The organism is Micromonospora sp. NPDC018662, from assembly GCF_044391475.1.
Classification (GTDB): domain Bacteria; phylum Actinomycetota; class Actinomycetes; order Mycobacteriales; family Micromonosporaceae; genus Micromonospora.
The window spans coordinates 112519-170189 of sequence record NZ_JBISAC010000001.1; the positions used below are offsets into that span (position 1 = coordinate 112519).

A 57671-nucleotide genomic window follows, 5' to 3' on the forward strand; every position below is an offset into this window, starting at 1 on the left:
CCGCGTCGCCGGGCGGGCCGGACTCGGCGAGCACCACCAGCCCGTTGCCCCCGGCCAGCAGCAGCACCCCGACCAGCGCGGCCGCGCCGAGGCGACGCGGTGGCACGCGGAGCGCACCGGGCCCACGGCGGAGCCGCAGCACCAGCGCGAGCACCACGGCCGCGGCGGCGAACCGCATCGCGGCGGAGGTGAGCGGCGGCAACGACTCGACGGCGACCCGGATGCCCAGGTAGGTCGAGCCCCACAGCAGGTAGACCAGTGCCAGCGCGGTCCAGACCAGCGCGGCACGGACCGGCGGCGCCGGCGAGCCGGCGGCGTCGGTCGCACTCGTGGGGCGTGAGCTCATCGGTGGACCACGCTACGGTGACCACGGCGTCGGCGTCCCGTGTTGGTGGCCGGCCTCTCAGCACTGGCTACGCAGGAGGCGTTCATGTCGAACTTCGGACCACCGGGCGGCGGCGCACCCGAGCCGTGGGGGGGACGACGTCCCGACGACGGTTACGCCCCCGATCCGCACCACCACCCGACGCCCGGCGGGCCGCAGTACGGGCCACCCCAGCAGTACGGGCCGCCCCACGAGCAGTACGGCCCGCCCACCGAGCAGTACGGCCCGCCACCGCAGTACGGGCCGCCCGAGCAGCGCTACGAGCCGGCCCCGGAGTGGCCCGACGGTCCGGGTGCCGCACCCCGGCAGGGCTATCCGGCCGGCCCCGGCTACCCCGGCCAGGTGCCCTACCCGGGCGGGCAACAGCCCTACGCCGGCGGACCGTCGCCGTACGCCGCGCAGCAGCAGCCCTACGCCGGCGGGCAACCGCCGTACGGCGCCGGCCCGTCGCCCTACGACGAGCCGACGCCGCCCAAGCGGAAGCGGGGCCCGCTGCTGGTGGTGGTGATCGTGCTGGCGGTGCTGCTGCTCGGGGGCGCCGGGGCGTACTGGCTGCTCGGCCGGGACGGGGAGAGCCCGACGGCCGGGACGACGGCCACCACCGCGCCGGCCCCGGAGCCGACCGCGGCGGCGCCGAGCGACCCGGCGGAGGCCACGCCCACCACGGCGGCCCCGGCCTCCTCGACCGACCCGCGTTTCGTCAAGGCGGGTCAGTGCGTCGCCAACCAGGGCGGCGGTGCCCAGCCGAAGCTGGTGATCGCCGACTGCGCCCCGAAGACCTACGAGGTGCTGCGCCGGATCGACGGCGCGACCAGCGGCAAGAAGGACGCCGAGGCCAAGTGCGGCAAGGTGACCGGCTACACCGACTGGTACTTCTTCGACAGTGAGCTGGACACGCTCGACTTCGTGCTCTGCCTGAAGCGTCGATAGCCGAATCTAGGGCTGTCTGGCATGGACGCTAGACAGGCCTAGATTCTGCTCGAGGCCGACACGCGGTAGCCGCCTCTACGCACGTCTAGCCTGGTCGCTAGACGACCGGATACTGTGCGATCCGTGGATCCGGTCCGCAACCCGTACGCCCCGGGCGCCGGTCAGCGCCCGCCCGAACTCGCCGGGCGGGGGCGGGAGCTGGACGTCTTCGACGTGGTGCTGGAACGCATCGCCCGGGGCCGGCCGGAACGCAGCCTGATGCTCACCGGGCTGCGCGGGGTGGGCAAGACGGTCCTGCTCAACACGCTCCGGTCGGAGGCGATCAACCACCTCTGGGGCACCGGCAAGATCGAGGCCCGGCCGGACCAGTCGTTGCGCCGGCCGATCGCCGCCGCGCTGCACATGGCGGTTCGCGAGCTGGCCCCCCGGCACCGCGCGCCGGACCGCATCGACGGCTTCCTCGGCGTGCTCAAGGCGTTCGCGCAACGGTCCGCGCCGGCCGGGCGGGGTGGTGCGGCGCCGAAGCTGCGCGACCGGTGGCAGCCGGGCATCGACGTGCCGGCCAGCAGTGGCCGGGCCGACTCCGGCGACATCGAGATCGACCTGGTCGAGCTGCTCAGCGACGCGGCGGCGGTCGCCACCGACGTGGGCACCGGCATCGCGATCTTCATCGACGAGATGCAGGACGTGGGCGCCGAGGACGTCTCCGCGCTCTGCGCCGCCTGTCACGAGCTGTCCCAGCTCGGCGCGCCGCTCATCGTGGTGGGCGCCGGGCTGCCGCACCTCCCGGCCGTGCTCAGCGCCGCCAAGTCGTACTCCGAACGGCTCTACCGCTACCAACGGATCGACCGGCTGGACCGGATCGCCGCCGACCAGGCACTCTGCGCGCCGGCCGAGCGGGAGGAGGTCGAGTACGAGCAGAAGGCCCTCGACCTGCTCTACGAACAGTCCGGGGGCTACCCCTACTTCGTCCAGGCGTACGGCAAGGCGACCTGGGACCACGCGCCCCGCTCGCCGATCACCGCCGCGGACGTCCGGGTCGCCGCGCCCGAGGCGGAGGCGGAACTGGCGGTGGGCTTCTTCGGCTCCCGGTTCGAGCGGGCCACCCCGGCCGAACGGGAGTACATGCGCGCCATGGCCACGCTGGCGCTGGTGGACGGCGAGGACGGCGGCCGGGACGACATGGACGCCGCGGTGCCGACCGCGGAGATCGCGCGGGCGCTCGGCCGCAAACCGGCCAGCCTCTCCCCGGCCCGGGACGCGCTGATCAAGAAGGGCCTGATCTACTCCGGCGAGCGGGGGACGGTCGCGTTCACCGTCCCGCACTTCGGCCGCTACCTGCGCACCCAGCCGGCCTGACCGGCGGGTGAGCGGTCAGACCCGCGACCAGGGCGGTGGGAAGACCACCTCGCCGGCCGGGGGCGGCGGCTCGTCGCCGGTGGACGGCGGCAGCACCAGCGCCTGCCACGGCTCCCCCAGGCCGGACCACGGGCTGGTCAGCCCCAACCGATCCGCCGGGCCGAAGCCGAACCGCCGGTAGTACGCCGGGTCACCGAGCACCACCACCAGCCGTTCGCCCAGCTCCGTGGCGGCGTCGAGCGCCGCCTGCACCACCGCCGTGCCGTGCCCGACCCGCTGCCGGTGCGGGGCCACCGCCACCGGGCCGAGCGCCAACGCCGGCCACGCGCCGCCGTCGGTGCGGACCCGCACGCGGGTGAGCAGCGCGAAGCCCACCACCTCGCCGCCGTACTCGGCGACCATGGCCAGCTCCGGGATCCACGCGGCGCTGTGCCGCAACTCCTCGACCAGGCCGACCTCGGGCGGGATGGCCACGTCGGGCCGGGCGAACGCGGCGGCGAGCACCCGGGCCACCGGCGCTTCGTCGGCCGGGTCCTCCGGGCGCAGTCGCAGCGTCGTCACCCGCGCGACCTTACCGAACGCAACCGGTCCATCCGCGACGGTCGCTGAAATCGATACCGGACGGACGTCGATACCTTTCGTGTGTTGCGGGGGTGACCGGGCCCGCGACGGGGTAAGACTGAAGCATGAAGCCCGTGCGCTCCCTCGCCCGAGTCATGTTGAGCGGCATCTTCGTGGTCAGCGGCGCCCGCAACCTGCGCAACGCGGCCCGGCTGGTGCCCGCCGCCAAGCCGGTCACCGACCGGGTCACCCCGCTGATCCAGAACCTGCACCCGCGCATCCCGACCGACACGGAGACGCTGATCCGGGCCAACGCCGCCACCCAACTGGTCGGCGGCCTGATGCTGGCCACCGGCCGGTTCACCCGCCCGGCCGCGCTCGTCCTCGCCGGCACGCTGCTGCCGACGACCGCCGCCGGCCATCCCTTCTGGAACAACGACGACCCGGCCGCGCGCAACAACAACCAGATCCACTTCCTGAAGAACGTCGGACTGCTCGGCGGGCTCCTCCTCGCCGCCGCCGACACCGAGGGCAAGCCGGGGCTGCGCTGGCGTGCCGGCCACCGGATCGACCACTCGCGCCGGTCGGTCAAGCGCGCGGTCCGCACTGCCCGCCGGGAGGCGAAGATCGCCGTACGCTCCGCCGCGACCGCCCGCCGGATACCCGGCTGACCTGCACCCCCACGGCCCCCACCCCCGCAAGGCCACCAATCACCTGAACCGTCCGACACCCGTTAACGCGGTGGAAATGTCGCAAACACGTGTGGGATCGGACACGGTCGCGTAACGCGGGAGGCAACATCGTGAGGCACCGTTCTAGGCTCCGTTCTGGACCTGGACGGGCACGACGACCTTGGTACGGGGGTGGCCACGCCATGCCGACGACAGTCGGTAGACGGACCAACCGCCTCCCGCAGGCCCCTCGCGTCGTCCTCGGCGTCGACCAGCGGATCGTGGTACGCATCGGCATCGTGGCCGCCGTGTCCTACGCGGCCTGGCTCGCCATCGGCGCCTTCGGCCGGCCGTACAACTTCTTCGACATGAAGATCTACCACGGCGCGGTGCTGTGGTGGGCCAACGGCAACGAGCTGTACGACTTCGTCGCCCCCTCGACGACCCTCGGTTTCACCTATCCACCCTTCGCCGGCCTGGTCATGCTGCCGATGTCCTGGCTGCCGGTGGACGCCGCCGGGTTCGTCAACGCGCTGGCCAGCATCGCCGCGCTCGCGGTCGTGCTGGCGGCGTTGCTACGTCCCATCGTGGACCGGCTCGGCTGGTCGCTCTGGTTCACCGTCGGCATCGCCACCCCGCTCGCCGTGGCCATCGAGCCGTCCCGCGAGACGCTCGGCTACGGCCAGGTCAACCTGCTGCTCTTCGCGCTGATCATGGCGGACCTGGTGGGCCTGCGATGGCGGGCCAAGCGGGGCACCCACCACGAGACCGCCGAGTCGCCGCTGGCCCGCTTCCTCTACAGCGGCGCCTGGGCCGGCGTCGGCATCGGGCTCGCCACCGCCGTCAAGCTCACCCCGGCGCTGTTCATCGGCTACCTGATGCTCACCCGTCAGTGGCGGGCCGCCTGGATCGCGGTCGCCACCACGGTCGGGGTGACGCTCGCGACGTTCGGTGCGGTCGGTGAGGAGTCCCGCGCGTACTTCACCACCGTGCTGTGGCAGACCGAGCGGGTCGGCGCGGCCGACATGACCGCCAACCAGTCCCTCGCCGGCCTGCTGGCACGCCTCTACGACTCGATCGAGACGCCCGGGCTGCTCTGGCTCGCGTTCTCGGTGCTGGTGCTGGCGCTGGGCCTGTCCCGGGCGCTCAGCGCCCGCGCCGACGGCGACGAGCTGACCGCGTTCACGCTGGTCGGGCTCACCGCCAACGTGATCAGCCCGATCTCCTGGTCGCACCACCTGGTCTGGGTCATCCCGGCGATCGTGGTGCTGGCCGACGCCGCGGTACGCCGCCGCGAGGCCAGCCGAGGGCTGCCGCTGCGGACCAGCGGGCCGGCCACGGCGAACGGCGTGCCCACGTTGCGCCCGCCGATCTGGTACCCGACGCTGACCGGGTTCCGGCACGCGGCCGGCGCGCTCGGGCTCTATCTCCTCTTCCTGATCTCACCGATCTGGCCGTACGAGCACCAGCTCCCCGAGGTGTCCCACTACCAGGACGGCCTGTTCGGCGCACTGATGGAGAACTCCCTGGCCATCGCGCTGATCGTGCTGGTCGCGGCGTTGCCGTGGCGCCCCGGTGCCGAGCCGGCGTTCTACCACGACCGGCTGGGCCGCGCGGCCCAGCTCACCGCCCGACGCTGAGCGCCCGGCTCAGGGGCAGTTCACCCACTCCTCGGTGCCGTCGTCGAAGACCTGCCGCTTCCAGATCGGCAGCCGCGCCTTCACCTCGTCGACCAGCCGGGCACATGCCGCGAACGCCGCCGCCCGGTGCGCGGTGCTGACGGCCGCGACCAGCGCCACGTCACCGATCTCCAGCGGGCCGATCCGGTGCGAGACCGCCACCGCGTGCACCGCCGGGTCGGCGCCGATCTCGGCCGCCACCTCGCGCAGCACCGCCTGGGCGGTGGGATGGCCCTCGTACTCCAGCCGGGTGACCGCCCGCCCGTGGTCGTGGTCGCGGACCACGCCCTGGAACGAGACCACCGCGCCGGCCCGGCGGTCGGCGACCGCCGCCTCGTGCGCGGCCAGGTCGAGCGGCTGGTCCGTCACCGCGCCCAGCACCACCCGCGTCTCCACAGTCATGAGCGTTCTCCGGGGGTCAGGGGCAGCGGCACGAGCGGGACCCGGTCACCGGCCGCGCCGCTGGTGCCGGGCCGGATCACCGCGAAGCCGTCCGCGCCGGCCAGCCCGCGCAGCATGGCCGAGCCGACGTGCCGCACCGGGTGCGCGGTGCCGGCCACCCGGTCCCAGCGGGCCAGCGCCAGGTGGGTGTGATCGCCACGCCCGGGCACCGGCTCGGCCAGGGTGACCTGCGGCAGCACCGGCATCGGCCGGCCGGTGAGGCCGGCGAGCAGGGGCGCGACGAGCGAGACCAGGGCCACCACCGCGGACTGCGGGTTCCCCGGCAGGCCGGCCACGAAGCGCACCCGGCCGTCGTCGTCGACCAGCCGGGCGAGCAGCATCGGGAAGCCGGGGCGCACCGCAACGGTGTTGACCACGTAGTCGGCGCCGAGCGCCTCCAGCGTCGGGTGCAGGTGGTCGACCGGGCCGTGCATGGTGCCGCCGGTGGTGCAGACCAGGTCGGCGGTGGCGAGCGCGCCGCGCAGCGCCGCGACGTGCGCGGGCAGCGTGTCGGCGACCGGCCCGACCACGTCGCCGCCGCGCACCTGGCAGCCGTAGCGGCGCAGCCAGGCGGGCACCGACGGACCGAGCGCGTCGCGCACCCGGCCGGCCCCCGGCGGGCCGGAGGTGAGCAGCTCGTCGCCGAAGACCAGCAGCGCGGCCCGGGGCGAACGGCGGACCCGCAGCGTGTCGTGCCCGCAGGAGGCGGCCAGGCCGATCACCGCCGGGTCCACCGGCGTGCCGGCGGGCAACAGCTCCTCCCCGAGGGACGCCTCCTCGCCCGGCTCGCGCCACTCCGGCTGCGGCCGGGGCGTGCCGGTCACCCGACCGTCCACCGTCCGGGTCGAGTCCTCGATCCGCAGGATCGCTGTGGTGCCCGCCGGCACCATCGCGCCGGTGGCGATCTCCACGGTGGTGCCGTCCGCGTCCAGCGGGGACGCGGTGTGCCCGGCGAGGAGTCGGCCCACCACCCGCCACGGCCCCGACCCGCGTACCGCCCAGCCGTCGACGCTGGAGGTGGGGAACGCCGGCAGGTCGGTGCGGGTGGTCAGCGGCTCGGCCAGGGTGTGCCCGTCGGTGTCGGCCAGCGGGCGGGCCACCGTGGGGAGCGCGGCGGAGAGCCCGACCGCGTACACCCGGGAGCGGGCCTCCTCCCACCCGGCCGGCGGGGGCGTGCCCACCTCGGCCACGGCGGCTTCGGTTTCCGTGCTCATCCGGCGAGCCTAGCGTCGGCGCGCACGGCCCGCGGGCTCAGTGGTCACCGCCGCGCAGCTGGTCGACCGCGTGCCGCAGGATCGGCCCGAGCACGGCCAGGCCGTCCCGCGCGCCGCCACGCGAGCCGGGCAGGTTCACCACCAGCATGCGGCCGGCGACGCCGGCCCGCCCCCGGGACAACGCGGCCGTGGGCACCGCCTCGCGGCTGTGCGCGCGGATCGCCTCGGCGATGCCGGGGATCTCGTAGTCGAGCAGCGCGCCGGTCACCTCGGGCGTGCGATCGGTCGGGGTGATGCCGGTGCCGCCGCTGGTCAGGACCACGTCGACGCCCTCGTCGCGGGCGGCACGCAGCGCGTCGCCGACCGGTTCGCCGTCGGGCACCACCACCGGCGCGTCGACCGTGCAGCCCAGCTCCCGCAGGCCGGCCACGAGCAGCGGGCCGCTGGTGTCCGCGTAGACCCCGGCGGCCGCCCGGTTCGAGGCCACTATCACCCGGGCCCGGATCACGGCCGGTCCTCCGGCCGGAGCCACTCGCCGGTCTTGCCGCCGGATTTGCGAAGCACCCGGACGGCGTCCACCGACGCGGCCGGGTCGACCGCCTTCACCATGTCGACCAGGGCGAGCCCGGCGACCGCCACCGCGGTGAGCGCCTCCATCTCGACCCCGGTGCGGTCGGCCGTCCGCGCGGTGGCGGTGATCTCCACGGTGTCGGCGGTGAGGCGCAGGTCGACGGTGACGCCGTGCAGGGCGATCGGGTGGCAGAGCGGGATCAGGTCGGGGGTCCGCTTGGCCCCCATGATCCCGGCGAGCCGCCCGACCGCGAGCGCGTCGCCCTTGGGCAGGCCGTCGCGGCGTAGCAGCTCCACCACCTCGACGGTGGTGCGGAGCCGGCCGGCGGCGACCGCGAGCCGGCCCGAGACCGGCTTGGCGGAGACGTCGACCATCCGGGCGGCGCCGGCCGAGTCGACGTGGGTGAGCTGGGCGGGTTCGGTCACCGACCGACCCTATCCGCCGGGTACGACGGCCCACGTCCCATGCCGTCGGTGGGGAAGCAACGTCGCGACGATCGCCGCCGATCAGACCCTCGGCGGCGGCGAGACGGTAACCGCCCGATTCGCGGACGACACCAACTGCTGCTTGGGCGTTCCCAGCGGAAGGTCGCCTTTCCCGGCGTACCGCCGGCCTCCGACAACTCGGATTTCCACGCTGCTGTTCCAGCCCTAGTTGGCACCCGCCCAAGTCGAAACGCCAGCTTCATCCACGTGCCACGAAAGCGTTGTCCCACTGGCCTTTTGGAGCGCGTGCCGGCGACCTGAGATGTCCGGCCGATTGGCGAAGTCACCCGAAGCACGGTTGTAATGTTTCTCGCCCGAGACGACGCTACAGGCATCGGGTCACCTCGAAGCATTGCGGATGGCCCTGAGCGACCACGCGGGTACACAAGGGAGACGGTCGGCTCCGCTCCGCATACAACTTGTGGACAGAACGTCATTTAGGCGGCGAGAGTTGCTTATATTGCGCATACCGACATAAATCTTTCCTTATCGCTCACTCCTCCCTCTAACCTTCCCTTCGGTCGGCAGGGCGCGGATAGCCCGCACAAGCGATATCCGCGGAGGGTCGTGACAATGCGCCACGCCGATTGAGAGCGACTACTCCAGTCGACGGCGATTACGACCCGACGAGGCGTTCGAGGAGGGATGAACAATGCGCAGCACCGAATGGGGATGAGGTTTACCGAGCAGGAGCGAAGCGGTAGGCTGCCGCTCATCGCATACCGACGGTGAGCGGCGGGTGACTCGCGTTGAGCCGAACGACGGACGGCCGAGCGGCAGTCGACCCAGCCCTGCGTGGGCTCGTCTACACGTTGGTGGTCGGGGCGTCGCTCGTCGCGCTCGCCGCGATCGTCTCCGCCCGTCGGCAACACCCTGAGTCCGTACGCGATTTCGTCACCGTCGCGGCCCTCGTGCTGACCGTCACGTTGGCCACCGTCATCAAGACCCGCTTACGCATCCGATCCACCACCTTCTACTTCGCCTGGGTGGAAACGGCGATCGTCATCGGCCTCGCCGTCGCTCCGTCCTCCTGGGTCGTCCTGGCCACCGGCCTCGGAGTGGCCTGTGGATCGGTCACCCGCCTGGCACCCATCAAGGTGGCGTTCGCCATCGCGAAGCACACCTTGGTGGCCGGAGGCGCCGCGATGGCCACTCTGCTGCTCGGAGGCGCCTGGCCCCCTCGCGAGCCGCTCGGCATCGTCATACTGCTGGGATTCGTCTATCTGGTGGCTGCGGTCCTGGACGACGTGCTCGCGATCCCGGTCATCGCGCTCGCCTCCCGTACGCCGGTCCTCCGGCAGTTCCGGGACGACCTCGACCTGCGGATCGCCGGCTTCGGGCTGCGATTCCTGGTTGCCGTCTCCACCGTGCTCATCCTGCGGATCGATCCACGGCTGCTGCTCGCCGTGCCGCCGCTGGTGCTCAGCCTGCACCTCGCCTACTCCACCCGAATCCGCACCCGGACCGAGCAACAGGCCTGGCAGCGGCTCGCCCGCACCACCGACGCGCTCAACGTGGTCGACCTCGACCAGGTGCTGATCACCGCCGTCACCGAGGCCGCCGAACTCTTCTCCGCCGACGAGGTCGAGATCGAGCTGCGCGAGGGACGACGCACCGTCCGCGGCGGCGCGGCCGGAATCACGTACGACGGGATCTCGCCACAGCCCAGCGACACGGCCGGCCGGGTCATGCCGATCACGCTGGAAGGACACGATCGAGCCGAGAACACCGGCGAGTTGCGGCTCCGCTTCGCCGGGCCGGTCGAGCTCTCCGAGCGGGAGCAGTACACCCTCCGTACCTTCGCCTCCGCCCTGTGCACCGCGGTCCGCAACGCCCAGGCGTACGCCGAACTGGCCCGCATCGCCGCCGACCACGCCTACGCCGCCACCCACGACGCGCTCACCGGCCTGTCCAACCGCCGGCACCTGCTGGACGAGGGCACCGCCCACCTCACCACCCGGCACGCCGACGGCGTCACCGCCCTGGTGCTGATCGACCTCAACCACTTCAAGGAGGTCAACGACACGCTCGGGCACGGCGCCGGCGACCGGGTGCTGATCCAGGTCGCCGACCGGCTACGCGGCGCAGCCCGCGCCGACGACCTGGTCGCCCGGCTCGGCGGCGACGAGTTCGCCGTGCTGCTGCGCGGCCTGCCCGCCCCGGCGGTCGCCGCGCACCGCGCCGAAGCCCTGCTCGCCGCGCTGCACGACCCGCTCGACCTCGACGGCATGCGGATCAGCGTGGAAGCCAGCGGCGGCATCGCCGTCGCCCCCACCACCGGTGGGATGCCCGAGCTGCTGCGCCGCGCCGACGTGGCGATGTACCAGGCCAAGCGCGCCGGCCAGCGCGTCGCCACGTACGCGGCGGCCCGCGACACCGCCGACCTGAACCGGCTCACGCTCGGCGGGGACCTGCCCCGGGCCGTCGCCGACCACGAGTTCACCGTCAACTTCCAACCCATCGTCGACCTGGGCAGCGGTCAGGTCACCGGCGCCGAGGCGCTGGCCCGCTGGCACCATCCCACCCACGGCCTGATCGACCCGCTGCGCTTCCTGGAGGCGGTGGAACGCTCCGGGCTGCTGCCCGCGTTCGCCGAGGCCATCCTCGACCAGGCGCTGATCGCGGCCGGCTCGTGGCACGACGCCGGCTTCGACCTGCCCGTCTCGGTGAACGTGTCGCCCCGCAGCCTCCTCGACGCCCGCTTCCCCGGCGCCGTGCTGGCCCGGCTGCGCGCCCACGACCTCCCACCCGACCGGCTCGTCCTGGAACTCACCGAGACACTCACCCTCAGCCAGCTCGACGTGGTCGACCGGGTGCTCAGCCGGCTCCGCGACTCCGGCGTCCGGCTGGCCCTCGACGACTTCGGCACCGGCTACTCGTCGCTCTCCCTGCTCTCCCGCATCCCGGTCCACGAACTCAAGATCGACCGCAGCTTCGTCACCGCCATGGAGACCGCGCCCGAGGCCGCCGCCGTGATCCGCTCCACCCTCGACCTGGGTCGCAGCCTCGACCTCGCCGTGGTCGCCGAGGGCGTGGAGAGCGAACCGCAGCGCCGCACGCTCTGGGAGCTGGGCTGCGTGGCCGGGCAGGGCCACCTGTTCGCCCGGCCACTGCCGGCCGGCGCGCTGCTCGCCGCCCTTCAGCGCGGCGCCGGCGGCCGGCCCGGCGCGCTCGCCGCACCGCTGCACGACGCCGGCGCCGTCATCCGGCTCCCCGGCCGCCGCGCCGCCGGCACCCGAACCCGACCGGCCCCCGCCACCGACGTCCGGCACCCCTGACGGACCGGCCCGACCGGGCCGGACCGCACCCCCGGTCTGCCAGACTGGCCCGCGTGACCGCCCCCGCCCGCCGCTGGTCGGCGCTCGACACCGCCGCCGGTGGCCTCGCCCTCGACCTGGGCCTCTACGCCGCCGCCACGATCTTCGCCGCGGTCACCGCCGCCACCTCCACCCTGCCCCCGCACCGCGCCTGGGGCACCGTCGCCGCCATCGGGTACGCCGTGGCCACGCTCACCGCGACCACCCAGCTCCTCGCCCGCCGCCGACACCCCGGCACACCCCTGGCCGGCCTGCCCGCCCGCTGGACCGTCACCGGCCTCACCTGGGCCACCACCGCGCTGCTACCGGTCGTCCTGCAGAGCATCCAGCGCGCCGGCGGGCGCCCCGGCCGGGCCCAGGAGGAGGTGCTCGTGGTGGAACACGCCGGCGCCCGCCTCGCCGAGCACGGCACCCCCTACCTCGGCCCCGGCGCCATCGCCGCCCTGCCCCCGGGCGAGCAACTCCTCGGCTACACCCCCTACCAACCCGGGATGGCACTGTTCGGGCTGCCCCGGGCCGCCACCGACGCCTGGTGGACCGACGCCCGCGTCTGGTTCGCGGTCGGCACCGCGCTCGCGCTCGCCGCCCTGGTCACCACACTGCGCAGCACCGCCGCCCCGACCTCGGCCCGCCGCGCCGCCGCGCTGCTGCGCGCCGTCCAGGCCGCGACCGTCCTGCCCGTCTCCGCACTCACGCTCGCCACCGGCGGCGACGACCTCCCCGTACTCGCGCTCTGCCTGCTCGCCCTCGCGCTGGCCGCCGCCGGCCGGCCCGGGCGCGCCGGCCTCGCGGTCGGCGCCGCCGGCGCGCTGAAGCTCTTCGCCTGGCCGGTGGCGATCGTGCTGGTCTGCTGGGCCGCCACCCGCCGGGCCGCGCCCCGCACCGCCCTGGGCGCCCTCGGCCTGCCCGTCCTCGCGCTGCTCCCGGTGCTGTTCGTCGACCGCGACGCCCTGGTCGAGAACGTGCTCCGGTTCCCGCTCGGCCACGGCCTGGTGACCAGCCCCGCCCAGTCCCCGTTCCCCGGCCACCTGATCGCCGAGACGCTCCCCGCCGGTCGGGCGATCGCGGCCGCGCTGCTCGTCGCGGTCGGCCTGGCCATCGCCGTCCGGCTGCTGCGTCGCCCGCCGCGCACCGCCGCCGCCACGGCGCTCATCTGCGGGTACGGGCTGCTCGCCGCGATCCTGCTGATGCCCTCCACCCGCTTCGGTTACCTGCTCTACCCGGCCGCGCTCCTCGTCCTCGCCCCGGCGCTGGCGCTCGCCGAGGCACCGGCCGGCCGGCATTCCCGGCAACCGCCCGACGCGAACCGGCCGGAGGGCGTACACCTGAGGCATGACCACCTACCGTGACCGGGCCGAAGCGGGACGGGACCTCGCCGAGCGACTCACCGACCTCGCCGACCGGCCCGACGTCATCGTCCTGGCCCTGGTCCGCGGCGGCGTACCCGTCGCGCGGGTGATCGCCGACCGGCTCCACGCCCCCCTCGACGTGCTGGTCGTCCGCAAACTCGGCGTGCCCTGGGCGCCCGAGGTCGCCTACGGGGCGCTCGGCCCCGGCGGCGTGCAGGTCCTCAACGACATGGTCGCCGGCCGGATCAGCGAGAACGACCGGGCCCAGGTCCGCCGCCGCGAACAGGCCGAACTGGACCGCCGCGAGCTGCGCTACCGCGCCGGCCGGCCCCCGCTGGACCTGACCGGTCGCACCGCCCTGATCGTCGACGACGGGCTCGCCACCGGCGCCACCGCCCGCGCCGCCGTCCAGGTCGCCCGCCACCTCGGCGCCGCCCGGGTGGTCGTCGCCGTCCCGGTCGGCTCCCCGCAGGCGTACGAGATGCTCGCCGCCACGGCCGACACCGTCGTGAGCAGCCAACTCCCGCCCGACTTCGCCGCCGTCGGCGGCTACTACGACGACTTCCACGAGGTCTCCGACGACGAGGTGACGCACGCGCTGACCGCCACCGCGTGAAAACACCCGGTACCGTCGGTGTCATGCAGCTCACCTGTCCCAAATGCCGTGGAGAGATGCGCCAGTACGAGCGCAGCGGAGTAGTCATCGACCAGTGCGGCGAATGCCGCGGGATCTTCCTCGACCGAGGCGAGCTCGAGAAGCTGTTCGAGGCCGAGGCCAACTGGAACCGGCAGCAGGGCGGCGCCCCCCAGGCCGCACCCGCCGGGGCCGGCTACCCACCGCCCCCGCCGCCCCCGCCCGCCGCCCCGCACCAGCCGGGCTACGGCGCCGTCCCCCCGCCCCCTCCGCCGCCGCCCGGCCACGGCTACCCGCAGCCGGCGTACGGCCACGGGCAGCAGCAGCACTACGGCTACCACGGCCACTACCGCCGCAAGAAGAAGCACGGCTTCCTCGGCGAGCTGTTCGACTGACCGCCGCTCGTCGTTAGGCGGGGGCCCTGCTTATCGCCTGGGCGATAGGAAGGGGCCCCGCCTAACCGTGCCGGTGACCGCGCGCCGTGGCAGGCTGCACCCCATGAGCCCGATCCGGCCGCACGAGGCGCTGGCCCAGGCGTACGACGGCATCACCGCCGTCGTCACCCCGCTCGACGACGCCGGCCTGCAACGACCCACCCGCTGCCGGGGCTGGCTCGTCGCCGACCTGCTCTTCCACGTGCTCTGCGATGCCCAACGCGCGCTCGTCGCGTTGGCCAGCCCGGTGCCCGGCCCGGCCGACGTCGACGACGTCAGCTACTGGCGCGCGTTCGGCCCGGACGGCGACGCCGAGGCCGGCGCGGGGCACGCCTGGTGGGCCCGCCGCTCGGCCGCTGCCTTCGACCGGCCCACCGGCGTGGTCCGGCTCTGGTCCGACACCGCCCCGGCCGCGGCCCGGGCGGCAGCCGCCGCCGACCCGGGCGGGTACGTGACCACCCAGGGCCACGTACTGCGCGTACCCGATCTGCTGGCCACGCTGACCACCGAGGCGGTCATCCACCACCTCGACCTGGTGGTGGACCTGCCGGACGCGCCACTGCCGGCGACCGGCCCGACCCGGGTGGCGGTGACCACGATGGACGGCCTGCTGTGCGACGACGCGGTACGGCCGGCCGCCTGGGACGACCACGAGTATCTGCTCAAGGCGACCGGGCGGGTGCCGTTGACCGACCGGGAGCGGTTCGAGCTGGGTGAGGCGGCGGGCTGGTTCCCGCTGCTCGGCTGACCGGCCTCAGATCAAGCTCTTTCGCGCTGCCGTGCAATCATCCGGGCGGCGATCTCCGCCTTACGGGCCAGCGCTATGACGGCGTCCTCATATAGCAACTTGGCTATCCGCTCGGCCGGCCCACACGTGGTCCCTACGTTGAAGATGCTCCGGTGCGGTCGCACCGACAGCCCGACGATCCCTTCGCGCTCAAGGAAACCCACGAACGCCTCCAGCAGGTGCCGCCTTCCCGCAACCCTGAGCTGGGCCAGCGATGCTGTGCTCGGGGCGGGGCGCTGATAGATGCCGAGCGAGCCGTCGCCATCGACAACGCCGCGCCAGAAGTCCCGTGAGACCACCAGCCGCTCATCGACCGCCTGCTGATACCGACCCAACTCGATCAGCCGGGCCGCCAGTCGCTGGGAGCGTACGGAGAACTGACAGGAGCCGACACGGACCGGATCTCGACTCCTCTGCGCAAGAGCAGGCCACGTACCGACGGTGCCGTCACACCAAACTCGGCAGCGAGTTGGCTAAGTGAGGCTCCACCGACGAATCTGCTCACGACCTCGTTCCGCTGGGCGTCTGTCAACTTGCCCGTACGACGCGCCGGCACTCCGTTGGCGCGGAGTACCGCCCGAACTGCCTGCCTTGTCACGCCGAAGCGCAGGCCAACAGCCGTGAGGCTCTCACCGCTGGTCGCGCGGCCAATGATCTCCTTCCGTTCGGTAGGAGTCAGCCGGTGACCAACCGTGGTCATACGATGGCCATGTCCACGAATCGCGACAGGTGCAACTGCGCGGCGACCGTCACCGTGTCGGTCGGCCCATTCCTGTGTTTGGCGATTATGAAATCCGCCTCCCCGGCCCGCGGCGACTCCTTGTCGTAGTAGTCGTCGCGGTGCAAAAGGATCACAACGTCAGCATCCTGCTCAATTGATCCCGATTCACGCAAATCGGACAACTGCGGACGCTTGTCCGTCCGCTGCTCGGGGCCACGGTTCAGCTGACTCACCGCGATCACCGGACACTCGACCTCCTTGGCCAGCAGCTTCAGGCCACGGGACAGGTCCGCGACCTCCTGCTGCCGGCTCTCGGTGCGCTTCGGTGAGGTCATGAGCTGGAGATAGTCGACCACGATCAGCTTCAGGTCGTGCTTCTGCTTGAGCCGTCGTGCCTTCGCCCGGATCTCCATCAGGTTCATGCTCGGGGTGTCGTCGACGAAGAGCGGCGCCTCGCTGATCTCGCCCATGCAGCGGGCCAACTTGGTCCAGTCGTCGTCGGAGAGCTGCCCACTGCGCAGCACGTGCAGCGGCACGCGCGCCTCGGCCGAGAGCAGTCGCATGACGATCTCGACCTTGCTCATCTCCAGCGAGAAGATCGCTGCGGCCTGGTTGGCGCGAATCGCAGCATTCCGGGCGAAGTCCATGCTGGCTGTGCTGTTGTGCGTCGGGATCATCGACCGACCCGCCAGGTACAGGTGGTCGGCGTTGTCCACGGTCACGCAGCGCACCGGCACGCTGGCCACGGGTCGGACGTCCACGACGAAGCGGGAGTGGGAACGCACGTCCGAGGACGTCCGTCGCCGGGCCAGGTGCGCGGCCCGCTTCCGTTCCAGGCGGAAGACCGGATCAGGGGTGGAGAAGTTCGCCGTGTAGGCGACCGATGAGTCCTCGGTGCGCCCGCGCACCCTCCGCTCGGTGATCGAGCATCGGTAGCCCAGGCTGACCACGAGCTCCCGAACACCCTCGATCAACCGCTTCGACGTGGAGGTGTACTGGAGGTTCCCGGCCAGCGCCACCGTACCGTCGGTATCCATCAGCCCGGCGAGCAGCGCCCGGCGCTGGGCCTCCGAGGCTCGCAGGTAGTCCGGTGGGATGTGTTTGTCGGAGGCCACCCCGATCCGGCGGATCAGCGCCAGAAACGAGCCGCCTCGCTCGTGACACTCGGCGCATCGGCGGACCGCCTGGTTCTCGCCTAGTGCTCGGGTGGAGCCTCCGCAGTCGACACAGGTGCGGTCCGTTGTCCGCACCACGGTGGGCAGCAGGATGGTGAACACCATTGGGCCGCTGGGTCGCACGAGGAAGCCGTCCCGGGCCACCAGGTCGACCAGCTCGGCGTCCGCGGTGGTGAATCTGCTGGCTCCGGTATGACCGTCGCCGAGCCACACCCCGAGGGTGTACGGAGGGACGACCAGTTCACGTTCCGGGAGCCGGAGCGGCGCGCAGTTCTCCACCGCGTGGTTGAGGCGCCGGTCGGCGGTGTCCGTGCGAAGCGTCGCAGCGATCTGCGCGGTGGTCACGACTCCGTCGTGCCGAACGGGTGCACCGTCGTTGACGAGTCGCTCGGCCCGTCGGCGAAGGCCGGAGATGAGAGCGCCCGCCGGGTAGCCCGGGGCGGTCCAGTTGCGTACCTTGCCGGCCCGGGTCACCGGCCGGGCGACCCGTCCGTTCGCGCCGACCTGGCGCGCCACCGTGTGCAGCACGTTGCGGAACTCGGGGCCGACCTGCTCGAGCGTGTCCGCCAGGGTGACCAGGCGGTGCGGCTCGGCGGACGCCGTCGCTTCGGCCGCCCGTACCCTCGACAGCGCCGCCTCGGGCCAGTAGGGACGTGCCTCGGGCTGCCGACGGCTGGCCCGGGTGGTCGTCTTCCAGAGATGTTCGGCGTCCGCCACGATGACCGAGCCGTCGGAGAACTCGACCTCGTAGCAGGGGCGATCGTGCATCACGTCGAAGACGTTGGTGATGGTGGTCGGATTGCCGTCGGCCGCGAGCAACTGGTCGCCGACGCGTACCGCACCCATGGTGGTCCAGCCCTCCGGGGTGGGCAGGGGCGTGTCGAGCGCCAGCGCCTTGCCAAGACCCGGTCGACCGGCCACGATGATCAATTGTCCCGCGTGCAGGCCGTTGAGCAGACGGTCGAGGTCGGTGAAGCCGGTCGGGACGCCGGTCATCATGCCGCCCTGGGCACCGACCGCCTCGATCTCGTCCAGCGTGGGCTGGAGCATGTCGGCCAGGATGGCGAAGTCCTCGCTGACCCGCTTCTCGGTGATCTCGTAGACGGCCTGTTGGGCCAGGTCCACGATGTCGTCCACGTCCCGGCTGCCGCTCGGGCCGGTGCCGTAGCCGAGCTGCACGATCCGGGTGCCGGCCTCGACCAGCCGGCGGAGCACGGCCCGCTCGCCGACGATCCGGGCGTAGTAGGCGGCGTTGGCGGCGGTGGGCACGCTCGCGATCAGGGTGTGCAGGTAGGGCGCGCCGCCGATGCGGGCGAGGTCGCCGGAGTCGGCCAGCGCCGCGGCCACCGTGATCGGGTCGGCCGGTTCACCCCGACCGTAGATGTCGAGGATGGCGTCGAAGATGGTGGCGTGCACCGGGCGGTAGAAGTCGTTGGTCTTGAGGATCTCCACGACGTCCGCGATGGCGTCCTTGGAGAGCAGCATGCCGCCGAGGACGCACTGCTCGGCGGCCACGTCCTGGGGTGGGGTCTTCTCGAAGGACGTGTCCCGCGGCGGCGGCTCGGACGGCTGCCCCCCGGTCCGTTCCGCGCGCGTCTCGTCGGTGACCGACACGGGTCCCCCCTTGCTGCGTCGGATCGAGTCCAGCTCTGTCGCCGGGGCGTGACATCTTCCGCCGACCCTCCGGTCGATCGGGGGCCATCGCCCGGCGGTCGCTGGCCACGATACGGAACCCGAGGTCAGCCACCAACAAGGGCGGTGGACGAGCCTCGGGACAACCTGTGGACGCAGGGGGGCCGGCATGTGCGCAGGGTGTGCACAGGGGTGTGGAAAAGTGATGGGGAATTCTGGACCTATCGCCTCTGACCTGGGCTTTTCCCGTCCCCACCCTGTGGATGGAAGATTTCTGGTCGAGCCTTGGCGTCGTTCGTCCCGTACTATCGCTGCGAACGGCTGCACCTTGACAGCGGATTGCACTTTCGGGTTGAGAAGGGTCACGCTCCGGCCGTGAGACACCGGGACTGGGCAGGCGGGGAAGACAGCCCGCGCGAGCGCCGGCCGAGCGCCTCCTGGGACGATTCCGCTGCTCCGCGCCGGGTGGACCGGCACGCGCCGGAGCGTCACCGCACCCCGAGCCGACGGCGGGCGATCGAGCGCGGGCAGGACGAGCCGGTGGACGCCTACCTGCCGCGGTGGGCGGTGGAATCGGGGATCAGCCGGGCGGACGGCGGTGGACGGCACGCCGCGCCGGACGACGACGAGGCCGAGGTCGAGTCGCCCGCCTCCGGCGGTGGTTGGCGGGCCGACGCCGGGCGGCGCCGGGACGACGGCCGGCGCGAGCTGCGGGCCATCGGGTCCGGGCCGATGTCCGACCACACCGCCGAGTGGACCATGGACGCCCCGCAGGAGCAGGGGTACGTCGGGAGCAGGCGGGCCGAGGCCGGTGAGGACGGGCCGGTGTCGGGGACGGCGCCCCGGAGCCGTCCACGTCGGGCGGCGACCCGCCGGCCGGAGGTGATCTGGTCGGGGCTGCCGGACGAGTCGGGCTCGGGCGGCGACACCGGCGGGTGGGAGGCCGAGCGGCCGGCCCGGCGGAGTCCGCGAGTGACCGGTTCGTCCTGGCCCCCACCGGCGGTGGATCCCTGGGAGCGGGGTCGGGCGGCCGAGCCGGCCCCGGTGGAGCAGCCCGCCGTCGATCCGTGGGACGCGTCGGGCGTGCACGCGTGGGGCCGTGCGGACGCCGGGAGTCGGTGGGAACAGGCCGGGAGCCGGTGGGACCGGACCGAGCACACCGGTGAGTGGGACCGGTTCACCGACACCGGGCATCTCGACCGGGTGCGGGACGCCGGTCCCCGCTATCCGGCGGCCGACCCGTGGGACCGCACGGCGCCGCCGGCCCGGGAGGGTTGGGCGTCGCCGGAGCAGGTCGAGGAGTTCTGGTCGGGGACCCGGTTGGCGGGCGACGATCCGCGGTGGATGGAGACGCCGCCGTCGGCGCCGCAGTCGCCGGTGGTCGCGTACACCGCGCCGCGTCCCCGGGTGACGCCTCGCCGCCGGCCGGTGGCACCGGTCGGGTCGGGCGCGTCCCCGACGCGGCGACGGATGGACCCCATCGGCGGCGGCTCGTGGAGCCGGCGGCTGGAGGACGACCTGCTGGACCCGGATCCGGGTGGGCCGCTGCGACCGCTGGTCTACACGGCCGCCTGCTATCTGGTGCCGGCCGTGCTGCTCTTCCTCGGTCTGGTGTTCCTGGACGGGCAGGCGCCGGCGGGGTGCGTCACCGACATCAGTGGCGGTGGCTGCGACTCGCAGCGGGCGCACGCGTTCGCGTCGTTGTCGGCGGCGGCGCCGAGGTTCGGGCTGGCGCTGGTGAGCAGCCTCGTGGTGGCGGTGCTGCTGCGTCAGGTCGGTACGACGTGGCGGTCGGCGACGGTGGCGTTGGCGGCGGCCGTGGTGGGTGGGGGGTTGTCCACGGTGGTGATCAGCGCGGTGACCGGCCAGCCGATCGGCTGAGCCCGCCGGCCGGGGTCCACTGGTGCGGAAAGGGCCCGCACCGGACAACCGGTGCGGGCCCTTTCGTGGTGCGGTGAGGTCAGCTCTTGACCACGTTCAGGTCGAACTTGGCGGTCACCTCGGGGTGCAGCCGGATGCGGACCGGGTAGGCGCCGAGCGACTTGATGTGGCCGGGCGTCTCCAGCCGACGACGGTCCAGGGTCGGACCGCCGGCCGCCTTGACGGCGTCGACGATCTCGGCCGGGGTGACCGAACCGAAGAGCCGACCGCCGTCGCCGGCGCGGGCCTTCAGGTTGACCTTCAGGCCCTCGAGCTGGCCCTTGATCTCGTTGGCGTGGTCGAGGTCGCGGACGTCCCGGGCCGAGCGGGCCCGCTTGATGACCGTGACCTGCTTCTCGGCGCCCTTGGTCCAGGCGATCGCGAAGCCCTGCGGCAGCAGGTAGTTACGGCCGAAGCCGTCCTTGACCTCGACGATGTCGCCCGGAGAGCCGAGGCCGGACACCTCCTGAGTGAGGATGATCTTCATGTCCGTGCCTCCCCTCAGCGAGCCGTGGCCGTGTAGGGCAGGAGCGCCATCTCACGGGCGTTCTTGACCGCACGGGCGATCTGCCGCTGCTGCTGCGAGGTCACGCCGGTCACCCGTCGAGCGCGGATCTTGCCGCGGTCGGAGATGAACTTGCGCAGCAGCGCGGTGTCCTTGTAATCGATATAGGTGATCCCGTCCTTGTCGAGCGGGTTCACCTTCTTCTTCGGCTTGCGCAGTGCCGCAGCCTTCGCCATTGCTCTTGCTCCTGGTTTGCGATCGCGGGCGCTCGGCGCCATCAGAACGGGGGCTCCTCGTCGAAGTTTCCGCCGCCCGAACCAGCGCGGGAGGGGGCCGGGGCAGCCGAGGCCCAGGGGTCGTCGAAGTTGCCTCCGCCGCCGCCCTGGCCACCACCACCACCGAAGCCGCCGCCTCCGCCACCGGAGCGGGACATCTTCTGCACCTTCGCCGTGGCGTAGCGCAGGGACGGGCCGATCTCGTCGACCTCCAGCTCGATGACGGTGCGCTTCTCACCCTCGCGGGTCTCGTACGACCGCTGACGCAGCCGGCCGGACACGATCACCCGGGCGCCGCGCTGCAGCGACTCGGCGACGTTCTCGGCGGCCTGGCGCCACACGGTGCACGAGAGGAACAGCGGCTCGCCGTCCTTCCACTCGCCGGACGCCTTGTCCATGAACCGGGGCGTCGAAGCGACCCGGAACTTGGCCACCGCCGCACCGGAGGGGGTGAACCGCAACTCGGGGTCATCGGTCAGGTTGCCGATGACCGTGATGGTGGTGTCTCCTGCCATGACCATCTCCTCGCGCACTCATCGTTGTGCCGTACAGGCTCTCAGAGCCCTCCGACAGCGCGGATGAGCTTGATCCGGACGTGCCGGGTCTAGATGCTCAGCGCATCTCCGGGCGAATGACCTTGGTGCGCAGCACCGACTCGTTGAGTCGGAGCTGACGGTCCAGCTCGGCCACGGCCTCCGGCGTCGCCTGGAGGTCGACGACGGCGTAGATGCCCTCGGCCTTTTTGTTGATCTCGTACGCGAGGCGCCGGCGGCCCCACACGTCGGTCTTCTCCACCGAGCCACCCGCGGTCCGGATCACGTTCAGGTACGTGTCGAGCGACGGGGCGACGGTGCGCTCCTCGAGGCTGGGATCGAGGATCACCATGACTTCATAGTGACGCAAGACGTGCTCACCTCCTGTGGGCTAAGCGGCCACGGTCCTTCCGTGGCAGGAGGTCGTGCGTCGTGGCCCGCCCGATGCCGGGGGAACCCGGCCGGACGCGGACAACCGGACCAGGATAGCCGGTCCGGACGATCATGCCGGGGCCGGTGGCCCCGGCCGGCTCCGGACGCGGCGACAGGGGCCCACCTCCGGCGTCGGGCGCCAGGAAGGTGGACCCCTGTCCACGGGGCCGCGGGGCGTCCCGTCCGCATTCCTTGGGTGGGACCTGGGGAGGAACGACCACACCGATGAGGTTGGATCGAGAACGCCCCGCGGAGCTTTATCATGTTGTCGACTGGTCTGACCATACAGCGGCTCTCGTCACCACTTGGGGTAAATGCTGGAATTAATCCATCTGGCCGATTGCGGTGCGGTGACGAGTGGATCCCGCCCCGTCGTGCCGGGCCGCACGGCGGGGCGCCCCGTCGCCGGGGGGTCGCCCCCGCCCGTCCCGTGCTGTGGACCACGTCGGGCGGAGCGTCGACCATCGATCCCACCTCGCACAACGACCGCCGGGCCGGGGGGTGACGCATCCGCCCCGCCGGAACCCCCGCCCGCGCGCACACCACGCGTCGTAGGCGCGACGTAGGCTGCCCTGCATGCGAATCGGAGCCCACGTCGACGCGACCGACCCGCTGGCCGAGGCGGCCACCCGGGAGGCCGAGGCGGTGCAGTTCTTCCTCGCCGACCCGCAGGGCTGGAAGGCGCCGAAGCCGCGGGAGGACGCCGAGCGCCTGCGCGCCGCCGACGTCGACCTCTACGTCCACGCGCCGTACGTGATCAACGTGGCCACGCTGAACAACCGGATCCGCATTCCCAGCCGCAAGCTGCTGCTGGCCCACGCCACCGCCGCGGCGGACGTCGGGGCCCGGGGGCTGATCGTGCACGGCGGCCACGTCAACGCCGGGGACGACCTCACCGCCGGCTTCGACAACTGGCGCAAGACCTTCGCGTACGCGGCGGACTCCGGCGGCTTCCCGCTGCCGGTGCTGATCGAGAACACCGCCGGCGGTGACAACGCCTGCGCCCGGCACCTGGACGCGCTGGCCCGGCTCTGGGACGCGCTCGGCGACCACGAGGTCGGCTTCTGCCTCGACACCTGTCACGCGTTCGCCGGCGGCGAGGAGCTGCTGGGTCTGGTCGACCGGGTCAAGGCGATCACCGGCCGGATCGACCTGATCCACGCGAACAACTCGAAGGGCGCCTTCAACTCCGGCCAGGACCGCCACGACAACCTCACCGGCGGCACCATCGAGCCGGAACTGCTGGTGGCGGTGATCCGGGCGGCCGGAGCGCCGGTGATCGTCGAGACGCCGGGCGGCGTCGAGGGTCAGGCGGCCGACATCGCGTTCCTGCGCGGCCAGTTGGGTGCCACGGCATGACCCCGGAGCAGTCCGGCGCGGCCGGACGTCCCGGCGCCGATCCGCGTCCGGCCCCGGAGGGCTCCCCGGCCGACGGGGCAGACCCCGCACCGGGCCGAGCCACCGGCGAGGTGGAGGGCGGCACGAACGCGGCCGGCACGAGCGGGTCCCGGGCCGACAGCGACGAATCCGCCGACGCGGCGGACGGCGACGACAAGGACAGGGCCGGCGACGGCGACGGCGACGGCGGCAAGAGCCGGCGCAGGTCCGGCCGGAGCAGGCGCGACGGCAGACGCAAGACCGCCGACGCCGGCAAGAGCGGGCGCGGCGCCACCGGCACGAACAAGACCACCGACACGGACCAGACCGGCAGCGCCGACACGGACCAGACCGCCGACACGAACAAGACCACCGGTACGGACCAGACCGCCGGTACGGACGGGGAGAAGCCGGCGGATCCGTGGACCGCGTTCGGGCCGGCGCCCGAGCCGGTGCTCGGCCGGGTCCGTCGGGCGGTCCGCGCGGTGGGCCGGTTCCTGGTGCACGAGTGGACGCTCGCCGCCGTCGCCGCGCTGGCGCTGGCCGCGGCGATGACCTGGCCCACGCTGCGCTACCCGCGCTACACGCTGCCGCAGGACTACTGGGACCCGAGCCTCCAGGCGTGGCAGATGGCGTGGTCCGGGCACATCCTGCGCACCGACCCGGCGATGCTGTGGCACTCCAACACGTTCTTCCCGGAGAACTGGAGCTTCGCGTTCTCCGACACGCTGCTCGGGTACGCGCCGGCCGGCCTGATCGGGGTCGGCCCGGAGCACGCCGTGCTGCGCTACAACATCATGTTCGTGCTGGCCCACGCGCTCGCCGCGTTCGGGGCGTACGCGCTGGCCCGGCAGCTCGGCGCGGGCCGGATCGGTGGCGCGGTGGCCGGGGCGGGTTTCGCGTACGCGCCGTGGTTGCTGGCCCAGGCCGGGCACCTGCACATCATCTCCAACGGCGGCATCCCGCTGGCGCTGGCCATGCTCGCCCGTGGGCACGGCTGGTCGCTGCGGTACGGCTACCGCCCGCGCCGCCGGCACGCGGGTTGGGCGCTCGCCGGTTGGCTGGTGGCCGCCTGGCAGCTCAGTCTCGGCTTCGGCATCGGGCTGCCGTTCGCGTACCTGCTGGCCGGGGTGGTGCTGGTCTCGGCGGTGCTGTGGTTCGTCCGGCGCCGCCGGGTGAGGCGCCCGTTCGGCCGCCGGCTGTTCCTGGCCGACCTGTTCGGCGGGCTGATCTTCGCCGCGGTGGGCGGCCTGCTGGCGATTCCCTTCTTCAAGGTCGCCGAGCTGCACCCCAACGCGGCGCGCACGCTGGCCGAGATCCAGCTCTACTCCCCGCCGGCCAGCGGCTTGTTCACCGCGCCGGGCGAGTCGCGGGTCTGGGGCGAGCTGCACGAGGGGGCGCGGGCGGCGCTGCCCTGGCCCCCGGAGATGACGCTGCTGCCGGGTTTCGCGCTCTACGCGTTGGCCGCCGGTGGGTTGTTCTTCTCGGTCTGGCGGGTCCGCCACCGGCTCTTCCTGCTCGCCGGCGTGCTGGTGACGATGGCGCTGGCGATGGGCACCAGGTTCCTCGACGGTCGGTTCACCTACGTGCCGCTCTTCGACTACCTGCCGGGCTGGAACGGGCTGCGTACGCCGGGCCGGATGATGCTCTGGGCCACGCTGCTGCTCGGTCTGCTCGCGGCCGGCGCGGTCACCGCGTTCTGCATGCGGGTACGTGAACTCGCCGCCGAACGGGTCCCGCCGTGGCCCGGCCCGTGGCTGCGGCTGGCCACGCTGCTGCCGCTGGTGCTGGTGCTGGCCGAGGGATTGAATGTCACCCCGCATCCGGTGGTGCCGCAGCAGCCGGCGGTGATGCGGACCGTCGACGGGCCGCTGCTGGTGCTGCCCAGCAGCCAGAACCTGGACCAGCCGGTGATGCTCTGGTCGACCGACCGGTTCCAGCCGATGGTCAACGGCGGCAGCGGGTTCACCCCTGGCTCCCAGGCCCAGACCCGCGAGGCCACGGTCAGCTTCCCCGACTACGCCAGCGTCGACTACCTGCGGCGGATCGGGGTCAAGACCGTGGTGGTGCTTCCCGAACAGCTCGGTGGCACCCCGTGGGAGGGGATGCTCGACCGGCCGGTCGAGGGGCTGGGCGTGACCCGGGAGCAGGTGGCCGGCTCGGTGGTCTACCGCCTCTGAGGACGTTGCGAATCCGGGGCAGGTCCATGGCGGCCGTGATGAGCAGCAGGGGCAGGGAGATGAGGCCGGCGAGCATCGCGTTCGCGGCGATCGCCACCCCGAGGTCAGGGATGGAGGCGAGACTGTAGGACCAGTGAGCCGCGCCGCCATTCGTGCACGGCCCCGATTCGGCGCAGGAGTCACCCGGCGAGTCACCGCCGCTGAGCATGACCACCACGCCGACCACGAAGATCGCGGCACACACCAGCGGTGCCAGGCCGGCGTACCACATTCGCGCACGGCTGCGGGCGGGTTCGAACCACAGCAGAAGCCAGACAGCACCGAGCGACACCGAGAGCATCCACCATGACCAAGGGATGTCGGCGAGCACAGCCATCGCGTGAGCCTAGCCCGCCATCGCCACGACGAGCCGGCCCGCGACGACGGCGGTCAGCCGGTCGTGGGGGAACCGGCGAGGGGCAGGTCGCGGTTTCGCGTCCTGAACCGATGGAGCCACGGCGCGTCCGGTGCGCCGTCGAGCACCCCGCCGTCGGGGTCGTCGGCGTAGGTCTGTCGCACCGCGTCCTGCTCGGGCCGCAGGATGTCCCGGACGATGAAGCCGCAGAGGACCGCCACGGTGATCAGTCGCAGGCTGGAGGCCAGCACGAACACGCCCTCCGGGAAGACCGGCCGGGAGGTGGCGGTGCCGAGCAGTTCGCCGTAGAACGCGGCGAAGTAGCAGACTTCGGCGAACTGCCAGGCCAGGAACACGCCCCAGCGGGGCCGGGCGAGCACCGCGAGCGGCAGCAGCCAGAGCACGAACTGCTGCGACCAGACCTTGCTGAAGATCAGGAAGGCGGCGACCACCAGGAACGCGATCTGCGCCAGCCGGGGCCGGCGCGGGGCGAGCAGCGCGAGCGCGGCCACGCCGAGGCAGGCCAGCCCGAAGAGCAGGTACGACACCCAGTTGAGGGTGGAGATGTTCGCGTTGAGCCACTCGAACGGGCCGAGTTCGCCGGGCGCGGACGGGCTGATCCGGCCGTCCAGGTAGCGGCCGACGTACCAGAGTGTGCCCCAGTCGATGGGACGGGTGGTGTTCAGGTCGAAGAACCGGCCCCAGCTCTCCCGGTACGGGATCGCCACCGGAAGGTTGACCGCGACCAGCGTCACCAGGGCGGTGGCCGTGGCGACGAGCCCGGCCAGCAGCCGGCCGGCCCGTAACGTGAGCACCAGGATCGGGCCGAGGAGGAACAGCGGCCACATCTTCGCCGCGCCGCCGAGCCCGAGCAGCACGCCCGCCAGCCCCGGCATCAGCATGCCGAACCGGTCGGGCCGGGTGCGTGCCCAGGCCAGCAGCCCGAACGCGGCCAGACCGACGGCGAGCAGGTCCCAGTTGACGGTGGCGGTGAGCACCAGGGCCGGGGCGAGGGCGAACAGCGCCGCGTCCCAGGGTCGTCGGCGGCGCAGGCTGAGGATGACCGCGACGGTGGCGACCGCGAGCGCGCCGAGCACCAGCGCGTTGAGGTTGTAGAACCACTGCCCCTGGTTGATGCCGGGGTTGTCCACGCCGAGGGCGTGCACCGGGAGGCCGAGCGCACCCATGAAGTAGCCGGTCAGCACCGGGTATTCCACCGGGTGGTCGGCGTAGGGCACCTTGCCCTCGTTGAGCCCTTCGGCGTAGTAGAGCGCCAGCACGTCGGTGTAGCACATCCGGGTGTACTGGACGTTGTTCTGCCAGGCACCGTCCTGGCAGGGGGACTTCTGCACCCAGTGCAGCGCGAGCGTGAGGCAGATCAGGGCCAGCACGATCCGCGCCGCGGTCCAGAACCGGCCCTCGCGACCGGCCGGGCGGTCCAGCGTGGCGGCGTGGTCACCGAGCGGCCCGCCGATGAGGCCGGACGTGCCCCGGACGAACCAGTCCGAGCGGGACGGGTGGTCCACTGTCGCTCCGGGCCGGGGCGTCTGCTCCCCGGACGTGCCGGGTTCATCGATGCCTGCGGTCGACTGGGTGCTCATGGAGAGGCATCCTGCCGTACGTCGGGGCCGTCCGTCCCGCCGTGCGCGCAGAAATTCCGGTACGCGAAACGCGGCGGGGGGGGGGGGGGGGGGGGGGGGGGGCGGGGCCGCCCGGCGGGGGGGGGGGGGGGGGTGGCGGGGGTCTCTTTTTTTGGCCAGCGGCGTTCGGGGGGGCGCGGCCGGCCCGGGGGGCGGGCATGATTGCCCGGCCCGCCGCGGGGGGGGGGGGGCGCCCGGGGGGGGCCCGCCCGCCGCCGTCGGGTGGTACGCGTCAGTTGGTCTGGCGGGTGGGTGGGGTGCTCGGCAGCACGCCGCCGCCACGGCCACCCCCGCCGGGGAAGCCACCGCCGGGGTTGCCACCCCCTTGGTCGCCGCCGCCGGGGTTACCACCACCACCCGGGTTGCCACCGCCGGGGTTGCCACCGCCGGGGTTGCCACCGCCGGGGTTGTTGCCGCCGGGGCAGAACAGGCCCAGCGGGTCACAGGCCGGCCCGCCGGGCTCGCCCGGTGCGGGCGGCGGGGGCGCCGGCATCTCGCCGTTGCCGGTGTCGTCCTTGCCGACGTTCGCGGCCGGCGGGAAGTCTTCCTTGTCCTTGCCCTTGAGCGCGTCGTTCATGAAGCGCTGGAAGATCTCACCGGGCATCTTGGCACCGCTGATGTCCGCGCCGCCCTTGTACTTGATCGCCTTGCGGTCCTTGAGGTTGCCGACCCAGACGGCGGTGGCGAGCTGCGGCGTGTAGCCGATCATCCAGGCGTCACCGTTGCGGGTGCTGCCGTCGCCGAGTTCCCAGGTGCCGGTCTTCTCGGCGGCCTTGCGACCGTCGTCGAGCCGGCGGTTCACCTGGCCCGGGTACTGCTCCAGCACGGAGGTGACGTCGGCGACGATGTCCTTGTCGATCCGCCGCTGCGGCTTGAGCTTCTCGCCGCCGACGGTGTCCCACTTGCCGGTGTTCGGGTTCTGCTTCTGCACCAGCTTCACGAAGTGCGCCTTGTTGTAGACGCCCTCGTTGGCGAACGTGGCGACGCCGTTGGCGTGGTCGAGCACCGTGATCGGGTACTGGCCGTAGCCGATCACGTGGAAGAACGGATTCGGCGCGAGGTCCTTCGGGTCGGCCTTGGTCAGGTCGTGCGCCTTCGCCGGGTTGGTGTCGGTCTGCCACATGGTGGTGACGCCGGCCTGCTTGGCCATGTCGAGCACCTTGTCCGGGCCGATCTTCTCGGTGATGTAGTAGAACGGCACGTTCAGCGACTTGAGCGTGGACTGCTCCAGCGTGCAGGAGTCGCCGCACTGGACCCGGTCGGCACCGGCGTTGCTGACCTTGAACTTCGTGTCCTTCGGCGTGAACGCCGAGCCCTTCCAGCGGGACTTGATGGAGATGCCTTCCTTCAGCGCCGCCGCCAGGGTGTAGATCTTGAAACTCGACCCCGGCGAGTGGCCGCCGCTGATCACGCCGTTCTCGACGTTCTTGCCGGCGTAGTCGGTGCCGGTGCCGTTGTCCCCGCCGTAGTAGGCGCGTACCGCCCCGGTCTTCGGGTCGATGGACACCACGGCGGCCATCAGGTTCGGCGGCTGCCCGGCGAGCGCGGAGCCCTTCTTGGCCCGCTGGGCGGCGGCGAGCGCCGCCTCCTGCATCTTCTTGTCGATCGTGGTGGTGATCTTGTAACCACCACGGCTCAGCGCCTTCGAGCAGAGCGGCTTCGCGTCGGTCGCCTCGGCGTCGTTGTCGGTGCAGAGGTTCATCTCGCGCAGTTCCTGCGAGACGTAGTTGACGATGTTGCCGTAGGGCGTGTCGATGCCGAAGCCGCCGGCGCTGTTCTTCGTCGGCTTCTGGATGTTCTTCGGGTATTCGGTGGGGTGCTGCGGCATGTTCGGCGCGTCCAGCCACTTCTCGGTGATCATGCCGTTGATGACGTAGTTCCACCGGTCCAGCGCGTCCTGCGGGTTGATCGCCGGGTCGTAGCCCTGGTGCGTACTGCTCGGCTCGGGCTGCTTGATCAACGCGGCCAGCACGGCCGCCTCGGCCACGGTCAGCTTGTCGACGTTCTTCTTGAAGTACGTCTGTGCCGCCGACTGGATGCCGTACGCGCCCCGGCCGAAGTAGATGACGTTCAGGTAGTGCTGCATGATCGTCCGCTTGTCGTAGCGGTCGTTCAGCTTGGAGGCGAGGACCGCCTCCTTCACCTTGCGGCCGTACGAGTCCTGGTTCAGGTTGTCGAACGCGTTGCGGGCGTACTGCTGGGTGATCGTCGAGGCGCCCTGCTTGTCGCCGCCGCTGAGGTTGTTCCAGGCGGCCCGCGCGATGCCCTTGTAGTCCACGCCGGAGTGGCGGTAGAAGTTCCGGTCCTCCGCCGCGGCGACCGCGTGCTGGACGTGCTCCGGGATCTGGTCGATGGTGACCAGCTGCCGGTTCTGGTCGCCGATCCGGGCGATGGGGTTCTTGCCGGTCGAGTCGTAGATGGTGGTCGACAGCGGCGGGATGGTGTCCTCCGGGAGCACCACCTTGGTGGAGTACCAGGTGAAGCTGACCACGCCGATGCCGGCGAGCATGATGAACACGGCGAAGCCGGCGATCAGCATGTTGAGCCGGCGACGCTTCTTCGCCCGCGCCGGGTCCTCACCACGACCACCGCGCCGAGGGCCGGTCGGACCACCCGGGCCACCCGGACCGCCGGGTCCACCGGGGCCGCCGCTGAAGCCGGGCACGCCGGCCCGGGCCACCGCGGCACGGCCACCGACGGGCGCCGCGCCGACGCTCGCCCGCCCGGCGCCGCCCACGCTCGCCGCGCCCACCGAGGCGCGCCCGGCCGGCCCGGCCGGGGAGATCGGGACGGACGCCCGCCCCGCGCCCGCGCGCCCGGCGACACCGGGTGCCGGCGAGACCGGGACCGAGGCCCGCCCCGCGCCGGCGCGGCCCACCGAGGCCGAGCCCGAGGCACCGCGGGGCGCCGGGGCGACGCCACCGACCGAGGCCCGGCCGCCGGCACCGCCCGGTGTGACCGAGGCACGCGCCGAGGCGCCGCCCTCGGGGGCGCCGGACCAACCGTTCCCGCGCGAACTCCGCTCGGAGCCGGGGTCGCCGTTCGGGCCCGGGATCTGGGCCCGCCCACGCGAAGAACTGGAATCGCCGTAGTTCATTCCTCACACCCTGCCGGTCGCGGTGGGGCGCGGGGGCGCCGCCACCGGGTTGCCGTGAGCTGAAACACGGGACATTACCGGCCTGCCGTGCCGGCCCGCGCCCGTCAAATCCGACCTAATCGGACCAATTACGTTTAACTGCTGTCGCTCCTGCCGCCCGGGGAACGGGCCGGCAGCGGTCGGGACAGCCGCGTTCACCGTTGCGCCTCTCGCCTTCGCCGCGGGGTGGAGCCGTCGGCCACGACCGAGCCGGTCGCGTCCGTCGCCTCGGCCGCGAGACCGTCCCGGCCGAGCAGGAACTGCTCGACGAGGTGGTTCCAGTCACAGCCGGGGCAGATCTCCACCACGAACACCTGGAACTCACGCAGCGTCATGGCCAGGACGGGCAACTCGGCCCTGGTGCGCGCCTGACCCGCCGACTGCTTGAGTTCGTCACCGTAAATGTAGTGGACGTGGATGAGGTTCTCGCTGCGGCAGATCGGGCAGCGGTGATCGGTCGGCTCGCCGTGGAAGCGGGCGGCGTTCTTCAGGTACGGCGAGGCGTCGCAGACGTCGTACGTGCCGATCCGCCCGGCGAGGAGTTCACGCAGCACTGCTCGCTTCTGGAGCGAGTAGTCGACGACCTGGCGCTGCGTACGCATGCGGCAAAGGGTACGCGCTCCCGGGAACCGAGGCGACCATGGTCACGATCAGTGATGACCGCGTCGCGTAACCCGGGGTTTGCCCTGGCCACCGGTCTCCGCTAACGTTCGATGTATCGGCCCGATACATCGCGGTGGTTAGCCCTCCGCGCAGGGGGAAAAGAAGGGATGGCGCCCGTGCTCGAGTTCGCCATCCTGGGCCTCCTGCAAGAGGCGCCGATGCACGGCTACGAGCTGCGCAAGGAGTTGACCGCCAAGCTCGGCGCCATCCGGGCGGCGATCAGCTACGGCTCGCTCTACCCGACCCTGCGCCGGTTGCAGGCGGCGGGATGGATCACCGAAGCGGCCGAGACACCCGCGACCGCCGAGGAGGTTCCCGCGCTGACCAGCCGACGCGGCCGGGTGGTCTACACCATTACCGCGGAGGGCAAGGAACGCTTCGCCCAGCTCATAGCGCAGGCTGGACCCGAGACGTACGACGACACGGGCTTCGGCGTGCACTTCGCGTTCTTCGCCCGGACCGACCAGGCCACCCGGCTCCGGATCCTGGAAGGTCGTCGCCGCAAGATCGAGGAGCGTCGCGAAGGTCTTCGTGACGTGCTCGGCCGGGCAGCCGAGCGCCTCGACGCGTACACCCTGGAACTGCAGCGCCACGGGCTCGACGCCTGCGAGCGCGAGGTCCGCTGGCTGGAGGAGCTCATCGCCAACGAGCGCTCCGGCCGGGCCCCGACCGCCCCGGATTCCCGGACGGTCGGCGGCCGAGGAGACAACGACAGCCCGCCCACGCCTGGAACGTCCAGGACAGAGCGGCCGTGATGAAGAAGAAGGAGGCAGACGCTATGGGCTCCGTCCGCGTCGCCATCGTCGGTGTGGGTAACTGCGCCTCGTCCCTCGTGCAGGGCGTGGAGTACTACCGGAACGCCGACCCGAACGACCGCGTCCCGGGTCTCATGCACGTCACCTTCGGCGACTACCACGTCTCGGACGTGGAGTTTGTCGCGGCGTTCGACGTGGACGCCAAGAAGGTGGGCATGGACCTCGCGGAGGCGATCGTCGCCAGCGAGAACAACACGATCAAGCTCTGCGACGTGCCGCCGACCGGCGTCAGCGTGCAGCGCGGTCCGACCTTCGACGGCCTGGGCCAGTACTACCGCGAGATCGTCGAGGAGTCGGACGCCACGCCGGTCGACGTGGCCCAGGCGCTGCGCGACGCGCAGGTCGACGTGGTCGTCTCCTACCTGCCGGTGGGCTCCGAGCAGGCCGACAAGTTCTACGCCCAGGCCGCGATCGACGCCGGCTGCGCGTTCGTCAACGCCCTGCCAGTCTTCATCGCCTCCGACCCCGAGTGGGCGCAGAAGTTCACCGACGCCGGCCTGCCGATCGTGGGTGACGACATCAAGAGCCAGGTCGGTGCCACCATCGTGCACCGCGCGCTGGCGAAGCTCTTCGAGGACCGCGGCGTCGAGCTGCTGCGCACGTACCAGCTCAACTTCGGCGGCAACATGGACTTCATGAACATGCTGGAGCGCAACCGCCTGGTCTCGAAGAAGATCTCGAAGACCCAGTCGGTGACCTCCCAGATCCCGCACGAGATGAGCAAGAGCGACGTGCACATCGGCCCGTCCGACCACGTGCCGTGGCTGGACGACCGCAAGTGGGCGTACATCCGCCTGGAGGGCCGCTCCTTCGGTGACACCCCGCTCAACGCGGAGCTGAAGCTCGAGGTGTGGGACTCGCCGAACTCGGCCGGTGTCATCATCGACGCCGTCCGCGCCGCGAAGATCGCGCTGGACCGGAAGATCGGTGGCCCGATCCTGAGCGCGTCGAGCTACTTCATGAAGTCCCCGCCGCAGCAGTACGCCGACCACGACGCGCACGCCGCCGTGGAGTCCTTCATCAAGGGCGAGATCGAGCGCTGACGCGCTGAACCAGCACATCGTGAGGGCCGGGTCCGTGGGGACCCGGCCCTCGTGGCGTGCTGAGCCCCGCCGGCGCACGAAGATCGTCCGACGGTCGACCGCGTCGCCCCTCGCGTCGAGTTGGTAGACATCGAGCCAGCACCAGCCGTCGTAGGTCATCGCCCCCACCCGCCGGCCTAGTGCGGGCCGCCCTACACCTCGACCCCTGCGGTCGATGATTGGCCTCAACGTCCTCACCACTCGGCCCGCGAGTGGAACGCCATGGGTGCGTCAAGGCCCCGCAGACACCCATAGCGTTCCACCCATGCCCCACCGTGCCCACGAGTGGAACAGCATGGGTGCCTCAACGCCCCGCAGACACCCATAGCGTTCCACCCATGCCCCAGGTGCCCGCGCGACCACTTCCCCGCTCGCCCTCCCCGATCCAGCCGGGTGTGAGTCGACGGTGATCAAGGAGTTCGCGTCGCCAGCGGAGATCGACTCCGACGCAAACTCCTTGATCACTCCTGCGAGGGGTGGGGTGGGGGGAGGAGGGGTCAGGACCAGGCGCGGCGCAGGGCTACGGCCGCCTCCAGCTCCAGCAGTGTCACCTTGCGCGGCAGCCCGCCGCCGAAGCCGACCAGCTTGCCGCCCGCGCCGACGATCCGGTGACAGGGCACGATCACCGGCACCGGGTTGCGGTTGCACGCCACCCCCACCGCCCGGGCCGCGCCCGGCTCACCGAGCGCCCGCGCCACCTCGCCGTAGGTGATCGTCCCGCCGTAGGGGATGCGGGTCATCTCCCGCCAGACCGCCCGCTCGAACTCCGAGCCCCGCGGCACCGACACCGGGACGCCGAACTCGGTCAGCTCACCGGCGAAGTAGGCCCGCAGCTCGGCCACGGCCCGCCGGGCGAGGTCGTCACCGGGCTCCTCGACGGCCGACGCCACCCGGCCGAAATGCGTGCCGCGTACGGCGTCGGCGTCGGTGCCGACGGAGAACTCCCCGATCGGCGAGTCGAGCACGGTCCAGCGCATGCCACCCATTGTCGCGCGGCGGGCAAAGTTTTCCCCGTGCCGCGCGTCTGAGACACGGAGGTGGACGGTGGCGGAGGTCGACGGCGAGTTCACCGCGTTCGTCAACGAGCGGGGGGCGGTCCTGCTGCGGGTCGCGTACGCGTTGGCCGGTAACCAGCACGCGGCGGAGGATCTGCTCCAGAACGCGCTGGCCAAGGCGTACGCCCGCTGGCCCCGGATCCGCGGCGACGCGGAGCCGTACGTGAAACGGATCCTCTACCACGACCAGGTCTCCGGCTGGCGGCGGCGGGCGCGGCGCGCGGAGGTGCCGGTTGCGGACCTGCCGGAGCGGCCGGCGGCCGGTGACGACAGCGACCTGCGACTGCTGCTGCGGGACGCGCTGCGGGCGCTGCCACCCCGCCAACGCGCGGTGCTGACGCTGCGCTACCTGGAGGACCTGAGCGTCGAGCAGACCGCCACGCTGCTCGGCTGCCGGCCCGGCACGGTGGCCAGCCAGAGCGCCAAGGCGCTGGCCCGGCTGCGGCAACTGGTGCCGGCACTCGACGAGCTGACCACCCGGGCGGAGGTGACCCGATGAGCACGTCGCTGGACGAGACGCTCCGGAGGGCCGTACGCGAGCTGGCCGACGGCGCCGCGCCCGCGCCGGACCTGGCACTACGGGCGATCGGGCAGGGTCGACGGCTGCGTCGCCGCCGGCGCGTCACCGCGACGGCCGCCGCGCTGGTCGCGGTGGTGGCGGTGACGCTGCCGTTCGTGCTGCTGCGCCCCCACGCCACCCCGCCGCCCACCACGCCCCCGACACCGGCGGTCACCGCCACCCCCTCGCCGGTGCTGCGGGCCGAACCCGGCGCGGACTGGGTGGAGCGGCCGCTGGTGCTGCCCGGCGAGTGGGTGGTCACCCGCGCCCAGGTGATGGGTGGCTCCGGCAGCGGGTTCCTGCTCGACCGTGGACGCGGACGCTACTTCGCCACCGACAAGTACGACGGCATCTACCCGGCGCCGACCGGCTCCCTCGTCGCGGTCCGGGACGACGACCGACCCCGGGACATCGGCCTGTTCGACCTGGCCGGCGGCAAGACCCGCTGGTACGAGGTGGGCCGCGCGCTCTCCGTGCCGCGCTGGTCGCCGGACGGCCGGCGGCTGCTGTTCACCACCAGTCAGGTCGACCACTTCGGTTTCATCGTGCTGGACCGGGACGGCCGGAAGAAGACCCATCCGGTCGGCCTGCTCGGGTGGCCCTGCGCCGACGCGTGCGAATTCACCTGGATGCCGGACGGCCGGGCGGTCGCGTTGACGCTGAGCCGGCAGAAGTCGGAGGCATGGCCCCGGGATCTCGCCAAGGGCGTGCAGCTTCTGTCGGTCGACGACGGCCGGCCCACCCGCCTGATCGACCTGCCGGGCGGGCCGGTCGGCCCGGACGCCTGGTCACCGGACGGCACGCTGGTGGTCGTCCAGGGTCATCGGGAGCCGCTGCTGGTGGAGACCGCGACCGGCCGGGTGGTGAATCCGCTGCCCAGCGCCGACGTCGTCTGGGTCACCGGCGACCGGCTGCTCTACCGCCGGCCGTTCGGGGCGGGCGACTTCGTGCTCGCCGACACCACCGGCCGGGAACTCGTCCGCCAGCCGCTGCCGAGGCAACTGGTCGACTTTGAGGTGACGATCGCGCCGCACTGAGTGCCCGCTCAGCGCGGTGGACCTTGCGCCGTGCCGCTACCGTGCAGGTCGTGACCACGGGGACGCTCATTTTCCTGATCATCGGCGGAGTGGGTGTCGGGGTGCTGACGCTCGCCCTGCTCGGCTCGGGAGTGCTGCACCTCGGCCATCCGGACGTCGACGGGCCGGTGTCGCTGGAGGCGGTCGCCGGGTTCATCGGCGCGCTCGGGTTCGGCGGCGCGATCGTCAACGAGATGCTCGGGGCGCGTACCCCCGGGATGATCGCGGTGGCGGCGGCCGGCGGCGTGCTCGCCGCCGTGCCCACCGGCTGGCTGGCGGCCCGGCTGAGCCGCGCGGCCCGCGACATGCGCACCGACCCCACCCCCACCCGGGACCATCTGGCCGGCGCGATCGGCCTGGTGGTGACCCCGATCCCCAGCGGCGGCTACGGCGAGGTCCGGGTACGCCTCGCCGGCCAGCCGGTCAAGCTCAACGCCCGGTCCGACCGGCCGATCCCGGTCGGCGCCCGGATCTTCGTGGTCGAAGCGCTCAGCGAGACCAGCGTGCACGTCGAGACCTACTGATCCCTCCGCACAGACGGGAACCCCCATGCCCCTGCTCGTCGCCATCGGCGGCGCGGTCCTCCTCGCCGTCCTGCTCGTGTTCTTCGTGCTCTCCCGGATCAAGGTGGCCGGGCCGAACGAGGCGTTCATCGTCACCGGCCGCAAGGGCCGGACCACCCAGACCGCCGACGGCATCCGCTCCACCGACATGTCCGGCCAGAAGGTCGTGCTCGGCGCCTCGGTCTTCGTGCTGCCGGTGGTGCAGAAGCTCCAGTCGCTCGACCTGTCCAGCCGGCGCATCGACGTCGGCATCCGGGGTGCGGTGAGCAAGCAGGGCATCCGCGCCGACCTGCACGGCGTCGCGATCGTCAAGGTCGGCGGCACCGAGGACGCGATCCGGGCCGCCGCCCAGCGCTTCCTGCACCAGCAGGACGAGATCGACAACTTCACCCGGGAGGTGCTGGCCGGCGCGCTGCGCTCGATCGTCGGCCGGCTCACCGTCGAGGAGGTCATCCGGGACCGGGCCGCGTTCGCCAGCGCGGTGGCCGAGGAGGCCGAGCACTCGATGACCAACCAGGGCCTGGTGCTGGACACGTTCCAGCTCCAGGACATCCTGGCCGAGGGGTCGTACCTGGCCGACCTCGGCCGCCCCGAGGCCGCCCGGGTGCTCAAGGACGCGGCCATCGCCGAGGCCCGGGCCCGGCAGGCCGCCGAGCAGGAGCGGCTGCTCGCCGAGGAGGCGATCGCCGAGGCGAACCGGAACCTGTCGCTCAAGCAGGCCGGCATCCAGGCCGAGATCGACGCGGCGAAGGCGAAGTCGGCCGCGGCCGGTCCGCTCGCCCAGGCCGAGCGCGACCAGGCGATCCTCTCCGAGCAGCAGAAGGTGGCCGAGCGCAACGCCGAGCTGAAGCAGCGCCAGCTCGACACCGAGGTCCGCAAGCCGGCCGACGCGCAGCGGTACAAGGTGGAGCAGGAGGCCGAGGCGGCCCGCAACGCGGCGGTGCTGCGCGCCGACGCCGAGCGGCAGGCCACCATCGCCGCCGCCCAGGCCATCGCCGAGCAGTCCCGGCTCACCGGTGAGGGCGAGCGGGCCCGCCGCGCCGCGCTGGCCGAGGCGAACGCGATCGAGGGCGCCAAGGAGGGTGAGGCCGAGCAGCGCCGCCGGTCCGCGATCGCCGAGGCGGTCGAGCGGGAGGGCCAGGCCGAGGCCGCGGCCATCCTGGCCAAGGGGCAGGCGGAGGCCGACGCGATGGCCCGCAAGGCCGAGGCGTTCGCCGCGTACGGCGAGGCCGCCGTGCTGGACCTGTTGGTCAAGGTGCTGCCCGAGGTGGTCGGCGCGGCGAGCGCCCCGATCGGCGCGATCGACAAGATGACCGTCATCTCCACCGACGGCGCCTCGTCGCTGACCAAGTCGGTGGCCGGCAACGTCGCCCAGGGGCTCCAGCTCGGCAGCGACCTGACCGGCATCGACCTGGCCGGGCTGCTCGCTCGGCTGGGCAGCGCGCACACCAACAGCAAGGCCACGGTGGACGGCAGCACGGTCACCCCGTGACGACGACGGCGCCCGCCGGTTCCCCTCGCGGGGAGTCGGCGGGCGCCGTGCGGTGATGCGGGTCAGAGTGCCGCGAAGATGAACTTCTCGCCGGCGCCCAGACCGAGGGTCTCACTGTTCCAGTCGATGGTGCGGCCGGCGATGAGCGCGCTCGCCCCGGTGCTACCGGCGGTGACCGCCTTGCCGTTGGCGTTCGCCCGCAGATAGACCGAGCCGTCGGCGTTGTAGTCGAGGAAGTCGAAGACCTCCCAGTCGCCGATCGCGGTGGAGCGGGCGATCAGCGGCTTCGCGCCCGCGCTCTCCGCGGTCACGTACTTGCCGTTGACCAGTGCCTTCAGGCCGAAGTAGCCCTCACCGACGCTGACGACCTCGTACTTCTCCCAGGCACCCACGCTCGTCGAGCGGGCGACCAGCGGCTTCGCGCCGGCGCTCTCCGCCGTGACGAACTTGCCGCCGGCCACCGCCTTGATGCCGACGACCGGCGCGGTGGCGTCGAAGTCGAACTTCTCGGCGGTGCCGATGCTGGTCTTGCTGGCGATCAGCGGCGAGGTGGTGCTCGGCGCGGTGACGTACTTCCCGTTCACCGCCGCCTTGAAGCTGACGGTGCCGTCGGTGTTGTCGACGATGGAGAACTTCTCCCAGGCGCCGATGGTGGCCGAGCGGGCGATCAGCGGCTTCGCGCCGGCGCTCTCCGCCGTGACGAACTTGTTGGTGATCCGGGCGCGCAGGCCGTACAGGCCGCCACCGGCGTCGACCACGTCGTACTTCTCCCAGGCGCCGAGGGTGGTGCCGCGGGCGACCAGCGGCTTCGCGCCGGCGCTGTCCGCGGTGACGTAGCGGCCGTTGTTGCGGGCCTTGAGCCCGTACGCGCCGCGGGCCGTGGCGACGGTGCCGATGTGCAGGAGCCGGTCGAGCGAACCCATGGTGTCGTGCACCGCGCCACCGATGCCGGTGGTGACGATCGAGTCGCGCACCTGCTGCGGCGTCCACGTCGGGTGCGCGTCGAGCAGCAGCGCGGCGGCGCCCGCCACGTGCGGGGACGCCATCGAGGTGCCGCTCATCGCCGTCGATCCGGCGCTGGTGCCGGCCTTCGCCGAGAGGATGCCGGTGCCCGGTGCGAACGTGTCCAGGCAGCGGCCGTAGTTGGAGAACCAGGCCCGGAAGTCGACCCGGTCGGTGGCGCCGACGGTGATGGCGGCCGGCACGTTCGCCGGCGACGCCCCGCAGGCGTCCTCCATGCTGTTGCCGGCCGCGACCGCGTAGGTGATTCCGGAGGCGATGGACCGGGCGACCGCGTCGTCGACCGCCCGGTCGATGCCGCCGAAGCCGAGGCTCATGTTGGCCACGGACGGCCCGGTGGCGTGCGCGGTGACCCAGTCGATGCCGGCCAGCACCTGCTCGGTGGTGCCGCCGCCCTCGCAGTCGAGCACCCGGACGGCGACCAGCTTCACCTCCTTGGCGACGCCGTACGTGGTTCCGCCGATGGTGCCGGCGACGTGCGTGCCGTGCCCGTCGCAGTCCTGCGCGACGTCGTCGGACTCGACCGCGTCGTAGCCGTAGCTGGCCCGGCCACCGAAGTCCTGGTGGTCGATGTCGATGCCGGTGTCGATGACGTACGCGGTCACCCCGGCGCCGGTCGCCGGGTAGGTGTACCGGCCGTCGGTCTTCGGCTTGAGCTGGTCGATCCGGTCCAACCCCCAGGGCGGGGTGCTCTGGGTGCCGGTGGCCGTCCAGCGCTGGACCTGTTGGACGTACGCGACGTCGGGATCGGCGGCGAGGCGCTCGGCCTGCCGGCGGTCCATGCTGGCGGAGTAGCCGCGCAGCGCCTTGTCGAAGACCCGGCGGACGGATCCGCCGTGCTCGCCGGCGAGGGCGGACGCGGCGGACTTCACCCGGGCCGGGCTGGCCTTGCCGTCCTTGAGGACGACGACGTAGCGGCCGGGCACCGCCTCGGCGGTGTCGGCGCCCCGCACCGGGGCGCGCTCCTGGTCGGGCGGGCCGGCCAGGGCGGCACCACCGGTAGCGGCGCAGATGATCGAGGTGGCGGAGGTGAGGGCGAGCCCCACCAGCGCGGAGCGGCGCAGCGCGCCGGGACGTGACACCGAATTGTCTCCCCGTGTCCAGCGACCGTCCGGATCGGACGGGCGGATGAGATCAGGACAGCCGCGCCCGACGATCCGGGGGGCTGGCGATGACCAACATCATGCGGGAGAGATCGACCGGAACGCGTCAACCGTTCGGTCGACACGCCGGCGTATCGTCGTCGCTTTTTCTCGGCCGGCGGATCAGCCGACGATGCCCTCGCCGCGCGCCCACCGCAGCAGCTCGGCCTCGGCCTCGTCCCGGTCCAGCGGCCCGCGCTCCAGGCGCAGCTCCTTGAGGTACGCCCAGGCGCGGCCGACCACCGGGCCCGGCGGCACGCCGAGCAGCTCCATGATCGCGTTGCCGTCCAGGTCGGGCCGGACCCGGGCCAGGTCCTCCTCGGCGGCGATCCGGGCGATCCGCTCCTCCAGCGCGTCGTAGTCGGCCGCGAGCTGGGCCGCCTTGCGCCGGTTGCGGGTGGTGCAGTCGGAACGGGTCAACTTGTGCAGCCGGGACAGCAGGTCACCGGCGTCGGTGACGTACCGGCGGACCGCCGAGTCGGTCCACTCGCCCCGGCCGTACCCGTAGAAGCGCAGGTGCAGCCCGACCAGCTTGACCACCTGGGAGGTGACGTCCTTGGGGTAGCGCAGCGCCTTCATCCGGGCCTTGGTGAGCCGGGCCCCGACCACCTCGTGGTGGTGGAAGCTGACCCGGCCGTCCGAGCCGACCGCCTTGGTGCCCGGCTTGCCGACGTCGTGCATCAGCGCGGCCATCCGCAGCACGAAGTCGCAGCCGTCGGACTCCATCGACATGGCGTTGAGGACCACGGTGAGCGTGTGCTCGTAGACGTCCTTGTGCTGGGCATGCTCGTCGATGGTGAGCTTGAGACCGGTCAGCTCCGGCAGGAAACGCTCGGCCAGGCCGGTGTCGACAAGCAGGCGCAGCCCGGTGACCGGGTCGGCCCCGCACAGCAGCTTGGTGAACTCGTCCCGGATCCGCTCGGCGGTGATCCGGTCGAGGTCGGCCGCCATCCGGGCCATCGCCGCGCGGACGTCGGGGTGGACGGCGAAGCGGAGCTGGGCGGCGAACCGGGCCGCGCGCAGCATCCGCAGGGGGTCGTCGCGGAACGACTCCTGCGGCGTGCCGGGCGTACGGATGACCTTGGCGGCGAGGTCGTCCAGACCGCCGTACGGGTCGGTGAACCGGTGGTCGGGAAGGCTCACCGCCATCGCGTTGACGGTGAAGTCGCGACGCTTCAGGTCCTCGGTCAGGTTGGTGCCGTACTGCACCACCGGGTTCCGGCTCACCTGGTCGTAGACCTCGGCGCGGAACGTGGTGATCTCCAGGTTGAGGCCGTCGCGCTGGCAGGCGATGGTGCCGAACTCGCGTCCGGTCTCCCAGATCGACTCGGCCCAGCCCCGGATGATCTTCACGGTCTGGTCCGGGTGGGCGTCGGTGCAGAAGTCGAGGTCGTTGCCGAGCCGGCCGAGCAGCGCGTCCCGCACCGATCCGCCCACCAGGTGCAGTTCGTGACCGGCACGGGCAAAGCGCTGACCCAGCTCGTCGGCGACCGGGGAGACGCGGAGCAGTTCGGCGACGGCGTTGCGCTGCGCGGCGGTCAGCTCACGGCGATCGGCGGCGGAGGCGGAAGCTTCGGACATGGGATCGCCAGCCTAGCGGGCCGAGGGTGGATCGACCGCGCCGGGCGCGGGTAACCGGCCGAGGTTGACTAAGGTTCCGGTGGTGCGGGGCCGTCGGGGCCCGGTTCCGACGCATCCCCTGGGAGGCTGTGAGATGAGCGGCGGCGGGCTCTACCGCAGCGCGAACGCGCACGACGGCGGCCTGCCGCCGGACGACGGCGCGACCTTCATCTCGGCGGAACCGCTGAACCAGCCGGGCGTCGAGGCGGTCGCCCCGCCGCCGGAGGTGGTCGCCGAGACCAGCGCCGCGGCGAACAGCGCGGTGATGGCGATCGGCAGCCTGGTCAGCCGCGGCACCGGCTTCATCCGCAACCTGATGATCGGCGCGGCGCTGGGCGGCGCGCTGGTCGGTGACGCGTTCACCACCGCGATCTTCCTGCCGAACCAGGTGTACGAGTTCCTGCTCGGCGGCGTGCTCACCAGCGTGCTGATCCCGGTGCTGGTCCGGCGGCGCAAGGCCGACCCGGACCGGGGCGAGGCGTACTCCCAGCGGCTGCTCACGCTGGCCGTGCTGGCGCTGGCCGCCGTCGCGCTGATCGCCATGGTCGGGGCGCCGGTGCTGACCGCCATCTACGCGGGCGGCAAGGACGAGAACTACCAGAATCTCGTCACCGGCCTGTCGTACCTGATGTTGCCGATGCTGTTCTTCACCGGCGTGAGCGCGTTGATCGCCGCGGTGCTGAACACCCGCGGGCACTTCGCCGCGCCGATGTGGGCGCCGATCCTGAACAACCTGGTGGTCATCGGCGTCTGCGCGCTCTACATCGCGGTCTTCGGCGCCAAGATCATCCAGCCCGGCGAGATGAGCTGGGAACGGATCCTGCTGATCGGCGGCGGCACGCTGCTCGGCGTCGCGGTCCAGACGGCCGGCCTGCTGCCGGCGCTACGCAAGGTCGACTTCCGGTGGAAGTGGCGGTTCGACTTCCGCGCGCTCGGCCTCGCCGAGCTGGCCCGGCTCGGCGGCTGGATGTTCTGCTACGTCGGGGTCAACCAGCTCGGTCTCTTCGTGGTGGTCAACCTGCTCACCCGCGCCGCCGGTGGCAAGAACGCCGGCCTGCTGATCTACAACAACGTGTTCCTGCTGCTGATGATGGCGCACGGCATCATCGCGGTCTCGATCATCACCGCGCTGATGCCCCGGATGAGCGCGGCCGCCGCCGAGGGCCGGTTCGGTGACGTCACCGCCGACCTGTCCCGCGGCACCCGGATGGTCACCGCGGTGCTGGCCCCGATCGCGGTCTGCTACGCGGTCCTGGCCGGGCCGATCTCCGTGGTGGTGTTCCGCTACGGCGCCTTCGACGGCGACAACGCGGTGGCCACCTCGACGGTGCTGCTGGTCGCGGCGCTCGGCCTGGTGCCGTTCGCGGTCAGCCAGCTCTTCACGTTCGCGTTCTACGCGCTGCCGGACACCCGCACCCCGGCGCTGATCAACATCCCGGTGGTGATCCTGCGGGTGCTGCTCCAGGTGGGCCTCTTCCTCCTCTTCTCGAACACGTTCGCGGCGGCCGGGATGATGCTCGGCAACGCGGTGTCCTACCTGGCCGCGGCGGTCATCTCGGCGATGTTGCTGCGACCCCGGGTGGGCCGGATCGGGCTGGGCCGGATCATGGGCACGCTCGGTCGGGTCGTGGTGGCCGCGCTGGGCGCCGCGCTCGTCGGGGTGCTCGTGGTCGCGGTCCTCCCCGGCGAACCGGCGGGCCTGAGCCGGCTGGCCGCGGCGGTTCAGCTGGTGGTGGGCGGCGCGGCGATCGGCGGGACGTACCTCGGGCTGGCCATGCTGCTGCGGATCGGTGAGATCACCGAGGTGGTCGGCATGGTGCGACGGCGGCTCGGGCGCTGAGCGCCCCCCGGTGACCGACGGTGAACGAGGATCACCAGCCTGGGGATACGGCTGTGGATAACTCGGGATTCCGCCGTCCAATGGGCCTCTCGGCCTGTGGACAACCAACCGTTAGGACGAGGGTGCCCAGGCCGGGACGGGGAAACCGCCGGCACGCCACACCGGTACGCCCCTCCGCCGATCACTTGCCGCCAACCTCTAGATTGGCGGTGCGTGTCCGCGGTGACTGGCTTCCCGTCGGCGACAGCGGGAAGATGACATGTCGGAGAACCGGGCATCCCGGGTAAGGTCGCTCTCGACGGGTACGTCCGGCGTCGACGTGGGCGTCGACGCCGACCGTGCCGGTTCCACCGAAGCCAGAGCGGGAAGCCACATGCCCAGCAGCACGGGTCCATCGATCGACACGATCACCGAGGGAGGACGGGTGACCCAGGTCGGCGAGGGTCAGGAAGCGGAGGAAACCTCACCCCCGGTCGTGACCCTCGGTGCTCCCACGGTCGGTGAGCTCCTCGCCGAGCGCTACGAACTGGTCGAGCACATCAACAACGACAGTGCCGGCCGGCTGGTCTGGCGCGGTGTCGACGTGGTGCTGCGCCGGCCCGTCGCGGTGGTCCTCCGCTACCCCGGCGGCGACTCCGCCACCGAGATGCTCGAGGCCGCGGTCGCGGCCAGCCGGGTCATCCACCCCAACCTGGTCGGCGTCTACGACGCCATCGACGAGGACGACCGGGCCTACGTGGTCCGCGAGTGGGTGGACGGCCAGTCGCTGCGCGAGATGGTCGCCGCCGACGGCCCGCTGGACCCGGCCCGCGCGACCGCGATCGGCAACGCCGTCGCCAGCGCCCTGGCCGCGGTGCACGCCACCGGCATGGTGCACGGCAACCTCCACCCCGGCACGGTGATGATCAGCGACGACGGCCGGGTGGTGCTGGCCGACGCGCGCACCGACGGGGCGGACAGCCAGGAGAACGACCTGCGGGCCGTCGGCGGGGTGCTCTACTTCGCGCTGACCGGGCACTGGCCGCACGGTGAGGCGCCGCTGCACGGCGCCACCGCCGGGCACGGCCGGGCCGCCCTCCCGGACGCCGTCCGGGACGCCAGCGGCAGCATCGCCGCGCCCCGGCAGGTGCGCGCCGGGGTCCCGGCGTACCTGGACGACCTCACCATGGACCTGCTCGACCCGGAGATCGCCCCGCCCTCGTCGGACGTGCTGTCGGCCGAGCTGAGCCGGCTCGACATCCCGGCCGACGAGCAGTTCCTGGAGCAGGCCGGCCCGCTGCGCTTCACCGCCGACCCCGGCGAGGAGCCGTCGTCCCCGCTGGCCGCGGCCGGCGGGCGCAAGGTCGCCCTGGGCATCGCCGGCCTGCTGGTGGTGGCGCTGGTCGGGTTGCTCGTCGGGATCAGCGTGCTCGGCAGTGGTGGCGACGACGGCGACAAGGAGCCGGTGGCCCAGCCGACCAGCAGCACCCCCGCCACGGGCGGCAGCAGCGAGGTCGCCGCGCCGGTCCGCAAGCTCACCGTGTCCGACGTCCGGATCATCGACCCGGAGAGCGGGGACCGCGCCGAGGTGCGGGACGCCGAGAAGGTCATCGACGGCAGCGACGACGAGGGCTGGGAGACCCAGACCTACCGGAACAACGGCAAGTTCGGCGGCCTGAAGAAGGGCATGGGTGTCTGGATCGACCTGGGCGCCCCGCACACGGTCAAGTCGCTCCAGGCCACGCTCTCCTCCACCGGCGCCTCGGCCGAGCTGCGCGCCGGCACCAACGGTGAGTTCCCGTCCACCTCCAAGGGCGACAAGGACCTCGTCGCGGCGTACCCCACAGTGATCGGGCAGCCGTTCGAGGATCACGACGGCACCAAGATGATTTTCAACGGGTTCGACCCGGCCCAGAAATACCAGTACCTCCTCTTCTGGATCACCGAGCTGCCGAAGAAGGACGACGGCAGCGGCTGGAAGATCGGGGTCCAGGAGATCACGGTCCAGGGCTCGTGAGCCGCGGGTCGGCGACCGGCGACGGCCCGCCGGCCGGCTCCGACCTGGAGCTGCTCCGGGCCCACGTCGCGGGCGACCGGGACGCGTTCACCGAGCTGTTCCACCGCCACCGCGACCGCCTCTGGGCGGTGGCCCTGCGGACGATCGGCGACCGCGAGGACGCGGCCGACGCGCTCCAGGACGCGATGCTGTCGGCGCACCGCGCCGCGGCCCGTTTCCGGGGCGACTCGGCGGTCACCACCTGGCTGCACCGGATCGTGGTGAACGCCTGCCTGGACCGGATGCGACGGCGCCAGACCCATGCCACCGTCCCGCTCCCCGACGGGGTGCACACCGACGGGGAGCCGGGACGCCACACCGGTGGGGTGGAACCGACCGCGCCCGCCCCCGACCACGACACCGCGCTCGTGGTCCGGCAGGCGCTCGCGGCCCTGCCGGCGGAGCAGCGGGCCGCGCTGGTCCTGGTGGACGTGCAGGGCTATCCGGTGGCCGAGGTGGCCCGGATCCTCGGCGTCGCCGAGGGGACGGTGAAGAGCCGGTGCGCCCGCGGCCGGGCACGGCTCGCCGTGCTGCTGGGGCACCTGCGTACCGGGGCCGACGGCGCCGTGGACGTGCCCCGGGTCACCGCAGGGAACCGCCGGCCGCCCGAGGGCGTCGGATCCTCGTCGGGACTCACCCGGCCGGACGCCAGCCAGGAGGAGCCGTGAGTTCGCGGAAGTTCAGCGAGGTCGACCACGACCTCCTCGCCGACTACCTCGGCGGGGCGCTGGACGGCACCCCCGAGCAGGCGACCGTGGCCCGGCTGGTCGAGCAGGACCCGGCCTGGCGCGAGGCGTACGCGACCCTGGCCGGTGCGCTGCACCTGGTGCACGCCGACCTGGCCGACTGGGCCTCGGCGCCCGCGCCGGAGCTGCCGGCGGCGGTGGCCGACCGGATCGCGGCCGCGCTCGCCGGCGCCGGTCCCGCCCCGGCCGCCGACCACGTGCCCGCCGGCCGGGAGACGGCGCCGGCCGGCGTCCCGGCACAGCCCGGCCGGGCGACCCGCCCACCCGGCACGGCCGCCCGCCCCGACCGGCACACCGGGCCGGGGCGACGCTCCCGGCGCTGGGCCCGACTCGCCGGACCGGTGGCGCTCGCCGCGGCCTCGGTGGCCGCGGTGGGCCTCGGTGTCGGCCGGCTGGCCGACACGGGTGGGGACGGCGGCACGGCCGACCGGCCGGCCCGTGAGGCGGCGCCGGCGGCCGGCATGCCGTACCGGACCACCGGACCGGCCGTGCGCAGCGGCACGGACTGGACCCCGGAGCGCCTCGGCCGGGTTCCCGCGGCGGCGTCGAACCGGCCGGACTTGGCCGGGCCGTCGGGCGCGGCGGGCAGTGGTCGGGAGACCCCCCTGTCCGCCGACAAGAGCCGCCTGAGCGCCCTGGGCGGGCTGGAGCGGCTCGCCCGACCCGAGGCGCTGGCCGCCTGCCTGACCGCGATCGGCGCCGAGCACGGCACGGCGCCGCTCACCGTCGACCTGGTCGACTACGCCCGGTTCCAGGGCAGCCCGGCGCTGGTGGTGACGTTCTCGGACGCCGGCGGTGCCCGCTGGGGCTGGGTGAGCGGGCCGGAATGCGGCGTACCCGGGTCCGGCGCCGACACCCGGTTCCGCACGCGGGTAGGGTGAAACCGCGGTCAGCGGGCCTGTCCCGCCACGTGACGTGACCCACCGGATGACCGGCTCGGGAATCCCCGCTTCGTACGATGACGTTCTGGAAGTCAGGCGCCGACGCCGCTGAGCGGTCGGCACTAGGGATCGACATCGGTGCGCACCGGTGACGAACACACACATCGGGAGACGGCAGTGGACGAGGTCCGCAACCTGATCATCATCGGCTCCGGGCCGGCCGGTTACACCGCGGCGGTCTACGCCGCGCGCGCCAACCTCAAGCCGCTGGTGATCGAGGGCGTGCAGTCCGGTGGCGCGCTGATGACCACCACCGAGGTGGAGAACTTCCCCGGCTTCGCGGACGGCATCCTCGGCCCCGAGCTGATGGACAACATGCGCAAGCAGGCCGAGCGGTTCGGTGCCGAGTTCCTCACCGACGACGTGACCCGGGTCGAGCTGAAGGACACCGGCGAGATCGGTTCCGACGCGGTGAGCACGGTCTGGGTGGGCGAGACCGCCTACCGGGCCCGCGCCGTCATCCTCTCCACCGGCTCGGCGTGGCGACCGCTGGGCGTGCCGGGCGAGCAGGAATACCTGGGTCACGGCGTGTCGTCCTGCGCCACCTGTGACGGCTTCTTCTTCCGCAACCAGCACATCGTGGTGGTCGGCGGCGGCGACTCGGCCATGGAGGAGGCGAGCTTCCTCACCCGCTTCGCCGAGTCGGTGACGATCATCCACCGCCGCGACTCGTTCCGGGCCAGCAAGATCATGGCCGAGCGGGCGCTGGGCAACGAGAAGATCAAGGTGGAGTGGAACTCCACGGTCGAGGAGATTCTCGGCGACGACGGCAAGGTCAGCGGCGTACGGGTGCGGAACGTGCACACCGGCCAGAGCAAGGTGCTCGACGTCACCGGCGTGTTCGTGGCGATCGGCCACGACCCGCGCAGCGAGCTGTTCCGCGACCAGGTCGAGCTGGACGACGAGGGTTACGTGAAGGTGCAGGCGCCGAGCACCCGCACCAACGTGCCGGGCGTGTTCGCCGCCGGCGACGTGGTCGACCACACCTACCGGCAGGCCATCACGGCGGCCGGCACCGGATGTGCGGCCGCGCTGGACGCCGAGCGGTTCATCGCCACCCTGCAGGGCTGAGAATTTTCACGAGAAGGAGGGGTTCATAGTGGGAGCCACCAAGGCGGTCACGGATGCGAGCTTCGCGAGCGACGTACTGAAGTCCGACAAGCCGGTCCTGGTCGACTTCTGGGCGGAGTGGTGCGGTCCGTGCCGCAAGGTCTCGCCGCTGCTGGAGGAGATCGCGGGCGAGATGAGTGACCAGGTCACCATCGTCAAGCTCAACATCGACGAGAACCCCGAGACGGCGCGCGCCTACCGGGTGATGTCCGTGCCGACGCTGACCATCTTCAAGAACGGCGAGCCGGTCCAGTCGATCGCCGGCGCCAAGCCGAAGGGCGAGCTGGTCAAGCTCATCGAGTCGGCGCTCTGACCCGACCCGACACCGTTCGGAGCCCCCGTCACCCCGCCCGGGTGACGGGGGCTCCGGCGTTCCTGACCTGCCCGAACACGAACCCGACGGGTAACCGACCACGGTACGCTCCGTAGGCGTCCGTCGGAGTTCCACCGCAGAGGGGGTCGTCGTGCGTCCGATCCGACCCGGTGACCGGGGCCCCGCGGTGGCCGAGATCCGTACCGTCCTCGCCGGCCTGGACCTCCTGCCCACGAACGGTCGCGCCGACGACTACGACGCCGCCACGGAACGCGCGGTCCGCGCCTTCCAGCAGTCCCGCGGCCTCAGCGTCGACGGGCGGGTGGGCGCGGAGACCTGGCGGGCGCTGGACGCGGCCCGCTGGCGGTTCGGCGCCCGCGCGCTCTACCACGCGGTCGGCGAGCCGCTGACCGGCGAGGACGTCCGCTCACTCCAGGAACGCCTGTTGGAGATGGGGTACGACGTGGGCCGCGCCGACGCCATCTACGGCATCCGCACCTCCCGCGCGGTGGCCCAGTTCCAGCGCGAGATGGGGTTGAAGCCGGACGGCGCCTGCGGTCCGCACACCGTCAACGCGCTGCGCCGGCTCGGCCGCAAGGTGGTCGGCGGGCGCCCGCAGTGGCTGCGCGAGTCCGACGCCATCCGCCAGGCCGGGCCGGCGCTGGTCGGCCGGACCGTGGTGATCGACCCGGGCCACGGCGGCGCCGACCCCGGCGTGGTGGTGCCCGACGGCACGCTGCGCTGGACCGAGGCGGACCTCGTGCACGACCTCGCCAGCCGGCTGGAGGGGCGACTCGCGGCGGCCGGCGTGCGGGTGCAGCTGACCCGGGGCCCGTCGTCCCCGACCTGCCTGCCGGACGCGGACCGGGCCCAGCTCGCCAACTCGCTCGGCGCGGACGTGTTCATCTCGCTGCACACCGACGGGCACGCCAACCCGGAGGCCGACGGCGTCGCCACCTACCACTACGGCACCGACAACGGCGTCACCTCGGCCACCGGGGAGCGCCTGGCCGGGCTGGTGCAGCGGGAGATCGTGGCCCGCACCGGCCTGCGCGACTGCCGCACCCACGCCAAGGCGTGGGACCTGCTCCGGCTCACCCGGATGCCCGCGGTCCGCGTCGAGGTGGGCTACCTGACCTCCCCGGCCGACCGGGGCCGGCTGATCGACCCGCGCTTCCGCGACCGGGTGGTCGAGGCGATCGTGGCCGGGGTGCAGCGGATGTACCTGCCGATCGAACGGGACGTGCCGACCGGCTCGATCGACGTGAGCGAGCTGCGGGCGATAGTGGCCGCCGGCACCGTCGTCGACTGAGCCGGTCAGCTCGTCGAGCGGGTGGCCGGCGCCGGGCGCACCGGACGCAGCAGCGTCTCCGGGCTCATCGAGCCGAGCAGCTTCTCCAACGCGTACTCGACGTCGGACTTCCAGCTCAGCGCCGTGCGCAGCTCCAGCCGCAGGCGGGGGTAGCGCGGGTGCGGGCGGACCGTCTTGAAGCCCACCGAGAGGAAGAAGTCGGCCGGCGCGACGCAGGCCCGGGCCGGGCCGTCCGGCTCGTCGCCGAACTTGGCGTCGCCGAACGCCTCGATCGCCTTGATGCCACGCTTGGTGAGATCCCGGGCCACACCCTGCACCAGCATCCGGCCCAGGCCGCCGTCGGCGAACGCGGGCACCACGTGCGCGGTCGTCAGCAGCGCCGCGTCCGCCGAGACCGGCGAGGTGGGAAACGCCATCGAACGCGGAACGTACGCCGGCGGGGCGTACATGACGAAACCGGCCGGCATGCCGTCGACGTAGACCAACTTGCCGCAGGAGCCCCACTCCAGCAGCGTCTGGGAGACCCAGGCCTCCTTCTCCAGACCGGGATCGCCGGCCGCGCAGGCCCGCTCGGCGGAGACCGGATCCAGCTCCCAGTAGACGCACCGCCGGCAGGATCGGGGAAGGTCCTCCAGGGTGTCCAGCGTCAGGCTGACCAGACGTCGCGACATGAGCGCACCCCACCAACAGTCTCGGAGCGTCGGTCACCGCGGTGTCCCGCCGCCTCCTGCTCCCGACGAGCGATCGTACGCTTCCGCCCGCCGGTGCGGGAGGGGACGCGCGAACGGCCACCCGGGCGACGGACCGGGCGGTCCGGGATGTGGACGTGTCCACACGGCGGGTTCCGCGCCCGTCACCAGGGACTACGATCGACCAATCGGCCGCGCGCCGCCATTGGATGCCGGCATCGCGGGTACCACACCGGGCGGCAGCCCCGCCGACACCCGACCGAGGTGATGTCATGACCGGCACGACGCTCGACGACTACACCGACCGGTACGCCCGCCGCGTGCGGGGCATGACCGCCTCCGAGATCCGGGCGCTGTTCGCGGTCGCCAGCCGGCCGGAGGTCGTCTCGCTCGCCGGCGGGGCGCCCTACATCGCCGCGCTGCCGCTCGACGCGGTGGGCGAGATGCTCGGCCGGCTCGGCGCCGAGCACGGCACCACCACCCTCCAGTACGGCATCGGCCAGGGCACCCCGGAGCTGCGCGAGCGGATCTGCGAGGTGATGTCCCTCTCCGGGATCGACGCGTCCTGCGGCGCCTCCCCGGAGGACGTGGTGGTGACCGTCGGCGGGCAGCAGGCGCTCGACCTGGTGGCCCGGCTCTTCCTGGACCCGGGTGACGTGGTGCTCGCCGAGGGGCCGACGTACGTCGGCGCACTCGGGGTGTTCCAGGCCGCCCAGGCGCAGGTGACGCACGTGCCGATGGACGACCAGGGCCTGATCCCGGAGGCGCTGGAGGTGGCCATCGCCGACCTGGCCCGGGCCGGCCGGCGGGTGAAGTTCCTCTACACCATCCCGACCTACCAGAACCCGGCCGGCGTGACGTTGAGCGAGGAGCGGCGCGAGCGGGTGCTCGACATCTGCGAGCGCGCCGGTCTGCTCGTGGTGGAGGACGACCCGTACGGTCAGCTCGGTTTCGAGGGGGAGGCGCCCGCGCCGCTGCGGGCCCGGCGGCGCGACGGGGTCTTCTACCTGAGCACGTTCTCCAAGACGTTCGCTCCCGGGCTGCGGGTGGGCTGGATCCTCGCCCCGCACGCGGTCCGCGACAAGCTGGTCATCGCCAGCGAGGCGCAGATCCTCTGCCCGAGCGGCTTCGCGCAGGCCGCCGTCTCGACCTACCTCGGCACGATGCCCTGGCGGGAGCAGCTCAAGATCTACCGGGAGGTCTACCGCGAGCGTCGGGACGCGCTGCTCGACGCGCTGGCCGACCTGATGCCGGCGGGCACCACCTGGACCACCCCGGCCGGTGGTCTCTTCGTCTGGGCCACCCTCCCGGACGGGCTCGACTCCAAGGCGATGATGCCGCGGGCCGTCGCCGCCCGGGTCGCCTACGTGCCGGGCACCGGCTTCTACGCCGACGGCACGGGCACCGGCAACATGCGGCTCAACTTCTCCTTCCCGCCGCCGGAGCGGATCCGGGAGGGCGTGCGCCGGTTGGCCGGCGTGATGGAGCAGGAGATCGCCATGCGGAAGGTCTTCGGGGCGGTCGGCAACGCCGGGCCACGCCGACGTCAGGGCGGCGCCGACGCGCCCGGTCCCGACTTGGCATGATGCCCGCATGGCCGTCAGCCCTGCCGCACCGACACCCGTGACCGGATCCGACTCCGCCGACGAGTTGCACGTGCTCGTCCTCGCCGGCGGTCTCTCCTACGAGCGGGACGTCTCCCTCCGGTCCGGGCGTCGCGTGCTCGACGCGCTGCGCGCGGTCGGCGTGCAGGCGGAGCTGCGGGACGCCGACGTCGCGCTGCTGCCCGCGCTGGCCGCCGACCCGCCGGACGCGGTGGTGATCGCCCTGCACGGCGCCACCGGCGAGGATGGCTCCCTGCGCGGCGTGCTCGACCTCTGTGACGCGCCCTACGTCGGCTGCGACGCCCGGTCCTCCCGGCTCGCCTGGGACAAGCCGTCCGCCAAGGCCGTGCTGCGCGAGGCCGGCATCCCCACGCCCGACTGGGTGGCGCTGCCGCACGACCGCTTCTCGGAGCTGGGCGCGGTCGCCGTCCTGGATCGGATCGTCGACCGCCTCGGGCTGCCGTTGATGGTCAAGCCGGCGCAGGGCGGGTCCGGGCTGGGCGCCGCCGTGGTCCGGGATGCCGCGTCGCTACCGGCCGCGATGGTCGGCTGTTTCGCGTACGACCAGACGGCGCTGGTGGAGCGCTACGTGCCCGGGATGGACGTGGCGGTGTCCGTGCTCGACCTGGGCGACGGCCCACAGGCCCTGCCCCCGGTCGAGATCGTGCCCCGCAACGGGGTCTACGACTACGCGGCCCGCTACACGGCGGGGCGTACCACCTGGCACGCGCCCGCCCGGCTCGACGCCGCCACGGCCGCACAGGTGACCGACGTGGCGCTCGCCGCCCACACGGCGCTCGGCCTGCGGGACGTGTCCCGCGTCGACCTGATCGTCGACGCGTCGGGCCGGCCGCACGTGCTGGAGGTCAACGTCTCGCCCGGGATGACGGAGACCTCGCTGCTGCCGCTGGCGATCCAGGCCGCCGGGCTCGACTTCGGTCGGGTCCTCGGCACGCTGGTGGGCCGGGCCGCCGCCCGCCGTCGCTGAGCTGAGTCAGCCGGCGCACCGCGGTGCGCCCACCTCATTCCCGGGTCGGCCCGGCCGCCCCGGTGCCACCGTCGCCGGCCGTGGGCATGTCGTCGATGATCCCGGGCTCGCCGCCTTCGTCGCGGTGTTCGTCGTCAGGCGTCTGCGCGCGAGGCGTGGCGGACGCCTCGTCGTCCGCGCGACCCGGCGCGGCCTCGTCGGTGTCCTCGGCCGCCACCGGCTCGGCCTCCGGGATCTCGTCCGCCGCCTCGATCACCGACGCCGTCTCCTCGTCGGGCTCCTCGATCGTGCTCGTCGGTGGCGGCGACGAGAGGCTCGACGGCGCCTGCCACCGGATGCGCGGCGGCTCCGCGAGCGGTCGGCCACCGAACTCGGCGAGCCACGCGGCCACCATGGCGAGGTTCTCGCGCCACTGCTCCTCGGAGATCGGCGGCAGGATCGAGTCCCACAGGGACAGGAACGTGCCCCTCAGTTGCAGCCGCCCGTACGGCCGGGCCAGGAACCACATGTGCAGGTGCGCCGACCCGTCGCCCCAGCGGTTGACGTGCACCCGGGCGACCCCGTCCAAGGAGCGGATGGCCCGCTCCAGACGGACGGTCATCACCCCCAGCTCGGCGGCGAGCAGATTCGGTAGGTCACCGAGGTCGAGGTGGGAGCGGGACTCCAGGATCAGCACCATCGGCAGGCCGGTGGGCCGGTCCATGGTGCGGACCCGCCACCGCTCACCGACCCAGATGTACGCCTCGTCGGGCGCGTTGCAGGCGGTGCACTCCCGGTCCTCCTCGCCCCGACGGGGAGGTTCGACCGGTACGGGATCGTCGAGCTGCTTGACGCGGAGCTCGCCCTCGAAGGGGAAGGAGGGCCACTGGGTGAAGTCCGGGACTGAGGGAGGGGTGTCCTGCACGACGCTGACCCTAACGGAGTTGGCGACGCCTGTCCCTCCCCGTTCCCGCCGGAGCCGGGCCCTCCACGACGATCCACAGCGCGTTGTCCACCACGTTGTCCACAGGGCGGCGAGGTCGTCACCACAGCGCGTCATCCACAGCTCAGCAAGGGTTTCCGTGTGTTGTTTCACGTGAAACGGAGTGAGCCTGTGGACAACCGCTGTGGATAACTATTGCCGCGCAGCACCCACCGCTTGCCCTCCCGTACAACGATCGGAGGGCGGGGTCGCAGCGGCCCGTCGGGCACCCATCGCTCGGCGTTGCCGCCCGTTTCACGTGAAACGGAGCGCACGCTCCAACGGACGGAGGTTGGCCGCCCGCTCGGCTGGGAATGGCCGGGTCAGGCCGCCCACCGGTTTCACGTGAAACGGGACCGAGCAGGGGGCTTGGCGATAAGCCGGCGACGACAACTCCCGCTGGCGTCAAAGCCGGGGTGGGGCTCGTTTACGCTCAGTCGGGCGGCCTGCGCCGATCGACGACTTATCGGCTTGGCGAAGCTGGCGGCCGATCGCCTCGGGGTGACGGCGCGCGGATCGGGCCCGCGATGGCCGGCGCGCGATGGCCGGCGCGCGATGGCCGGCGCGCGATGGCCGGCGCGCGGATCGAGCCCACGTTGGCCGGCGCGCGGACCCGGTTAGCCATGGATCGTCGTGAGGGGCCACCGGGCCGCCGTGGATCGCGTGGAGCGGCCATGGCACCGCGTGTCACTGCCGCCCCCTCTCGGGGCGCGTCGTTCGTGCCGCTCAGCTCGGTCCTGCGACCGCCTCGGCAAGCCCGGTGCCGATGCTGAGCATCAGGCGTCGCGCACGCCGACCGCCCCGGTGGTCGACTTCGCCGCGGCGCGCTTCCGCCGGAGGGTGGAGTCGCCCCGACGCGGGGCTCGCCCGGCCCGGCGACCTCAGCGGGCCGTATCGTCGCACCGCCGTCCGGCACGACCGACCGACCGGTCCGACCGCCCCGCCGCCGTGCTCCCGGTGCCAAGGCTCATTCCGCTACGCCACGCTCCACGGTCGGACGGGTGAGTCATCTCGGCCATCAGCTCGGTAGCGCCGGCGGCGGTCACCCGCCGCCGGCCCGTCCAGGCAGCGCGTCTCGCTAGCGGAGCACGTGTGGGACAGCCGCTCCGCAGGACGTCGGGTGTGGCCGTGCCGCCGAGGCATCGACACCGCACCAATCCGATCGACACCTGTTCCGCATCCCCAGGTCGGGTGCGAGACCGCCGTTTCACGTGAAACCGCGCCCTCGCGTCGATTCGGCGGGAGGCAGTCGTCGCAGGCACACCGCGCTGCGCGGGACAGGTCCCGCGGATGGATCGGATCGCGCCGGAAAAGGCCGCCGGCCGCACCCCCTGGAAGGGGATGCGGCCGGATGACCGAAACGGGGACTCACTCCTCGGGCTGCTCCTCCTGGCCCACCCCGATGAGGCCGACGATCCGTTCCAGGTCGTCGACGGTCGCGAACTCAATGGTGATCTTGCCCTTGCTCCGGCCGATGTCGACCTTCACCCGGGTGTCGAACCGGTCGGAGAGCCGATCGGCGAGATCGGAGAGCGCGGGAGCGTGCGCCTTGGTCCGGCGCTTGGCCGCCGGGGGCTTCGCCGGCCCGTCAGCCAGCGCCAGAGCCACCAATTCCTCGGTGCCGCGTACCGATATACCCTCGGCGACGATCCGCGTGGCGAGCTTCTCCTGGGCCTCGCCGTCGTCGAGGCTGAGCAGCGCCCGGGCGTGACCGGCGGAGAGCACCCCGGCGGCGACCCGCCGCTGGACGGCTCCGGGGAGGTTCATCAGCCGGATGGTGTTGGAGATCTGCGGGCGGCTGCGCCCGATCCGACGCGCCAGCTCCTCGTGGGTGGCCCCGAACTCCTCCAGCAACTGCTGGTAGGCCGCCGCCTCTTCGAGCGGGTTCAGGTTCGCGCGGTGGATGTTCTCCAGCAGCGCGTCCCGGAGCATCGCGTCGTCCTTGGTCTCCCGGACGATGGCGGGGATGCTCTCCCGGCCGACCGCCTGGGCGGCACGCCAGCGCCGCTCACCCATGACGAGTTCGTACTTCTCACCGTCGAGCTGCCGAACCACGATCGGCTGGAGAAAGCCGACCTCCTGGATCGAGGTCTTCAGCTCCTCCAGCGCCTCCTCGTCGAAGACATGCCGCGGCTGCTTCGGGTTCGGCACGATGGAGTCGACCGGGATCTCGGCGAAGCGGGCACCGGGCACCGGGCTCAGCTCGAACTCGGGTTCGGCGGCCGGAGCCGCGCGGCCGCCGACCGTGCCGGCCAGGGCAGGGGTCGGGTCCGTGACGGGAGGAGCCGGCATGGCCACCGTCGGGACGGATACCTCATCGACTTCCGGCGGGTCGGCGCTCGGCGCCGGCCCGGTGGGGATGAGGGCACCGAGTCCCCGGCCCAGACCGCCGCGGGGACGGTTCTTCATGCGACGCCTCCCAGCGACTTCTCCGCACTACGCATTCCGGCTCACCGGCTCCTTGACCCCTCGCTCAGCGATCTCCTGGGCGGCCTCGAAGTAGCTCGTGGCACCCCGCGATCCGGGATCGTAGGTCATCACCGACTGGCCGTAGCTGGGTGCCTCGGAGACACGAACGTTGCGGGGGATGACGGCCTGGAGCACCTTGTCCCCGAAGTGGTTCCGGACGTCCTGCTCCACCGCGTCGGCCAGCCGGGTACGCCGGTCGTACATGGTCAGCAGGATGGTGGAGACGTCGAGCTTCGGGTTGAGGTGCTGCCGTACCAGGTTGATGTTGTTGATCAGCTGGTTGAGGCCCTCCAGCGCGTAGTACTCGCACTGGATGGGGATCAGCACCTCCTGCGCGGCCACCAACGCGTTGACGGTCAGCAGGCCGAGCGAGGGCGGACAGTCGATGAAGACGTAGTCGAAGTGCCCGGGGTACGCCTCGATGGCGCGCGACAGGCGGGACTCCCGGGCGACCACCGAGACCAGCTCGATCTCGGCGCCGGCCAGGTCGATGGTCGCCGGTACGCACCACAGGTTGGGGATGCCCTCGACCGCCTGGGCCACCTCCTCCAGCGGCACGCTGTCGATGAGGCAGTCGTAGACGTCGGGCACACCGGTGTGGTGCGGCACGTTGAGCCCGGTGGACGCGTTGCCCTGCGGGTCGAGGTCGACCACGAGCACGCGGTTGCCGTGCAGCGCGAGCGCCACCGCCAGGTTCACGGTGGTGGTGGTCTTGCCCACGCCACCCTTCTGGTTGGCGACGCACATCACCCGGGTCCGGTCGGGGCGGGGCATGTTGACCTCGCCACTGGGATTCAGGATCTGCACGGCGCGCATCGCCTCCATAGCCAACGGTGGGT

General features: G+C 72.5%; 49 protein-coding genes (2 of these 49 only partly in view). 27 read left to right on the forward strand and 22 right to left on the reverse strand.

Annotated elements, in window-relative coordinates; all coding sequences use genetic code 11:
* Nucleotides 1-346: the start of an EamA family transporter gene (locus ACH495_RS00575; protein WP_396855664.1), read on the reverse strand. Its footprint begins 662 nt before the window's first position; the window shows 346 of its 1008 coding nt (coding positions 1-346); its start codon is at nucleotides 344-346; the stop codon falls past the left edge of the window.
* A gap of 84 nt (nucleotides 347-430) precedes the next feature.
* Between ACH495_RS00575 and ACH495_RS00580 the strand changes: the two genes are divergently transcribed.
* Nucleotides 431-1315: a flagellar basal body protein FliL gene (locus ACH495_RS00580; RefSeq protein ID WP_396855665.1), complete on the forward strand. Its 885-nt coding sequence runs from the start codon at nucleotides 431-433 to the stop codon at nucleotides 1313-1315.
* Between the two features lie 123 nt (nucleotides 1316-1438).
* Nucleotides 1439-2674 (forward strand): AAA family ATPase, encoded by a 1236-nt coding sequence (locus tag ACH495_RS00585; protein WP_396855666.1) that lies wholly within the window; start codon nucleotides 1439-1441, stop codon nucleotides 2672-2674.
* A gap of 15 nt (nucleotides 2675-2689) precedes the next feature.
* Here the strand turns inward: ACH495_RS00585 and ACH495_RS00590 are convergent, their stop codons facing one another.
* Complete coding sequence (locus ACH495_RS00590; RefSeq protein WP_396855667.1) at nucleotides 2690-3235, reverse strand: GNAT family N-acetyltransferase; 546 nt, start codon at nucleotides 3233-3235, stop codon at nucleotides 2690-2692.
* 125 nt (nucleotides 3236-3360) lie between these two features.
* On the opposite strand from ACH495_RS00590, the gene ACH495_RS00595 reads away from it, so the two are divergent.
* Nucleotides 3361-3906 carry a DoxX family protein gene (locus ACH495_RS00595; protein WP_396855668.1) on the forward strand — a complete coding sequence of 182 codons (546 nt, stop codon included), beginning with the start codon at nucleotides 3361-3363 and terminating at the stop codon, nucleotides 3904-3906.
* Nucleotides 3907-4109: 203 nt separating this feature from the next.
* Nucleotides 4110-5546, forward strand: a complete 1437-nt coding sequence (locus ACH495_RS00600; protein WP_396855669.1) for a glycosyltransferase 87 family protein — start codon at nucleotides 4110-4112, stop codon at nucleotides 5544-5546.
* A gap of 9 nt (nucleotides 5547-5555) precedes the next feature.
* On the opposite strand, the gene ACH495_RS00605 is transcribed toward ACH495_RS00600, so the two are convergent.
* The 4 genes from ACH495_RS00605 to moaC are packed head-to-tail and all read right to left on the reverse strand — an operon-like array spanning nucleotide 5556 to nucleotide 8236.
* On the reverse strand, nucleotides 5556-5987 hold the full coding sequence (locus ACH495_RS00605; RefSeq protein ID WP_396855670.1) for a molybdenum cofactor biosynthesis protein MoaE: 432 nt from the start codon (nucleotides 5985-5987) through the stop codon (nucleotides 5556-5558).
* Complete coding sequence (locus ACH495_RS00610) at nucleotides 5984-7240, reverse strand: molybdopterin molybdotransferase MoeA (RefSeq protein ID WP_396855671.1); 1257 nt, start codon at nucleotides 7238-7240, stop codon at nucleotides 5984-5986. Before ACH495_RS00610 ends, ACH495_RS00605 begins: the two co-directional genes overlap by 4 nt.
* A 37-nt stretch (nucleotides 7241-7277) precedes the next feature.
* Complete coding sequence (locus ACH495_RS00615; RefSeq protein WP_396855672.1) at nucleotides 7278-7748, reverse strand: molybdenum cofactor biosynthesis protein B; 471 nt, start codon at nucleotides 7746-7748, stop codon at nucleotides 7278-7280.
* A complete protein-coding gene (gene moaC / locus ACH495_RS00620) occupies nucleotides 7745-8236 on the reverse strand; it encodes a cyclic pyranopterin monophosphate synthase MoaC (protein WP_396855673.1) in 492 nt (163 codons plus the stop codon). Before moaC ends, ACH495_RS00615 begins: the two co-directional genes overlap by 4 nt.
* Nucleotides 8237-9108: 872 nt before the next feature.
* Between moaC and ACH495_RS00625 the strand changes: the two genes are divergently transcribed.
* The 5 genes from ACH495_RS00625 to ACH495_RS00645 all read left to right on the forward strand — a co-directional run bounded on the left by ACH495_RS00625 (nucleotide 9109) and on the right by ACH495_RS00645 (nucleotide 14778).
* Nucleotides 9109-11574, forward strand: a complete 2466-nt coding sequence (locus ACH495_RS00625; RefSeq protein ID WP_396856480.1) for a putative bifunctional diguanylate cyclase/phosphodiesterase — start codon at nucleotides 9109-9111, stop codon at nucleotides 11572-11574.
* 44 nt (nucleotides 11575-11618) lie between these two features.
* On the forward strand, nucleotides 11619-12962 hold the full coding sequence (locus ACH495_RS00630; protein WP_396856481.1) for a glycosyltransferase 87 family protein: 1344 nt from the start codon (nucleotides 11619-11621) through the stop codon (nucleotides 12960-12962).
* Entirely contained in the window at nucleotides 12946-13578 is a 633-nt protein-coding gene (locus ACH495_RS00635; RefSeq protein WP_396855674.1) for a phosphoribosyltransferase, read from the forward strand. Before ACH495_RS00630 ends, ACH495_RS00635 begins: the two co-directional genes overlap by 17 nt.
* Before the next feature lie 23 nt (nucleotides 13579-13601).
* A complete protein-coding gene (locus ACH495_RS00640) occupies nucleotides 13602-13991 on the forward strand; it encodes a zf-TFIIB domain-containing protein (RefSeq protein WP_343444319.1) in 390 nt (129 codons plus the stop codon).
* A gap of 103 nt (nucleotides 13992-14094) precedes the next feature.
* The gene (locus tag ACH495_RS00645) at nucleotides 14095-14778 is read left to right on the forward strand and encodes a maleylpyruvate isomerase N-terminal domain-containing protein (RefSeq protein WP_396855675.1); all 684 of its coding nucleotides are present in this window, start codon (nucleotides 14095-14097) and stop codon (nucleotides 14776-14778) included.
* Nucleotides 14779-14789: 11 nt separating this feature from the next.
* Here the strand turns inward: ACH495_RS00645 and ACH495_RS00650 are convergent, their stop codons facing one another.
* Both ACH495_RS00650 and dnaB read right to left on the reverse strand, forming a co-directional pair.
* Nucleotides 14790-15116 carry a hypothetical protein gene (locus tag ACH495_RS00650; protein ID WP_396855676.1) on the reverse strand — a complete coding sequence of 109 codons (327 nt, stop codon included), beginning with the start codon at nucleotides 15114-15116 and terminating at the stop codon, nucleotides 14790-14792.
* A 397-nt stretch (nucleotides 15117-15513) separates the two neighbouring features.
* Entirely contained in the window at nucleotides 15514-18327 is a 2814-nt protein-coding gene (gene dnaB / locus ACH495_RS00655) for a replicative DNA helicase (protein ID WP_396855677.1), read from the reverse strand.
* A 393-nt stretch (nucleotides 18328-18720) separates the two neighbouring features.
* Here dnaB and ACH495_RS00660 point away from each other — a divergent pair, with 393 nt between their 5' ends.
* A complete protein-coding gene (locus ACH495_RS00660; RefSeq protein WP_396855678.1) occupies nucleotides 18721-20226 on the forward strand; it encodes a hypothetical protein in 1506 nt (501 codons plus the stop codon).
* Nucleotides 20227-20305: 79 nt separating this feature from the next.
* On the opposite strand, the gene rplI is transcribed toward ACH495_RS00660, so the two are convergent.
* The 4 genes from rplI to rpsF all read right to left on the reverse strand — a co-directional run bounded on the left by rplI (nucleotide 20306) and on the right by rpsF (nucleotide 21948).
* Nucleotides 20306-20752 (reverse strand): 50S ribosomal protein L9, encoded by a 447-nt coding sequence (rplI, locus tag ACH495_RS00665; RefSeq protein ID WP_396855679.1) that lies wholly within the window; start codon nucleotides 20750-20752, stop codon nucleotides 20306-20308.
* A gap of 14 nt (nucleotides 20753-20766) precedes the next feature.
* Nucleotides 20767-21006, reverse strand: a complete 240-nt coding sequence (gene rpsR / locus ACH495_RS00670) for a 30S ribosomal protein S18 (protein WP_007073789.1) — start codon at nucleotides 21004-21006, stop codon at nucleotides 20767-20769.
* A gap of 41 nt (nucleotides 21007-21047) precedes the next feature.
* Complete coding sequence (locus ACH495_RS00675; protein WP_175438580.1) at nucleotides 21048-21578, reverse strand: single-stranded DNA-binding protein; 531 nt, start codon at nucleotides 21576-21578, stop codon at nucleotides 21048-21050.
* A 79-nt stretch (nucleotides 21579-21657) separates the two neighbouring features.
* A complete protein-coding gene (rpsF, locus tag ACH495_RS00680) occupies nucleotides 21658-21948 on the reverse strand; it encodes a 30S ribosomal protein S6 (RefSeq protein WP_088643630.1) in 291 nt (96 codons plus the stop codon).
* A 638-nt stretch (nucleotides 21949-22586) separates the two neighbouring features.
* Between rpsF and ACH495_RS00685 the strand changes: the two genes are divergently transcribed.
* Nucleotides 22587-23369, forward strand: coding sequence for a deoxyribonuclease IV (locus ACH495_RS00685; RefSeq protein ID WP_396855680.1), 783 nt, complete (start codon nucleotides 22587-22589; stop codon nucleotides 23367-23369).
* A complete protein-coding gene (locus tag ACH495_RS00690; RefSeq protein WP_396855681.1) occupies nucleotides 23366-25567 on the forward strand; it encodes a hypothetical protein in 2202 nt (733 codons plus the stop codon). The genes ACH495_RS00685 and ACH495_RS00690 overlap by 4 nt, the downstream gene beginning before the upstream one ends.
* Before the next feature lie 429 nt (nucleotides 25568-25996).
* Here ACH495_RS00690 and ACH495_RS00695 read toward each other — a convergent pair whose 3' ends face one another.
* The 3 genes from ACH495_RS00695 to ACH495_RS00705 form a co-directional block, all read right to left on the reverse strand.
* The gene (locus tag ACH495_RS00695; protein ID WP_396855682.1) at nucleotides 25997-27562 is read right to left on the reverse strand and encodes a glycosyltransferase family 87 protein; all 1566 of its coding nucleotides are present in this window, start codon (nucleotides 27560-27562) and stop codon (nucleotides 25997-25999) included.
* Between the two features lie 271 nt (nucleotides 27563-27833).
* Entirely contained in the window at nucleotides 27834-30698 is a 2865-nt protein-coding gene (locus ACH495_RS00700; RefSeq protein ID WP_396855683.1) for a transglycosylase domain-containing protein, read from the reverse strand.
* 194 nt (nucleotides 30699-30892) lie between these two features.
* Nucleotides 30893-31339, reverse strand: coding sequence for a DUF5318 domain-containing protein (locus ACH495_RS00705; RefSeq protein WP_396855684.1), 447 nt, complete (start codon nucleotides 31337-31339; stop codon nucleotides 30893-30895).
* Nucleotides 31340-31516: 177 nt separating this feature from the next.
* Between ACH495_RS00705 and ACH495_RS00710 the strand changes: the two genes are divergently transcribed.
* Nucleotides 31517-32155, forward strand: coding sequence for a PadR family transcriptional regulator (locus tag ACH495_RS00710; protein WP_107162022.1), 639 nt, complete (start codon nucleotides 31517-31519; stop codon nucleotides 32153-32155).
* Nucleotides 32156-32178: 23 nt separating this feature from the next.
* The gene (locus ACH495_RS00715; protein WP_396855685.1) at nucleotides 32179-33258 is read left to right on the forward strand and encodes an inositol-3-phosphate synthase; all 1080 of its coding nucleotides are present in this window, start codon (nucleotides 32179-32181) and stop codon (nucleotides 33256-33258) included.
* Nucleotides 33259-33794: 536 nt separating this feature from the next.
* Here ACH495_RS00715 and ACH495_RS00720 read toward each other — a convergent pair.
* On the reverse strand, nucleotides 33795-34274 hold the full coding sequence (locus tag ACH495_RS00720; protein WP_396855686.1) for a methylated-DNA--[protein]-cysteine S-methyltransferase: 480 nt from the start codon (nucleotides 34272-34274) through the stop codon (nucleotides 33795-33797).
* Between the two features lie 67 nt (nucleotides 34275-34341).
* Here ACH495_RS00720 and ACH495_RS00725 point away from each other — a divergent pair, with 67 nt between their 5' ends.
* Genes ACH495_RS00725 through ACH495_RS00740 form a run of 4 tightly spaced genes read left to right on the forward strand, consistent with a single transcriptional unit; the run spans nucleotide 34342 to nucleotide 38042 of the window.
* The gene (locus ACH495_RS00725) at nucleotides 34342-34851 is read left to right on the forward strand and encodes a SigE family RNA polymerase sigma factor (protein WP_396855687.1); all 510 of its coding nucleotides are present in this window, start codon (nucleotides 34342-34344) and stop codon (nucleotides 34849-34851) included.
* Complete coding sequence (locus ACH495_RS00730; RefSeq protein ID WP_396855688.1) at nucleotides 34848-35948, forward strand: TolB family protein; 1101 nt, start codon at nucleotides 34848-34850, stop codon at nucleotides 35946-35948. The genes ACH495_RS00725 and ACH495_RS00730 overlap by 4 nt, the downstream gene beginning before the upstream one ends.
* A 41-nt stretch (nucleotides 35949-35989) precedes the next feature.
* Nucleotides 35990-36511, forward strand: coding sequence for a hypothetical protein (locus ACH495_RS00735; RefSeq protein ID WP_396855689.1), 522 nt, complete (start codon nucleotides 35990-35992; stop codon nucleotides 36509-36511).
* Between the two features lie 25 nt (nucleotides 36512-36536).
* A complete protein-coding gene (locus tag ACH495_RS00740) occupies nucleotides 36537-38042 on the forward strand; it encodes a flotillin family protein (protein ID WP_396855690.1) in 1506 nt (501 codons plus the stop codon).
* 62 nt (nucleotides 38043-38104) lie between these two features.
* Here the strand turns inward: ACH495_RS00740 and ACH495_RS00745 are convergent, their stop codons facing one another.
* Together ACH495_RS00745 and ACH495_RS00750 are read right to left on the reverse strand one after the other, a co-directional pair.
* Nucleotides 38105-40144, reverse strand: coding sequence for a S8 family serine peptidase (locus tag ACH495_RS00745; protein WP_396855691.1), 2040 nt, complete (start codon nucleotides 40142-40144; stop codon nucleotides 38105-38107).
* A 183-nt stretch (nucleotides 40145-40327) separates the two neighbouring features.
* Nucleotides 40328-41785, reverse strand: a complete 1458-nt coding sequence (locus ACH495_RS00750; RefSeq protein WP_396855692.1) for a CCA tRNA nucleotidyltransferase — start codon at nucleotides 41783-41785, stop codon at nucleotides 40328-40330.
* Nucleotides 41786-41918: 133 nt separating this feature from the next.
* Between ACH495_RS00750 and murJ the strand changes: the two genes are divergently transcribed.
* The 7 genes from murJ to ACH495_RS00785 all read left to right on the forward strand — a co-directional run bounded on the left by murJ (nucleotide 41919) and on the right by ACH495_RS00785 (nucleotide 50121).
* Nucleotides 41919-43664 (forward strand): murein biosynthesis integral membrane protein MurJ, encoded by a 1746-nt coding sequence (murJ, locus tag ACH495_RS00755; protein ID WP_396855693.1) that lies wholly within the window; start codon nucleotides 41919-41921, stop codon nucleotides 43662-43664.
* 373 nt (nucleotides 43665-44037) lie between these two features.
* Nucleotides 44038-45660, forward strand: coding sequence for a protein kinase family protein (locus ACH495_RS00760; RefSeq protein ID WP_396855694.1), 1623 nt, complete (start codon nucleotides 44038-44040; stop codon nucleotides 45658-45660).
* Nucleotides 45657-46367: an RNA polymerase sigma factor SigM gene (gene sigM, locus ACH495_RS00765; RefSeq protein WP_396855695.1), complete on the forward strand. Its 711-nt coding sequence runs from the start codon at nucleotides 45657-45659 to the stop codon at nucleotides 46365-46367. The genes ACH495_RS00760 and sigM overlap by 4 nt, the downstream gene beginning before the upstream one ends.
* Nucleotides 46364-47326 carry a hypothetical protein gene (locus ACH495_RS00770; RefSeq protein ID WP_396855696.1) on the forward strand — a complete coding sequence of 321 codons (963 nt, stop codon included), beginning with the start codon at nucleotides 46364-46366 and terminating at the stop codon, nucleotides 47324-47326. Before sigM ends, ACH495_RS00770 begins: the two co-directional genes overlap by 4 nt.
* Before the next feature lie 177 nt (nucleotides 47327-47503).
* Nucleotides 47504-48457 carry a thioredoxin-disulfide reductase gene (trxB, locus tag ACH495_RS00775; protein WP_396856482.1) on the forward strand — a complete coding sequence of 318 codons (954 nt, stop codon included), beginning with the start codon at nucleotides 47504-47506 and terminating at the stop codon, nucleotides 48455-48457.
* Between the two features lie 28 nt (nucleotides 48458-48485).
* On the forward strand, nucleotides 48486-48809 hold the full coding sequence (gene trxA, locus ACH495_RS00780; RefSeq protein WP_107161985.1) for a thioredoxin: 324 nt from the start codon (nucleotides 48486-48488) through the stop codon (nucleotides 48807-48809).
* A 151-nt stretch (nucleotides 48810-48960) separates the two neighbouring features.
* Nucleotides 48961-50121 carry an N-acetylmuramoyl-L-alanine amidase gene (locus ACH495_RS00785; RefSeq protein WP_396855697.1) on the forward strand — a complete coding sequence of 387 codons (1161 nt, stop codon included), beginning with the start codon at nucleotides 48961-48963 and terminating at the stop codon, nucleotides 50119-50121.
* Between the two features lie 5 nt (nucleotides 50122-50126).
* Here the strand turns inward: ACH495_RS00785 and ACH495_RS00790 are convergent, their stop codons facing one another.
* Complete coding sequence (locus tag ACH495_RS00790) at nucleotides 50127-50792, reverse strand: GNAT family N-acetyltransferase (protein WP_396855698.1); 666 nt, start codon at nucleotides 50790-50792, stop codon at nucleotides 50127-50129.
* Between the two features lie 290 nt (nucleotides 50793-51082).
* Between ACH495_RS00790 and ACH495_RS00795 the strand changes: the two genes are divergently transcribed.
* A complete protein-coding gene (locus ACH495_RS00795; protein WP_396855699.1) occupies nucleotides 51083-52396 on the forward strand; it encodes a PLP-dependent aminotransferase family protein in 1314 nt (437 codons plus the stop codon).
* A 7-nt stretch (nucleotides 52397-52403) separates the two neighbouring features.
* Nucleotides 52404-53402, forward strand: coding sequence for a D-alanine--D-alanine ligase (locus ACH495_RS00800; RefSeq protein WP_396855700.1), 999 nt, complete (start codon nucleotides 52404-52406; stop codon nucleotides 53400-53402).
* Nucleotides 53403-53436: 34 nt separating this feature from the next.
* On the opposite strand, the gene ACH495_RS00805 is transcribed toward ACH495_RS00800, so the two are convergent.
* The 3 genes from ACH495_RS00805 to ACH495_RS00815 form a co-directional block, all read right to left on the reverse strand.
* Nucleotides 53437-54306 carry a hypothetical protein gene (locus tag ACH495_RS00805; RefSeq protein WP_396855701.1) on the reverse strand — a complete coding sequence of 290 codons (870 nt, stop codon included), beginning with the start codon at nucleotides 54304-54306 and terminating at the stop codon, nucleotides 53437-53439.
* A 1425-nt stretch (nucleotides 54307-55731) separates the two neighbouring features.
* A complete protein-coding gene (locus ACH495_RS00810; RefSeq protein ID WP_396855702.1) occupies nucleotides 55732-56772 on the reverse strand; it encodes a ParB/RepB/Spo0J family partition protein in 1041 nt (346 codons plus the stop codon).
* A 27-nt stretch (nucleotides 56773-56799) separates the two neighbouring features.
* Nucleotides 56800-57671: the 3' portion of an AAA family ATPase gene (locus ACH495_RS00815; RefSeq protein WP_396855703.1), read on the reverse strand. It continues 475 nt past the right edge of the window; the window shows 872 of its 1347 coding nt (coding positions 476-1347); the start codon falls outside the window, past its right edge — the gene reads right to left on this strand; its stop codon occupies nucleotides 56800-56802.

Bases quoted from the DNA above. Each gene is read 5' to 3' on its own strand.
- ACH495_RS00580 (WP_396855665.1), top strand. From the start codon at position 431: ATGTCGAACTTCGGACCACCGGGCGGCGGCGCACCCGAGCCGTGGGGG.
- ACH495_RS00595 (WP_396855668.1), top strand. From the start codon at position 3,361: ATGAAGCCCGTGCGCTCCCTCGCCCGAGTCATGTTGAGCGGCATCTTC.
- ACH495_RS00600 (WP_396855669.1), top strand. From the start codon at position 4,110: ATGCCGACGACAGTCGGTAGACGGACCAACCGCCTCCCGCAGGCCCCT.
- ACH495_RS00605 (WP_396855670.1), bottom strand. From the start codon at position 5,987: ATGACTGTGGAGACGCGGGTGGTGCTGGGCGCGGTGACGGACCAGCCG.
- ACH495_RS00610 (WP_396855671.1), bottom strand. From the start codon at position 7,240: ATGAGCACGGAAACCGAAGCCGCCGTGGCCGAGGTGGGCACGCCCCCG.
- ACH495_RS00635 (WP_396855674.1), top strand. From the start codon at position 12,946: ATGACCACCTACCGTGACCGGGCCGAAGCGGGACGGGACCTCGCCGAG.
- ACH495_RS00640 (WP_343444319.1), top strand. From the start codon at position 13,602: ATGCAGCTCACCTGTCCCAAATGCCGTGGAGAGATGCGCCAGTACGAG.
- ACH495_RS00645 (WP_396855675.1), top strand. From the start codon at position 14,095: ATGAGCCCGATCCGGCCGCACGAGGCGCTGGCCCAGGCGTACGACGGC.
- rplI (WP_396855679.1), bottom strand. From the start codon at position 20,752: ATGAAGATCATCCTCACTCAGGAGGTGTCCGGCCTCGGCTCTCCGGGC.
- rpsR (WP_007073789.1), bottom strand. From the start codon at position 21,006: ATGGCGAAGGCTGCGGCACTGCGCAAGCCGAAGAAGAAGGTGAACCCG.
- ACH495_RS00685 (WP_396855680.1), top strand. From the start codon at position 22,587: ATGCGAATCGGAGCCCACGTCGACGCGACCGACCCGCTGGCCGAGGCG.
- ACH495_RS00690 (WP_396855681.1), top strand. From the start codon at position 23,366: ATGACCCCGGAGCAGTCCGGCGCGGCCGGACGTCCCGGCGCCGATCCG.
- ACH495_RS00695 (WP_396855682.1), bottom strand. From the start codon at position 27,562: ATGAGCACCCAGTCGACCGCAGGCATCGATGAACCCGGCACGTCCGGG.
- ACH495_RS00700 (WP_396855683.1), bottom strand. From the start codon at position 30,698: ATGAACTACGGCGATTCCAGTTCTTCGCGTGGGCGGGCCCAGATCCCG.
- ACH495_RS00705 (WP_396855684.1), bottom strand. From the start codon at position 31,339: ATGCGTACGCAGCGCCAGGTCGTCGACTACTCGCTCCAGAAGCGAGCA.
- ACH495_RS00715 (WP_396855685.1), top strand. From the start codon at position 32,179: ATGGGCTCCGTCCGCGTCGCCATCGTCGGTGTGGGTAACTGCGCCTCG.
- ACH495_RS00720 (WP_396855686.1), bottom strand. From the start codon at position 34,274: ATGCGCTGGACCGTGCTCGACTCGCCGATCGGGGAGTTCTCCGTCGGC.
- ACH495_RS00730 (WP_396855688.1), top strand. From the start codon at position 34,848: ATGAGCACGTCGCTGGACGAGACGCTCCGGAGGGCCGTACGCGAGCTG.
- ACH495_RS00740 (WP_396855690.1), top strand. From the start codon at position 36,537: ATGCCCCTGCTCGTCGCCATCGGCGGCGCGGTCCTCCTCGCCGTCCTG.
- ACH495_RS00750 (WP_396855692.1), bottom strand. From the start codon at position 41,785: ATGTCCGAAGCTTCCGCCTCCGCCGCCGATCGCCGTGAGCTGACCGCC.
- murJ (WP_396855693.1), top strand. From the start codon at position 41,919: ATGAGCGGCGGCGGGCTCTACCGCAGCGCGAACGCGCACGACGGCGGC.
- ACH495_RS00760 (WP_396855694.1), top strand. From the start codon at position 44,038: ATGCCCAGCAGCACGGGTCCATCGATCGACACGATCACCGAGGGAGGA.
- ACH495_RS00790 (WP_396855698.1), bottom strand. From the start codon at position 50,792: ATGTCGCGACGTCTGGTCAGCCTGACGCTGGACACCCTGGAGGACCTT.
- ACH495_RS00795 (WP_396855699.1), top strand. From the start codon at position 51,083: ATGACCGGCACGACGCTCGACGACTACACCGACCGGTACGCCCGCCGC.
- ACH495_RS00800 (WP_396855700.1), top strand. From the start codon at position 52,404: ATGGCCGTCAGCCCTGCCGCACCGACACCCGTGACCGGATCCGACTCC.
- ACH495_RS00810 (WP_396855702.1), bottom strand. From the start codon at position 56,772: ATGAAGAACCGTCCCCGCGGCGGTCTGGGCCGGGGACTCGGTGCCCTC.